Source organism: Tsukamurella soli (assembly GCF_039541155.1).
GTDB lineage: Bacteria > Actinomycetota > Actinomycetes > Mycobacteriales > Mycobacteriaceae > Tsukamurella > Tsukamurella soli.
In genome coordinates, this window is the sequence record NZ_BAABFR010000020.1 from 1 (window position 1) to 57107 (window position 57107).

Here is a 57107-nt window from a genome sequence, read left to right on the forward strand (position 1 = left end):
GGCTGGTCGGTCGCGTGTGGCTGGCCCTCGGCGCCGACGCGGTCGCCGTCGTGGCCGACTCGGCGACCGACGTGGGTGCGGTCACCGTCACCCGAGCGGCGGGCGTCGAGGACGCCGCGGTCGCCGCCGCGCTCGCGCCCGCCGGTTTCTACCCGGGTGCCGACCAGGACGTGCTGACCGGCGCCGACCCAGGTGCGGCGACCCGCGTCACCGTCGGCGGCTGACCGGGGAAGCTCGGCGAATACCTCACTCGCGCCAGGTGATCGGTGCGCCGATGGACGCGAGCCACGCGTCCACGCTGTGCCCGTGCAGCGTGATCGAGGAGGATGCCTCGGTGGCCACCCGGATGGCCGTCTCGGCGTCCTCGGGTGAGAGCAGCCCGGCGACGGTGGCGTCGAGCAGCTCGTCGACGTCGGTCAGCTCGATGGGCCGTCCGGGGTGCTCGACCAGGTCCAGATACCAGTCCTCGGTGTGCCACACCGGGCCGTCCCGCCAGATCCGCGCCACGTCGAGGTACACCCGCTGGTCCCGCTCCACGCCCGGACGAAAGTGGAAGATGTTGGCGCGCAGGTGTTGTGCGGGCAGCAGCCAGGACTCGAGGTATCCGAACCGCGGGTGGTCCGCCGGGCGTGCCAGATACAGGCCGAACGCCTCCTCGCGGAAGGTCTCGACCGGGCGCGCAATGCCTTTGGGGTCGACGTTGACGAGTTCGACGGTGTCGAACGACTCCTGCTTGGGTGGGTGCAGCGCGCCGTCGTCGACCGCCGATGCGTCGTCCCGGCCCGCGTCGAGGCCGCCGACGCCGCCACTCGGATCGGCGGTGATGCGTTTGACCAGCGTGATCTCGGTGGCCCCGGCGGGGCGGCCGATCACCGCGCCCGACGGCCGGAAGCCTACCCGCTGGAAGAACTGTGGAGATTGGAAATCCAAGGCGCGCACGATGATCCCATCGCACCCGGCTCGTCGCGCACGAGTCTCGGCCCGCGCGATGAGGCTCGCCCCCAGTCCGCGTCTGGGCTCGCGGACCCAGATGGCGCCGATGGTCAGCCACCCGTACGCCGACGTGCCCACCAGGCCGCCCGCGATGGCGCCGTCCTCGGCGTATGCGAACTCGGTGACGGTGTGCGGATCCTCGCCGAACCGGTCCAGGGCTTCGCGGACCGCAGCGGACCGCGTGAGGGAGTCGATGCGGAGGTGACCGCGGAGCTCGTCGATGTCGGATGCGTGATCGGGCGAGTCGGTGAACCTCATACGCCACGATACGATGCGCCGGTGCCCGACTACGCCGTTTTGCCAGCACCGTCCAGTAACCGGGTGTACACCCAGGCCGCGCTCGACCTGGTCTGCGCCGAGCTGACCGTGCTCGCCGGCGGAGCGCTCGGCGGCCGACTCGCCGACTTCGGGCGCCGCGAGTTCGCGGGCGTCGACTACGTCACGTTCGCGGCCGACCCGCTCGAACCCGCCGACGCCCGGCTGCTCGGGTACGCCTCGGCGATCTACGCCCTGTTCGAGCTCACCGTCGATGGTCTGCTGCGTCCGGTCGCCGTGCCGAGCCCCGACCTGTACCCCAGCGACCTGCTGACCATCCTCAAGTACCAGGGCAAGACCAATGAGCAGTTCACCCGGCTGCTGCTGACGACGACCGCGGCGGCCACCGATCGGCCCGGGCGCCTCGCCGAACGCCGTATGCGTGTGCTCGACCCGGTGTGCGGCCGCGGCACCACGCTCAATCAGGCCGCCATGTTCGGCCTCGACGCGGTGGGGATCGACCTCGACCGGAAGGACTTCGACCTGTACGGGCCGTTCCTGACGACCTGGCTCAAGGACAATCGGCTCAAGCATCGCGCCACCACCACGCCGGTGCGCAGGGACCACGCCGTGCTGGCCAAGAGGTACGAGGCGACGTTCGCGCGGTCGCGGGAGGCACACGCCGCGGGGGACACGCAGAGCGTCACCTTCTACCTCGCCGACACCGCGCGGGCCGCCGAACTGGTGCGGCCCGGCACCGTGGACATGGTCGTCGGCGACCTGCCGTACGGCGTGCGGCACGGGAGCCAGGGCACGCGTGGGTCCGCGCGCGGCCCCCTGGAACTGCTCGACGTCGCCCTCGCGGGCTGGGTCGCGACGCTGCGGCGCGGCGGGGCGATGGGCCTGGCGTGGAACACGCTGGTCGCTCCGCGGCGCCACCTCGAGGGGGCGCTGACGGATGCGGGACTCGAGGTGTGCACGGGCCCGGGCTACGACGATCTCGCGCACCGCGTCGATCGCACCATCCGTCGTGACGTGGTGCTAGCGCGTAAACCCTGACCTGGGGCGATGACGGCACGGAACGAAACCTGTCGGTGGCGCGGCATACCCTGGTCGCATGGCATTCGCGGCAGAGCATCCGGTGATCGCGCACTCCGAGTTCCGGCCGGTCGGCGACATCGAGCGGTCGGACGGCGAGTTCCGTGTGGTCAGCGACTACCAGCCGGCGGGCGATCAACCCCAGGCCATCGACGACCTGGAACGGCGTCTGCGGGCGGGGGAGAAGGACGTCGTCCTGCTCGGGGCCACCGGCACCGGCAAGTCGGCCACGACCGCGTGGCTCATCGAGCGCCTCCAGCGGCCGACGCTGGTGATGGCGCCCAACAAGACCCTCGCGGCGCAGCTCGCGAACGAGCTGCGCGGGCTGCTGCCGAACAACGCCGTCGAGTACTTCGTCTCGTACTACGACTACTACCAACCCGAGGCGTACATCGCGCAGACCGACACCTACATCGAGAAGGACTCGTCGATCAACGACGACGTCGAGCGGCTCCGGCACTCGGCCACGTCGTCGTTGCTGTCCCGGCGCGATGTGGTGGTGGTCGCGTCCGTCTCCTGCATCTACGGCCTGGGTACGCCGCAGAGCTACCTCGACCGTTCGGTGCAGCTCGACGTGGGACTCGAGGTCGACCGGGACGCGCTGCTGCGGCTCCTGGTCGATGTGCAGTACACCCGAAACGACATGTCGTTCGCCCGCGGCAGCTTCCGGGTGCGTGGCGACACCGTCGAGATCATCCCCTCGTACGAGGAGCTCGCGATCCGCATCGAGTTCTTCGGCGACGAGGTCGAGGCGCTCTACTACCTGCACCCGCTGACCGGCGACGTCGTGCGGCAGGTCGACACGCTGCGGATCTTCCCCGCTACGCACTACGTGGCCGGCCCGGAGCGGATGTCGCGCGCCATCGAGGGGATCGAGGCGGAGCTGGAGGAGCGGCTGGCCGATCTGGAGGGGCGTAACAAGCTGCTGGAGGCGCAGCGTCTCCGGATGCGGACGCAGTACGACATCGAGATGATGCGGCAGGTGGGCTTCTGCTCCGGCATCGAGAACTACTCGCGGCACATCGACGGCCGTGCGGCGGGATCCGCGCCGGCCACCCTGATCGACTACTTCCCCGAGGACTTCCTGCTGGTGATCGACGAGTCGCACCAGACGGTGCCGCAGATCGGCGCCATGTACGAGGGCGACATGTCGCGCAAGCGCAACCTCGTGGACTTCGGGTTCCGGCTCCCGTCCGCGGTGGACAACCGGCCGCTCACCTGGGACGAGTTCGAGAACCGGGTCGGGCAGACGGTGTACCTCTCGGCGACACCGGGGCAGTACGAGCTGGGCCAGTCCGGCGGCCAGTTCGTCGAGCAGGTGATCCGACCGACCGGCCTGGTCGACCCCAAGGTGGTGATCAAGCCGACCAAGGGGCAGATCGACGACCTGATCCACGAGATCCGCCTGCGCACCGAGCGGGACGAGCGCGTGCTGGTGACCACCCTGACCAAGAAGATGGCCGAGGACCTCACCGACTACCTCTTGGACGCCGGGGTACGAGTCCGGTACCTGCACAGCGACATCGACACCCTGCGGCGCGTCGAACTGCTGCGCCAGCTGAGGCTGGGCGAATACGACGTGCTGGTCGGGATCAACCTGCTGCGCGAGGGACTCGACCTCCCGGAGGTGTCGTTGGTCGCGATCCTCGACGCCGACAAGGAGGGCTTCCTCCGCTCCACCACCAGCCTCATCCAGACCATCGGCCGCGCCGCGCGCAACGTGTCCGGTGAGGTGCACATGTACGCGGACAAGGTCACCGACTCGATGCAGACGGCGATCGAGGAGACCGACCGCCGCCGCGACAAGCAGATCGCCTACAACAAGGAGCGGGGTGTCGACCCGCAGCCTCTCCGCAAGAAGATCGCGGACATCCTCGATCAGGTGTACACCGAGGCGGACGACACCGACGCCATGCCGGTGGGCGGTTCGGGCCGCAACGCGAGCCGCGGTCGCCGGGCGCAGGGCGAGCTCCGATCCGTCAGCGCCGGAGTGTACGAGGGCGAGGACACGGCGTCCATGCCGCGTGCCGAGCTCGCGGACCTGATCCAGCAGCTGACGGACCAGATGATGAACGCGGCGCGGGACCTGCAGTTCGAGCTCGCCGGTCGGATCCGCGACGAGATCGCCGACCTGAAGAAGGAACTGCGCGGAATGGACGCCGCGGGGCTGCAGTGAACGACACGGCGCGGGGGAGTGATCTCCGACGCGTCGCCCCGGCATGGTCGCAGGACAGACATCGCCGCCCTCATCGTGTCACTGACCGCAATTTCCGTACGGATCCTGTTCACGCGGCTACAGTTGCTTCGACAACTCTGCCCTGGGTCGGAGAATGATCGCATCGGGATTCGCCCAGAGTACTAGCTGTCCGCCTGAGATAACGCCCCGAGAGAAAGAGGGATCGATGAGTGGATACGCCACGGTGGTCGTCGGCACGGACGGCTCGGAATCGTCGCTCCGCGCGGTGGACCGCGCCGCCGCGCTGGCGGGTGACGGCAAGCTGGTGATCGTGTGCGCCTACTTTCCCAGCGAGCACGTGAACACCGCCGATGCCGACGCGCTCGGTGACGAGGCCTATAAGCTGCAGGGCCTCGCACCCGTCAACGACATCCTCCGTGACGCCGAGGTCCGCGCCAAGGCCGCTGGCGCGGGCACTGTCGAGACGCAGGCTGTCAAGGGCCAGCCGGTCGACTCGCTGATCGACCTGGCGAAGGGTGCCGCCCAGCCGGCGCTGCTGGTCGTCGGCAACAGAGGCCTCCACTCCCTGACCGGCCGCCTGCTCGGCTCGGTGCCGTCGGACGCGGCACGCAAGACCACGGTGGACATCCTGATCGTCCACACGACGTAGCCTGCCGGCCTCACTTCTCCAATGCCCGCAAGGCGGGCGGTAGCGACCCGGACGCGACCACGGTCAGCGTCTGGGTCGCTCGCGTCAGGGCCACGTACAGGTCCTGCATGCCGCGGTCCGAGGCCTCGGCGATCGCCGTCGGGTCGACCACGACCACGTGGTCGAATTCGAGGCCCTTCGAGTCCTGCACTGCCATGACCCGCACCGTCGGTGCGGTGAGCCGACGCAGCGGCGCTACGAGAGGGGCCGGCGCCAGCACCGCCGTGAGTCGCTCGTCACCGTCGGCGGGCAGGGCGCCCGCGACCGCTGTGACCAGGCTGTCGACACCGTCGGTGCCGTCGCTCGTGCTCCCTGCGGGTACGCGGATCAGCCGCGGCGGCTGCCCCTCGCGGACCGACGTGGGGGCGCTGAGCTGCGGGTCGATCTCCGCCAACACCGCCGCGGCGAGGTCCATGATCTCGCGCGGCGTGCGGTAGTTGACCGTGAGTTCCGCGAGCCGCCAGCGGCCCGGGGTGTACGGGTCGAGCACCGCACCCCAGGAGGTGGTACCCGCCGAGTCCGACGTCTGCGCGGTGTCGCCGACCACCGTCATCCAGCGGTTGGGGATGCGCCGCATGATCATCCGCCAGGCCATCGCCGACAGCTCCTGCGCCTCGTCGATGATCACGTGCCCGAACGTCCAGGTCCGGTCGGCACGCGCGCGGTCGGCGGTGGTGTTGAACTCGGTCACCGTCTGGCGCTCTGCGAGTTGCTCGGCGTCGATCAGGTCGTAGGCCATGAGGATCTCGGGGTCCAGCTCGTCCTCCAGGTCCTGCGGCGCGGATCCGCTGAGGATGTCCAGGGCGTCCTGCGCGTCGGCGAGTCGCTTGCGCCACTCCTTCTGCGCACGGTCGGCGTCGGCCTCGTTGTCGATGCCGAGCAACTCCGCGAGCTCGTCGAGTAGCGGCGCGTCGCCAGGGGAGAAGCCCGCCGCGGTGGAGGCCAGGTCGGCGCGCTGAGCGGCGGTGAGTCCGGGCGCCGCGGCCGCGAGCCGGTCCGGATCGGCCCACAGGTCGGCCAGTACCTGCTGCGGGCTCAGCTCCGGCCACAGGTCATCGAGCGCGGCGAGTACCTCGCGGTCGTCCGCGAGGTCGGCCCGGATGTCCGCGACGTCGGCCCGCGACAGCAGCAGCGAGCCGTCGACCAGGGATGAACCGATCCGTGCCGCGTGCTGGTCGGCGAGCGCGTCGAGCGCCGACTGGAGGAACAGCGGGCGCGCGAGGTTGTGCGGGCGCCGCGACGACCGGGCGCGCCCCCGCGCGCGGGACGCGATCTTCCGGTCGACGACCAGCGGGTAACCATCGAACCGCAGTGTGATCGGCGAGGACGGCACCGTCTGCCACGCGCGGACCGCCTGCCTCATCACCTCGATCATGTCCGTCGAGCCCTTGAGCGCGGCCGCGGTGCGCGAGTCCGTGCGCTGAGCGATCACGCCGGGGTACAGATCGCCGATCGTAGAGAGCAGGACGCCGGTCTCGCCGAGCGACGGCAGCACCTGGCTGATGTAGTTGAGGAAGGTCTCGTTGGGGCCGATGATGAGCACACCACTGCGGGACAGGGTCTGCCGGTACGTGTACAGCAGGTAGGCGGCGCGGTGCAGCGCGACCGCGGTCTTGCCGGTGCCCGGGCCGCCCTGCACCACGAGTACTCCGCGGTGATCGGAGCGGATGATCGCGTCCTGTTCTCGCTGGATGGTCTCGACGATGTCGGTCATGCGGCCCGTCCGCGCGGCGTTGAGGGCCTCGACCAGCGCCGACTCGTTGGCGACGTTCGCGCCTTGGCCTGGTCCGGCGTCCTCGCCGACGGCGAGCGTCAGCCGCTCGTCGGTCACGCCGACCACCCGGCGGCTGCGGGTCCGCACGTGGCGCCGTACGCGCACGTCCTCCGGCTGTGCGGGGGTCGCGAGGTAGAACGGCCGGGCCATCGGCGCCCGCCAGTCGAGCAGCAGGGTAGACAGTTCCTCGTCGTCGTCGAGCACTCCGATGCGGCCGATCCGGCGCACCTCGTCGCCCTCGATCATGTCGAGGCGACCGAAGTACAGATTATGTTCTGCCGCATCGTATTTCGCGATGTCGTCCGTGTACAGCTGGTGATACGAGTCGCGCTCGGAGACCTCCTGCGGGTTCTCGCCGACCTCGGCCAGGTTGTCCGCCCGCCGGCGGGCCGCCGTGTCGCGCATCCGGTCGATCCGCCGGTACACCTCGTCGAGGTGGGCCTGTTCGACGGCGATATCGGGGTCGACGGCTGAATCGACGGCGGTGTCGGGGCGGGTGGTCACGGTGCTCCTCGCGGGCGAACGAACGGGACTCTCTATTGTCCACGAAAACCCGGCCCGCGCGCTCCGGTGGGCGCGATCGGCCGCGTTCGCGCATTTCGGCCAAGGGGACGGTCCATGCCGAGCGTGAATGCCATACCGCGGGCGCTGTCGCGGTCGCGGCCGGTGTCTGTGCGACCGCCCGCGAAGACCAGGTACTGCATCCGACGACCATCTCCGGCGGTGTCAGGACGGTGCGGTCGGCCGATCAGGGAACTCAGGCCGGCGCATACCGGGGCGCCCGGCCGGCCGGAAGACCTGGATCGTGACGCCCTTCGAGTCGACCCGCGACTCGACCAGGTCGAGCGCCCGGTCCGGTCCGGTCTCCGGGAACAGTCGCGCGCCCTGGCCGAGGATCACCGGCACCACGATCAGGGTCATCTCGTCGACCAGATCGTTCGCCAGGAGCCACCGGGTCAGGGCGCCGCTGCCGTGCACCTGTAGGTCACCTCCGGGCCTGGCCTTCAGCTCGCTGATGGACGCCGCGAGGGCACCGCGGAGAACGGTCGTGTGCTCCCAGCGCGGCGCGACGAGCGTGGTCGAGGCGACGTACTTGGGAGCCTCGTTCAAGGCCACGCCGATCGGATGCGTACGCATCCCGTCGATCGATCCCCAGGAGTCGGCGAACAACTCGTAGGTGCGCCGACCGAACAGAAACGCCTCGGCGCGCTGGTACGTCCGAGTGATGAACGCCCTGGTCTCGTCGTCACCGGCACCCCGGGCCCACCCGCCGCGTTCGAATCCGTTCCGGCGGTCCTCGTCGGATGCTTCGCCGTTCCCCTGCATCACTCCATCGACAGTGATCTGAGTCATGGTCGTCAGCCTCATGATCTTCGGTTCCTTCACCTCTGCGCACCAGAGTTCGCCGTGTCCAGGAGCTGCCGCGACTCGTACGGCGATCCCCGCACGCGCCGAACTCGGCGACCACCGACGCGCGGGGGTACATGGACGAGTACGCGATCGGTCGACTGTGGGGCGACGCGCGAGCCCGACGCATTTACGGTGGCGCCGACGAGATCATGAAAGACGGCCCCGAGGATCGGGTCAGCGACCCTCTTTGCGCCGCTCGTCCTGGGAGCCGAGGTCGGCGGCCGCGCCGTCGGCCTCGTCGAACACCTCGTCGCGGACCTCCTGGCGGTGTTCCTCCTGCTCGGATCGGTCCTCGCGCAGTTCGTCATTGCCCTTGTGATGCCCCATGAATTCCGAACTCCTCGTCAGCCTCGGCCGCGCTCCAACGGTTGCCGGTGCGCTGTAACGAATTCCCGATGATCAAGCCTACGCCCCTGTCCGAAGCGGCTGTCGACGCTGAAACAGTCTGGCCAGCAGCGCCGAGACCGACGTGGTGGTTCTCACCAGCCGCGCGCACGCCACTCGGCGAGATGCGGACGTTCGGCGCCGAGGGTGGTGTCCTTTCCATGCCCGGGGTAGACGACGGTGTCGTCGCCGTACCGTGCGAACACCTTCTCCTCGACACCGTCGAGGAGCGACGTGAACGCGGCGGGATCCCCGGTCCGGCCCACACCTCCGGGGAACAGGCAATCGCCGGTGAACAGGTGGGCCGGCCCGTCAGCGGGGTTCAGCGCCAGCGCGATCGAACCGGGGGTGTGGCCGACCAGCTCGATGACGTCCACTGTGAGACCGCCGACGGTGAGCGTGTCACCGTCGGAGAGGGTGCGATCGGTCGGCGCATCGATCCCCGCGGCATCGTTCACCCCGGCCACGGCGGGTACCGCGAGACCGTCGCGGACCGTGGCGAGCGCCTGCCAGTGGTCGGCGTGTCGATGGGTCGTGACGATCAGCTCGACCCCGCCCACCTGCCGCGCCAGGTCGAGCACGCGGTCCGCCTCGTTCGCGGCGTCGATCAGAAGGGTGCGCCCGGCATCATCCGAGACGAGATAGACGTTGTTGTCCATCGGACCCACGGAGAGCTTGACGATGCGGGCGCCGGGCACCGTCCGGCGCGCGGCCGGACCGCCGGGCTCGACGGTGCCGGTGTACTGATCGGAGACGGATACCTCGCTGGTCACCGGCCCCACGCTACCGGCTCGAACAGAACTTGTCGTAGCCCTTATCTAGCATGGATCACGGTCGGCCGAGCGCCCTTGCGCCGGCCGGCGGATCCACCCAGGTCGCCTCACGGAGAATCGGAAGGACACCCAGTGGCCGATCGGCTGATCGTGCGCGGAGCGCGCGAGCACAACCTGCGCGGCATCGACGTCGACCTGCCACGCGAGAGCCTCATCGTGTTCACCGGGCTGTCCGGGTCGGGCAAGTCGTCGCTCGCGTTCGACACCATCTTCGCCGAGGGGCAGCGGCGGTACGTCGAGTCGCTGTCGGCGTACGCGCGGCAGTTCCTGGGCCAGATGGACAAGCCGGATGTCGACTTCATCGAGGGCCTCTCGCCCGCTGTGTCGATCGACCAGAAGTCCACCAACCGCAACCCGAGGTCCACTGTCGGGACCATCACCGAGGTCTACGACTACCTGCGCCTGTTGTACGCGCGGGCCGGCAAGCCGCACTGCCCCGAGTGTGGGGCGGTGATCGCGAAGCAGACCCCGCAGCAGATCGTCGACCAGGTGCTGGAGATGGAGTCGGGCACCCGGTTCCAGGTGCTCGCGCCGGTGGTGCGCACGCGCAAGGGCGAGTTCGTGGACCTGTTCACGCAGCTGCAGTCCTCGGGCTATGCACGCGCGCGCATCGACGGCGTCGTGTACCCGCTCGCCGAGCCGCCCAAGCTCAAGAAGCAGGAGAAGCATGATATCGAGGTGGTCGTCGACCGGCTCGCGGTGAAGCCCAGCTCCAAGCAGCGGCTCACCGACTCCGTCGAGACGGCACTGCGACTCGCCGACGGCATCGTCGTGCTGGATTTCGTCGACCGCGAGGAGACGGACGCCGAGCGGGAGCGCCGGTTCTCCGAGCGGATGGCGTGCCCCAACGGGCACCCGATCGCGGTCGACGATCTGGAACCCCGCTCGTTCTCGTTCAACTCGCCGTACGGAGCCTGTCCTGCATGTGACGGCCTCGGCGTGCACAAGGAGGTCGACCCCGACCTCGTCGTGCCGGACCCCACGCAGTCGCTCGCGGGCGGCGCGATCGCCCCCTGGGCGGGCGGCCAGACCGCCGAGTATTTCCTGCGTCTTCTCTCCGGCCTCGCCGATGCGATGGGCTTCGACCTGGACACCCCGTGGAACAAGCTGCCGACGAAGGTTCGGCGGGCGGTGCTCGAGGGCTCCGAGCACCAGGTGCACATCAAGTACCGCAACCGGTACGGGCGCACGCGGTCGTACTACGCCGAGTTCGAGGGGGTCATGCCGTTCCTGCAGCGGCGCATGGCGGCCACCGAGTCGGAACAGATGAAGGAGCGCTACGAGGGATACATGCGGGACGTGCCGTGCCCGGCGTGCCGGGGCGCGCGCCTGCGTCCCGAGATCCTGTCGGTCACGCTCGACCACCCGCGCTACGGCGAGAAGTCGATCGCGGACGTCGCGAGCCTGTCGGTGGCCGAGTGCGCCGACTACCTCTCCGATCTCGCGCTCGGCGCCCGGGAGGCCGCGATCGCCGGCCGGGTGCTCAAGGAGGTGCAGGCGCGGATCGCGTTCCTGCTGGACGTGGGCCTCGAATATCTCTCGCTGGACCGGGCCGCCGGCTCGCTGTCGGGCGGTGAAGCCCAGCGGATCAGGCTCGCGACGCAGATCGGCTCGGGCCTCGCCGGGGTGTTGTACGTGCTCGACGAACCCTCGATCGGCCTGCATCAGCGCGACAACCGCCGGCTCATCGACACGCTGGTCCGGCTGCGGGACCTGGGCAACACCCTGATCGTGGTCGAGCACGACGAGGACACCATTGCCGCCGCGGACTGGATCGTCGACATCGGGCCCTACGCCGGTGAGCACGGCGGCAAGGTGGTGCACAGCGGCACCTACAAGGCCCTCCTGAAGAACAAGGAGTCGCTGACCGGCGCATACCTGTCGGGCCGGCGGATCCTCGAGATGCCAGCGATCCGGCGCCCGATCGACCGCAAGCGTCAGATCAAGGTCACCGGGGCGCGGGAGCACAACCTCAGGGGTATCGACGTCGCGTTCCCGCTCGGCGTGTTGACCGCGGTCACGGGCGTCTCGGGGTCCGGTAAGTCGACGCTGGTCAACGACATCCTGGCCACCGTCCTCGCCAACAAGCTCAACGGAGCGCGACAGGTCCCCGGGCGGCACAGCCGCGTGACCGGGCTGGATGATCTGGACAAGCTGGTGCAGGTCGACCAGTCGCCGATCGGCCGCACCCCGCGGTCCAACGCAGCCACCTACACGGGGGTGTTCGACAAGATCCGCACCCTCTTCGCATCGACCACCGAGGCGAAGGTGCGTGGCTACCAGCCGGGGCGGTTCTCGTTCAACGTCAAGGGTGGGCGCTGTGAGGCCTGCGCAGGAGACGGCACCATCAAGATCGAGATGAACTTCCTCCCGGACGTGTACGTGCCGTGCGAGGTGTGTCACGGTGCGCGGTACAACCGCGAGACGCTCGAGGTGCACTACAAGGGCAAGACCATCGCCGAGGTGCTGGACATGCCGATCGAGGAGGCGGCCGAGTTCTTCGAGCCCGTCACCTCGATCCATCGGTATCTCAAGACGCTGGTGGACGTGGGTCTCGGCTACGTGCGGCTGGGACAGCCCGCGCCGACGCTGTCCGGCGGCGAGGCGCAGCGCGTCAAGCTGGCGGCGGAGCTGCAGAAGCGCTCGGCGGGCAAGACGGTGTACATCCTCGACGAGCCCACGACCGGACTGCACTTCGAGGACATCCGCAAGTTGTTGCTCGTGGTGAACGGTCTCGTGGACAAGGGCAACACCGTGATCGTCATCGAGCACAACCTGGACGTGATCAAGACGGCCGATTGGATCATCGACATGGGGCCCGAGGGCGGCACGGGAGGCGGCACCGTGGTCGTCACCGGTACGCCCGAGGAGGTGGCCGCCGCGCCCGAGTCATACACAGGCAAGTTCCTGGCCGAGGTCATGGGCGCGCAGCCTGGGGATCACACTGTGGACTGACTGTGCACCGCCATCAACATCTTGTGCAAATTGCATCGATGTAACACCAGATGTAGTGTTTTTGGCATGAGCGACGTGACCGTGTACTCGAAGCCCGCCTGCGTGCAGTGCACCGCGACCTACCGCGCCCTGGATAAGGCCGGAGTGGCCTACTCGGTGGTGGACATCTCGGAGGACGACGACGCGCGCGAGTACGTGCTGGCCCTCGGGCACCTGCAGGCGCCGGTCGTGGTGGCCGGCGGCGAGCACTGGTCGGGTTTCCGGCCCGATCGGGTCAAGGCCCTTGTGGCGGCAGCCGCCAGCGCGTAGCCGCGCGTCTGCGCACGCACGACGAAGAAACCCCCGGAAGCGCCGCCTCCGGGGGTTTCTCGACGAAAGTATTACTGGGATTATGGATCGCCGCGGTGTCACCAGCGGTGCCAGCCGCCACCCCAGCCGCCGCCGTGCCAGGGCTGCGGGCCACCCCAGCCGCCGCCGTGCCAGGGCTGCGGGCCGCCCCAGCAGCCGCCGTGCCAGACGCCGGGGCTGCACAACGTGGGGGTCTCCTTTTCCTCCGGTGCAGATCAGGGCAGGTTGTGCGTCTGCGCCTTTCCGCCCTTCGTGGTGATCGTCAGCGCCGTGAAGTGGTGGTCGTCGCCGCCCGGGCTGCTGAGCTCGACGGTGACCGGCGTCCCGGGACCGGTGGGCGTGCCCAGCGTGCCGGCGCCGGTGGCGGTCGTCGCGCCCCACGTCGACCACGTGATGTCGTCGACGGTCGAGGTGGGCGTTCCGCAGCTCCATGTCACCATCGTCGGCATCGTGTCGAGCACACCGACGCAGTCCTTGTAGACCGCGGCGTCAGGCGCAACCGACGGACCGGCCGGTGCGCTCGTGCTCGCCGCGCTGGGATCCGCGGATGGGGCGCCGGACTGGTCGGCGGGCGCCGCATAGCTCACACCGCAGGCGCCGAGCGCGAGGATGGCCAGGCCGGCGGCGCCGGCGACGGCCGCCGCGCGCCGGGTGGCGCGGCGGGTGACGGTGTGGGTCATGGTGGTCCTCCGGAGCTCTGGTTCCGGACCGTGGGTTCGGGGCCGGTGCACTCCTATTGAACCGGTCGCGGGCCGATACCTGCAAAGGCCGGTGTGCACCGTCACCGTTCGGTCGTCATCGGCATCCGGTCATCCGTACACCGGCCCGGTGTACTTCTCGCCCGGCCCGTGACCGGGCTCGTCCGGGTAGCTGCTCGCCTCGCGGAAGGCCAGCTGCAGCGACTTGAGGCCGTCGCGGAACGGCCCGGCGTGTGGGCCGAGGTACTCCACCGACGCCGTGAGCAGCCCGGCGAGCGCCGTGATCAGCCGGCGCGCCTCGTCGAGGTCGAAGTACGGGCTGTCGGCCGGGGTCTCCGCGGACAGGCCCAGCTTCTCGGCCGCCGCGCTCATCAACATCACCATCGCGCGAGACATCACCTCGATCGACGGCACCTCCGCGAGGTCGCGTGTGGGAAGCTCTCCGTCGAGGGGCTGCGCGGCCCTCGGCGATGCGGCATCCGGGCTACCCGGAGCGGGCGAATTCGGGTTCTCGTTCACGGCTGCTACACTTCCATGCGCGACCGCCCGCCGTTCGAGCCCCCCGGCTCGGAGGTTGGCAGCAAGTGGAGTCCCGCTCCCACCACGCCGACAGCCTCAGGGTAGGTCGGCTGGTCCGGTCGACACGCCGGGAATTCCCTGTGTGGCCTCCTTGTTATGGGAGGGGTGATCGTCGGCACGTGCCGCGATGACCCGATCGGTCGGTTACGGGCCCCGCAGGCATTCCGCCTGGAGGGGCCCTTGTTCGTGTGGCATGCGGATGCATGCCCCGGACGAGCTGAGTGGCAGGGCCTGGTGGCTGCGCCGCGGTCGGGACACACACCGCTCGCAGTGAGCACCTACAAGAGGAGGCCCCATCAGCACTGAGACTCGCACCAACGGTCAGATCCGCGTCCCCGAGGTCCGCTTGGTCGGCCCAGAGGGTGAGCAGGTCGGGATCGTGCGTGTTGAAGATGCGCTGCGCCTCGCGTTCGAAGCCGATCTGGACCTGGTCGAGGTCGCGCCCAACGCGCGGCCGCCCGTATGCAAGATCATGGACTACGGCAAGTTCAAGTACGAGGCCGCGCAGAAGCAGCGCGAGTCCCGCAAGAACCAGCAGATGACGGTGATCAAGGAGCAGAAGCTCCGGCCGAAGATCGACGACCACGACTACGAGACCAAGAAGGGTCACGTGGTGCGGTTCCTCGAGCAGGGCAGCAAGGTCAAGGTGACCATCATGTTCCGCGGCCGCGAGCAGTCGCGCCCGGAGCTCGGTTTCCGCCTGCTGCAGCGGCTCGGAGCCGACGTCGCCGACTACGGCTTCGTCGAGACGTCCGCCAAGCAGGACGGCCGCAACATGACCATGGTGCTTGCTCCGCACAAGGGATCGAAGACCCGGGCCAAGGCCCAGCAGGACAAGGCGAACCAGACCCCGCCGCCCGCCCAGGCCTGACCCGTTCCACCGGCCGCGCCCGGCCGGCCACGCGTGAGACGACTCGAGCGCGCGTGAGACGACAACGAAACGAGATACACCATGCCTAAGAACAAGACCCACAGCGGCACCGCGAAGCGTTTCAAGGTGTCCGGCAGCGGCAAGCTGCTGCGTCAGAAGGCTGGCCGTCGGCACCTGCTGGAGCACAAGTCCAGCACCGTCACGCGTCGCCTCGACGGCGTCACCGAGGTCGCCAAGGCCGACGTGCGTCGCGTCAAGAAGCTGCTCGGCAAGTAAGCCGCTCGGACACCTGATCAACTCTTCGAAGGACAAGAACTATGGCACGCGTCAAGCGCGCAGTTAACGCACAGAAGAAGCGCCGCTCCATCCTGGAGGCGTCGAAGGGCTACCGCGGCCAGCGGTCGCGCCTGTACCGGAAGGCGAAGGAGCAGCAGCTCCACTCGCTGACCTACGCCTACCGGGACCGACGCGCACGCAAGGGTGACTTCCGCAAGCTGTGGATCACCCGCATCAACGCCGCGGCCCGCGCCAACGACATCACCTACAACCGCTTCATGCAGGGCCTGAAGCTGGCCGGTGTCGAGGTCGACCGCAAGAACCTCGCCGAGCTGGCCGTGTCGGACACCGACGCGTTCGCGGGCCTCGTCGCCATCGCGAAGGCCGCGCTGCCGGCCGATGTCAACGCGCCCGCCGCCTAGTTCGACGCCGCGTAATTTGTCGCTATACCCGGAACGACCCGCGGAACCGCTCTTCACCGAGCGCACGCCGCGGGTCGTTTCCGCATCCAAGCTGCTCCGCGTGGCGGGCCGCCGCAAGGCCGGGCGATTCCTCGCAGAGGGGGCGAACGCCGCCGAGGCGGCGCTCGCGGCGGGCGTCGTGGAGGAGCTGTACGCCACCGTCGACGGTGCCGAGCGCTATGCGGCATGGTTGCCCGCCACCGTCGCACTGGTCACAGACCGTGCGATGCGCGGCCTGTCCGAGACGGTGACGCCGCCCGGCGTCGTCGCAGTGTGCCGTCTGCTCGACGCCCACGACCTGCCGGCCGACGTGCGTCTGGTGGCCGTCCCCGTCGATATCGCGGACCCCGGCAACGCGGGGACCGTGATCCGCGTGTCCGACGCGGTAGGCGCCGACGCGGTGGTGCTGGCGGGGGAGAGTGTCGACCCGCACAACGGCAAGTGCGTCCGCTCGTCCGCCGGCTCGGTGTTCCACCTGCCGCTCGTGCGGCGCCGCGACGCCGAGGCCGTCGTCGCCGACCTGCGCGCCCGCGGCCTCACGGTGCTTGCGACCGCCGCGGACGGTGAGGTGAGCCTCGACGATGCCGACGAACTGCTCGCACGCCCCACCGCCTGGCTGTTCGGTAACGAGGCGCACGGCCTGTCCCGGGAGCTGCAGACCCTCGCCGACCACCGCGTGCGGATCCCCATCCGCGGCCGCGCCGAGTCGCTCAATCTCGCCACCGCCGCATCGATCTGCCTGTACCAGAGCGCTCGCGTCCAGGCCCGCTCCGACGCGTGACACCTCCCTGCTGACAACGCCCAGCCGATTGCCGTGGTTCTCCTCATCCATCCCCGCCCGCGAGCGGGCACGGTGGATGTATGAGATCAGTACCGCCGCCGGCGAGCGTCGCGGGCACTGTGCCTGCCCGCGACCGGGCGATCGACGTCGCGCGGCTGGGTTCCCTACTCGTGGTGATGTTCGGGCACTGCGCCCTGCTGCTCGCCACCATCGACGGGGGCGGCGTCGAGGTCGGCAACATCCTCGGGGCCCTACCCGCGCTGCAGCCCCTCACCTGGGCGCTGCAGGTGATGCCGATGTTCTTCCTCGTCGGCGGGGCCGTGGGGGTGTACGCGCTGCCGGCCGGCGGATCCTCGGCGGCCTGGGGGACGTGGCTGCTGCACCGCGCCCAGCGCCTGTGCCGCCCCACCCTGTGGTACCTGGCGATCTGGTCGGCCGTGATCCTGGTCACGCGAGTGGTCGCCGGGTCGGAGTCTGCGCGGGCGCTCGGCGCCGAGTCCGTGGCACTGCTGTGGTTCCTGGGCGTGTACCTCGTGGTGCTCGCATTCGTGCCGCTGCTCTGTCGCATGCGCTCGGCCGCACAGGTCGCGGTCGTCGTGGGCGGGCTGCTGGCGATCGCCGCCGCCGTCGACGCGGTGCGCCTCACGACCGGCTCGGACACGGCGGGCGCCGGGAACTTCGTCGCCGTCTGGCTGATCCCGACGGCGATCGGCGTCGCGTACGCGCGTCGTCTTCTCACGGTGCGCACCGCCGTCGCCGTCGCCGTGGCCGCATTCGCCGCCCAGGTCGTGCTGGCCATGTTCGGGCCCTATGACCTGTCGCTCGTCGTGACCGGTGCCGATCGCGTGTCCAACACGTCGCCGCCGACGGTGCTGCTCGGCCTGCACTGCCTGTGGATGTCGCTCGCGTTCGTCGCCGTCGCCGCGCCGGTGCGACGCTGGGCCGCCCGCCCCCGGGTCTGGCACGTCACCACGGTCGGCAACGGCGGGGCGATGACCCTGTACCTCTGGCACATCCCCGCCATCGCGGTCACCGCATTGGCGCTGCACACGGCCGGCCTCGACGCCTACGACGTGCATGCGCGGGGGTTTTGGATCCGTCTCGCGCTGCGGTGCGTGGTGTTCGCAGTCGTCGTGGCGGCGGCGTTCCTGCTGCTGTCGCCGCTCGAGCACCGGCGGTTGCCGTGGCTGGACTCGCAGGTCGTGGCGAGCGGATCGCGCGGCGTGGCCGCGGGCACGCTCGTCTGCCTGGCCGGCATCGCGCTGGTGGTGCTGTCCCGGTACGGCCTCGGCAGCGGTCCCGGGTGGGAGGCGCTCGGGGCCTTCGCGGTGGCACTGGCCGGAGCTCGGGCGATCGCGCAGCGCAAGCGTGACACCGCTTGACAGTCGAGCCCGCGCAGGGCTCGGGTCGTTTGCACCGCGGATTCGCATTCCACTCCGACACGGCGGGGTTCGATCGCGTCCGGACGAGCGGCTGGTTCCTGCTGCGATTCTCCGACAGCCGCATTCGCCGCCACCCCGAAGAGGTGATCGCCGGGCTGCTGGAGGCGATCGCGGCGGCCGAGGCGAGGTGATGGGTTTCCGGCGCGGTGAGGGCGTCGATTAGGCTGCTACGTGCACCGACAGCCGTAATCGAGGAGCGAAGCACCCGTGCCCGAAGCCGACACCCCAGACCTGAGCGAGGCCGCCCTCGCAGCCGCCGCCGACGCCGCGGCGCAGGCGTTCGCGGCCGCGACCACGCTGGACGAGCTGGGCGAGGCGCGGCTGCACCACCTCGGCGACAAGTCGCCGCTGGCCCTGAGCAAGCGCGCGCTGGGCGCGATCCCGAAGACCGACCGCAAGGACGCCGGTAAGCGGGTCAACGTCGCGCAGGCGCAGGCGCGCGACGCGTACGAGCAGCGCAAGGCCGTGCTCGACGCCGAGCGGGACGCCGCGGTGCTGATCGCCGAGTCGGTCGACGTGACGCTCCCGTCGGGTCGCTCGCCGCAGGGCGCCCGGCACCCGATCAGCATCATCGCGGACCAGGTCGCCGACGTATTCGTGGGCATGGGCTGGGAGATCGCGGAGGGCCCAGAGGTCGAGACCGAGCACTTCAACTTCGACGCCCTCAACTTCCTCCCCGATCACCCGGCACGGTCGATGCAGGACACCTTCTACGTGGCACCCGAGGACTCCCGGCAGGTGCTGCGCACGCACACGTCGCCGGTGCAGATCCGGTCCATGCTCACCCGGGACCTGCCGATCTACATCGCGTGCCCCGGCCGCACGTTCCGCACCGACGAGCTGGATGCCACGCATACCCCCGTGTTCAGCCAGGTCGAGGGGCTGGCCGTGGACAGGGGACTGACGATGGCGCACCTGCGCGGCACACTCGAGGCGTTCGCGAAGGCGCTCTTCGGTCCCGAGACCACCACCCGGATGCGGCCCAACTACTTCCCGTTCACCGAACCCTCGGCCGAGGTGGACATCTGGTTCCCACAGAAGAAGGGTGGCGCGGGCTGGGTCGAGTGGGGCGGCTGCGGCATGGTCAACCCGAACGTGCTGCGCGCCTGCGGTATCGACCCCGAGGTGTACAGCGGCTTCGCCTTCGGTATGGGCCTCGAGCGCACGCTGCAGTTCCGCAACGGTATCTCCGACATGCGCGACATCGTCGAGGGCGACGTGCGGTTCACGCTGCCGTTCGGCGTCCAGGGCTGACCCGCCGCCACACGCGACCACCACATCACGCGACCACATCACGTAAGGACTCCCAGTGCGAGTAGCACAGTCATGGCTCACCGAGATCCTGCGGCGCGACACCCCGCACTGGGGCGTGTCGCCGGCCGAGCTCGACGCGGGCTTCGTCCGCGTCGGCTTCGAGGTGGAGGAACTCGACTCGCTCGACACCGTCACCGGTCCGCTGGTCGTGGGCCGAGTTCTGCACATCGAGGAGCTGACGAACTTCCGCAAGCCCATCCGGTTCTGCCAGGTGGACGTGGGCGAGGATGCGCCTCGCGGGATCGTCTGCGGCGCACGGAACTTCGCGGAGGGCGACCTGATCGTCGCCGCGCTGCCCGGTGCGGTGCTGCCCGGCGGCTTCGCGATCGCCGCGCGCAAGACCTACGACCACGTGTCCGACGGCATGATCTGCTCGGTTTGCGAGCTCGGCATCGGCAACGACCACGCGGGGATCCTCGTGCTTCCCGCGGGCACCGCCGAACCCGGTGCCGATGCGAAGGTCGTGCTCGGATTGCACGACTCGGTGATCGAGCTCAACGTGACGCCCGATCGTGGGTACGCGTTCTCGGTTCGCGGCCTCGCCCGCGAGCTGGCGTGTGGCTACGACCTGCCGTTCACCGACATCACCACGCCCTCGCCGGAGTCTGGCAGCGGCGTCGGCGAGATCGCGCTGCGGGTCGAGCCCGAGTCGGGCTGCACCAGGTTCACCGCCCTGCGCGTGGCCGGGATCGACCCCGCCGCGGTGACACCGTGGTGGCTGCAGCGACGACTGCTCACGTCCGGCGTGCGGCCGATCAGCCCGGCCGTCGACATCACGAACTACCTGATGCTGCTCACCGGCCAGCCCTTGCACGCGTTCGACGCCGCCACGCTGCGCGGCGGGCTGGTCGTGCGGAAGGCGACAGCGGGGGAGACGCTCGAGACCATCGACCACGTCACCCGCACCCTCGACCTCGAGGACACGGTGATCGCCGACGGCTCCGGCCCGATCTCGCTGGCCGGTGTCATGGGCGGCGCCGGGACAGAGGTCTCGGACGGCACCACAGACGTGATCTTCGAGGGCGCGATCTGGAATCCGGTGGCCGTGTTCCGCACCGGCAAGCGGCACAGGCTGTCGTCGGACGCCGCAAAGCGATACGAACGCACCGTCGACCCCGCGATCTCGGTGTGGACGGTGCGCGAGGCGGCCCGGCTGCTCACCGAGATCGCCGGTGGCGCGGTAGTCGGCGAGATCACCGACCTCGGCGGCTACACCGAGCGGCCTGCGGTCGCGATCGCGCCCGACCTGCCCGCTCGCACCGCCGGCGTCGACTACCCGGCGGGCACCACCGAGCGGCGCCTACGCCAGGTGGGCTGCCGCGTCGAGGGCGCCGACGGTGACGGCACGCTCACCGTCTTCCCGCCGACCTGGCGGCCCGACCTGAACATGCCCGCGGACCTGGTCGAGGAGGTGCTGCGGTTGGAGGGGCTGGAGCAGATCCCGCCGGTGCTGCCTGCGGCACCCGGCGGCCGTGGGCTGTCCCCGCGGCAGCGCCGCCGAAGGATCGTGAGCCGCTCACTGGCCCACACCGGCCACGTCGAGGTGCTGCTGAGTCCGTTCCTGCCCGCCGCCGTGTTCGACACCTGGGGACTCGACCCGGGCGACGCCCGACGGCGCACGACCAAGGTGCTCAACCCGCTCGAGGCCGACCGGCCGGAGCTGGCCACCACCCTGCTGCCCGGACTGCTCGAGATCCTCGCGCGTAACGTCTCCCGCGGTCAGCGCGACCTCGCGCTTTACACGATCGCCCAGGTCGTCCTACCCACGGACGAGACCCGGGCCGTCGCGCCGATCCCCGTCGACCGGCGGCCGACCGACGACGAGATCGCTGCGCTCGACGCGTCCCTGCCGCGGCAGCCCGAGCACGTCGCCGTGGTCTTCACCGGGCAGCGCTCGCCGGCAGGGCCGTGGGGCACCGGCCGGGTGGCCGACGCCGCCGACGCGTTCGAGGCCATCCGCGAGATCGCCCGGGCGGCGGGCGTCACCGTCGAACTGCGGGCCGCGCAGTACCCTCCGTTCCACCCGGGACGGTGCGCGGAAGTCCTGTTCGACGGTGCCGTCGTGGGCCATGCCGGTGAGCTGCACCCGGCCGTGTTGGAGCGAGCCGGGCTGCCGCCGCGCACCGTCGCCGCCGAGCTGGACCTCGACGCGATCCCGCTGACCGAGGTCTACCCCGCGCCGGTCGTCTCGCCGTTCCCGGCGGTGCTGCAGGACGTCGCCGTCGTGGTCGACCGTGCCGTGCCGGCTGCCGCCGTCCAGGAAGCGCTGGCCGCCGGGGCCGGGGAGTTGCTCGAGGCGATCTCGCTGTTCGACGTGTTCACCGGCGCGCAGGTGGGGGAGGGCCGCAAGTCGATGGCGTTCTCGCTGCGCTTCCGGGCGCCCGACCGCACCCTCACCGAGGACGAGGCGTCCGCAGCCCGCGACGCCGCGGTCGCGAGTGCGGCCGCGGCGGTCGGGGCGGTGCTGCGGTAGTCGGTCACGGCGGTGCCTGATGCGGCCCGCTCGCTGCGCTCCCGGCGCCGGCGGTGCCTGATGCGGCCCGCTCGCTGCGTTACTTGGTCACGGCGGCGGGGCGGGGTCACGGCCCCGCCGCCGGAGTCGTGGGTCAGCTCAGGTGATACACCGGGGCGAGCTCGTACACCGGCGTGTCGAGCCCCTCGTACCGCGCCTTGAGCTGCAGTGCCAAGTACAGCGAGTAGTGGCGTGACTGGTGCAGGTTGCCGCCCATCATCCACAGGGCGGGCACGTTGGTGGGCTTCCACATGTTGCGCTGTTCGCCCTCCCACGGCCCCGGGTCCTTGGCCGTCTCCGACCCGAGCCCCCAGCACTTGCCGAGCGTGTCGGCGACGTCCTGGCCCATGAGATCCGCGGCCCATCCGTTCATCGAGCCGTAGCCGGTCGCGTACACCACGAGGTCGGCGGGCAGCTCGGTACCGTCCTGCAGGAGCACCGAGTGTTCGGTGAGACGGTCGACGTCGCCGTGCGCGAGCTTGATGGAGCCGTCCGCGACCAGCTCGGAGGCGCCGACGTCGATGTAGTAGCCCGACCCGCGGCGCAGGTACTTCATGAACAGACCCGAGTCGTCGTCGCCGAAGTCGAGGTCGAAGCCCGCCTTCTCCAACTTGGCGTAGTAGTCGGCGTCCACCTCGCGGATCTTGTTGTAGATCGGGATCTGGAACTCGTGCATGATCCGGTACGGCAGCGACGCGAAGATCATGTCGGCCTTGTCGGTGGTGACGCCGGCGGCGAGGGCCCGCTCGCTGTACAGGTCGCCGAGCCCGTACTCCATCAGCGAGCCCGACCGCACGATGTGGGTGGAGCTGCGCTGCACCATCGTGACGTCCGCGCCGTTCTCGAACAGCGCCTTGCAGATGTCGTGCGCGGAGTTGTTCGCCCCGATCACCACGACCTTCTTGCCGCGGTACGCGTCCGGGCCGGGGTGCGCGCTGGAGTGGTGCTGCTCGCCCTGGAAGACGTCCATCCCTTCGAAGTGCGGGATGTTGGCCTTGCCCGACATACCGGTGGCGAGGACCAGCTGCTTCGGGTGCAGGGTGAGCTTCTCGCCATCTCTATCCACCTCGACAGTCCACTCGCCCTTCGCTTCGTCGTAGGACGCGCTGGAGCACGTGGTGTGCGTCCAGTACGGGACCTCCATGACGCGGGTGTACATCTCGAGCCAGTCGCCGATCTTGTCCTTGGGTGCGAAGACGGGCCAGTTCCTGGGGAACGGCAGGTACGGCAGGTGGTCGTACCACACCGGGTCGTGCAGACACAGCGACTTGTACCGGCCGCGCCACTGATCACCCGCGCGGGCGTGCTTGTCCACGACGAGCGCCGGCACGCCCAGCTGCCGCAGCCGCGCGCCGAGCGCGATGCCGCCCTGGCCGCCGCCGATCACCAGCACGTAGGGCTGCACCGACCGGCCGAGCTCGGCCTCCTCCTGCTCACGCCGCTCGGCCCAGGTGGGAGCCTCGTTGTGGGCGCCGTGCACCGCGCCGAGAGGACGCGCGGTGCCCTGGCTCTCCTCGTATCCCTTCAGCTCCCGCAGCGTGGTCAGCAGGGTCCAGGCCTTGTCGCCGTCGCCGTCGTCCTTTATCCGCAGGTGGCCCTTGCCCCTGCCGACCCGTGTCTCGAACTCGATGAAGGCGCTCACCACGCCACCGTCGTCGGTGGCAGGCTCGGACGTGCGGAAGCCCGACGGGTCGGTGTCGGCGAGGCGCGCGGTCAGCATGTGGGCCACCCCATCGGGGCCCTCGACGGTCTTGAGGTTCCAGGTGAACGCGACCAGGTCGCGCCAGAAGCTCGACGTGCCGAACATGCCGGCCGCGGCCTCGATGTCGCGGGCCTTCAGGGCGGTCTCGAACTTCGCCAGCCACGCGTCGGCACGCTCCTGCGGGGTGGCCTCGACGCTCTGGTCCGAATCCAGCGTTGCGGTCATTCGGTGCTCCTTGTCGTGAATGGATGATGAGTCGTCAGCGGATGATGTCGTGTGATACACACCACACTCCCTTGGCTCGGTCGCGGCAAGGGTTGCGCGGGGTTGCGTCCGGGCACCGGTTCAGTCCGCGGTGCCCGCGGGCGCCCACCGGCCGAGGCCGTACGACTGGAAGCCGACCACGTAGAACAAGGTCCACAGCACGGCCCAGTCCAGGAATCCCAGGGCGTTCCCGGACAGCCCGGCGGCGACCGCCGGCTCGTGCAGGATGCGCCGCGCGCCGAACCGGTAGTACAGCTCGAAGGTCGCGACCGCGAGGACGAACGTGAGCGCGAGCCGGATCGCCGCGTTGGCGATCGTGCCGAGCGAGGTGGGTCGATTCTCGAATGCGTTGGCCCAGAAGATCATCCAGAAGGCCCAGCACACCCCGAGCTGTGCCGGGAATTGATGGATCCCGACGCCGAGATCGCCTGCTGCCCGGGCGCCCACGAGGAGGTGGGTCAGCTGCACGAACACGAAGTACAGCACTGTCCCGAGCGCGATGTTGCCGATGGTCGAGACCGACGCCACCCGGCCGGGGCGACCGCGGCCGAGCATCTGCCACGGCTGGTCGTCGAGCAGCTGACCGGTGATGAGCACCGCGACCACGATCGAGTAGAACCAGCCCAGGACGGTGTCGCCCGCCATCAAGGGGTTGCGGACATGGACGGAGAACGCGGGCAGCCCGATGACGAGGTACAGCACGATGGTCGGGATCGCGACGGCGACGATCTCGCAGAGCCCCGCGAGCGGCTGGCGAAGACCGAGCTGTGGCCACGGCCAATGGCGCCAGTTCAGCACCGACATCACCCATGTGCCGAATCCGAACAGGACGAACAGGGCTCCGGAGAAGTAGCCGAGCCCGCCTGGCCGACTCGCGGCGAAGTCGGGGGCGATGCGCCCGAGTCCCTGGGCCAGTACCCACGTCGCGACGATCCCGAACACCGCGGTCGAGGCGAGCAGCGCCAGCCCGCGGGCGGGCTGCGGCAGCCGGTCGAATCCGACGAACTCGCAGACGAAGCCGACGAATACGACGAACAGGATGGCCCAGAACAGCGCTGCGTTGAACGGCAGCGGATAGAGGTGCCACGGGCTGGTCGTCGGGTCTGCGAGCAGATACCAGCTCGCGACCGCGAGAACTGCCACGACCGCGAGGTTGGCGACGCCGAAAACGGCCCATCGCGGTAGCGCTCTCGTCGGGGTCTCAGCGGCGGTGATTCCGGTGGTTGTCATGGGTTCTTCCTTTCCGAAGTGTGAGCTACACCACATTCAGTTGGTCGCCGTGGCAAGGGTTGCGCGAGGTTGCGGACGTGATCAGCAGTTGCAACCGTCCGCAACCCTGTCGCCTGTGGCACCGGTCACATAGACCTGATGCGCGGCACTTCGCCGCGGACGAAGGGAGTCGGCGAATGACGGACAGCAGGATCGCGCTGGTCACGGGTGCAGGGAGGGGTATCGGCGCAGGTATCGCCCGTCGGCTGGCCGGTGACGGCCTGGATCTCGCGCTCGTGGACCTCACCGCGCCCGGGATCGACGCGGTCGCCGCGCAGGTGCGCGCCGCCGGGCGTCGTGCCGTCGCCATCACCGCCGACGTGTCGGACCGCGGTGCGGTGTTCGCGGCGGTCGACGCCGCGGTCGCGGAGCTCGGCGGCCTCGACGTGGTGGTGAACAACGCCGGGATCGCACAGGTCGGACCCGTCGCCGACGTCACGCCGGAAGAGCTGCGCCGGCTGTTCGCCGTGAACGTCGACGGTGTCCTGTGGGGCATCCAAGCGGCGGCGGCGTCGTTCCAGGCCCGCGGCGTCCGCGGCAAGATCATCAACGCATCGTCGATCGCGGGACACGAGGGCTTCGAGATGCTCGGCGCGTACAGCGCCACCAAGTTCGCCGTCCGGGCGTTCACGCAGGCGGCAGCCAAGGAGTACGCGTCGGCCGGGATCACGGTCAACGCCTACTGCCCCGGCGTCGTAGGGACCGACATGTGGGTCGAGATCGACCGCCGGTTCGCGGAGCTCACGGGTGCCGCCGTGGGGGAGACCTACGAGAAGTTCGTCGGCGGGATCGCGCTCGGCCGGGCGCAGACCCCCGAGGACGTCGCCGCGTACGTGTCGTACCTCGCGGGCCCCGACTCCGATTACATGACGGGCCAGGCGGGCCTCATCGACGGCGGCCTGGTCTACCGCTGACCACCACCCGGCGCCCGGCCGGGCGACCGGACGAACTCCGACAGAAGGAATCCGACGATGACGACTATGCGAGCAGCGGTGTACCACGGGCCGAACAGCGTGAGTGTGGACGAGGTGCCGGTCCCGGCGCCCGGACCCGGTGAGGTATTGGTGGAGGTGGGCTTCAACGGGATCTGCGGGACCGACCTGCACGAGTACTTCGCGGGTCCGATCTTCGTGCCGGACGGCGCCCCCCACCCCCTGACCGGCAAGGAACTCCCGCTGGTGATGGGCCACGAGTTCTCGGGCACGATCCGCGACACAGGCTCCGGCGTCACCGGCTGGGCGACCGGCGACCGCGTCGCCGTCGAGCCGGTGTACCGGTGCGGGGCGTGCCCGCCGTGTAAGGCGGGGCACTACAACATCTGTCAGTCGATCGGGTTCCACGGGTTGATGTCCGACGGTGGCATGGCCCGGTTCACCACGGTGCCCGACTACATGCTGCACCGGCTGCCCGACTCGGTGTCGCTGGAGTTGGGTGCGCTGGTCGAGCCCATGTCCGTGGCCTACCACGCGACCACCCTCGCGGACCTGCACCCCGGAGACACCGCCCTGGTGTTCGGAGCCGGTCCGATCGGCATCGGGGTGTTCCAGGCACTGCGCGGTCAGGGCATTGAGAACACGCTGGTCGTGGAGCCGTCGGCCACGCGCCGCGCGGCCATCGAGCGGCTCGGCGCCCGCACGGTCGACCCCGCAGCGGTCGACGTCCCCGCGCTCGTCGCCGACGAGACCGGCGGTGCGATGGCCGACGCTGCGTTCGACGCCGCCGGTGTCGCGGCGGCGGTGCGCACGGCGCTCGCGTCGGTCGGGGCGCGCAGGCCGACGGTGGCGGTGGCCATCTACGAGAAGCCGCTCGAGACGCCGCTGCTGGAGCTGGTGATGCACGAGTCCCGGATCCAGGGGTCGCTGTGCTACACGGGCGTCGACTTCGAAGCGGTGATCGCGCTGATGGCCGAGGGACGGTACGACACGACCGGCTGGGTCGAGAAGATCGGCCTGGCCCAGGTGGTGGAGGACGGCTTCGAGGCCCTGCACCGGGGCGAGAAGATGAAGGTCCTCATCGACCCGGTCGGGTGATCGGCTCGACCTCGGTGTGGCGTGGGGCACAATCGAAGGTGATGAGTCGTACCGCTGCCGAACCCGCCATGGCCTTCGGGGAGGATCCGCGCCGATATGCGCGCCTCCTCGCGGAGGTCTATGACGCGACGATGTCGGGGAGCCGGGCACCGGCGCGGCCCCGTGAGGTCATCGGTGACTCCTGGCAGCGTGTGCGTGCGGCCGGTGTCGGCCCCGACACGCACCCGGGGATCGACCCGCTCGCCGCCTCCGACCTGGAGCGCCGGCGGCGCGAGTCGGGCCTGGCCGCCGTGATCGACGACCTCCGGGGCGGACTCGAACCCCTCACCGCCGACGGCGACAACATCCTCGTCGTCGCCGACCGTGAGGGCCGCGTGTTGTGGCGCAGCGGCTCGTCCCGGGTGCTGACCAACGCCGACCGCCTGGGGTTCGTGGAGGGCGCGAGTTGGGCGGAGAACAGCGTCGGCACCAACGCCATCGGCACGGCGCTCGCGTCACGGAGTCCGGTGCAGATCTTCTCTGCCGAGCACTTCGCCCGCAGCCACCACGCGTGGACATGCGCCGGCGCGCCGATCCGAGACGCGCGTACCGGCTCGATCCTCGGCGTGGTGGATGTGTCCGGGCCCGCCGCCACGATCCATCCGACGACGGTGGCCCTGGTCACCGCGGTCGCTCGGCTCGCGGAATCCCGCCTGCGGGAGGCGCACCTCGTCGGCCTCGACCGGCTCCGCAGTGTCGCGGCGCCGATGCTCGCCGGGCTGGGCCGGCCGGGGATCGCCGTCGATACCGACGGGTGGGTCGCGGCCGTCGGCGATCTGGCGCCGCGGACCCGCGTGACGCTGCCGACCGGGGTCGTCGGCCCTCTGATCCGGCTGCCCGAGCTGGGACTGTGCAGCGTCGACCCACTGCCGGGCGGCTGGCTTCTGCAGCCCGAGCGCGCGGACGGTTCCGGGCCCGCCGACGGTGGCGGTGCCCCCGCCGGGACGCGGGTCACCCTGGACCTCCGGCCGGGCCGGCCACCTGAGGTGATCGTCGGCGGCGCGGCGGGTGCATGGCGGTATGCGCCGTCGCCGCGGCACGCCCAGATCCTCGAGCTGATCGCCGTCGACGGTGCCGGGCGGTCGGCCGCGCAGCTCGCCGAGGCGCTGTTCGGTGACGCCGAGAAGGTGATCACCGTGCGTGCCGAGATCTCGCGGCTGCGGCGCGGACTGGCCGGGCTGATCGCAGCACAGCCGTATCGGTTCGCCGACGGTGTCGCGGTGGAGATTCTGCGGTGACGGCCGCGCGGCATCCGCGGCGGATGGGACGCCGCGGCGCGGTCGTCGGCGGTATCAGATGTGGAAAGCTCGGGTGACGTGGTTGTGTCGGCGGTGATCGCCGACCAGGCTGGGGCGGCCGCAGCCCATCTTCACCAGCACCTGGCGGTCCTCGACCCGCGGGGCGACACCGTCGAGCATGCGGCCGAGGGAGCCGAGGAGGCCTTTGGCTGCGGGGCGAGGCGCGAGCCGCAGCGGTTGAGTCGGATACATGCTAGGTCCTTCGTCGACACATCGTGGAGCGTTACGGACTCCACTCTGTGACCCGGCTCTTGGCGCTGCCTTGCAGGGACCTTGTCGATAGCTACAGATCGTCAGGCGTCACCGCCGGCGCGGTCGGTGACGGGCGGCGGGCCGGGCCGTCGGTGAGGGCATGCGACACGGCGACAGACTCCAGCCATGTCGACAGGAGACCCCGACGATCACGTAGCCGAACCCATCGAGGTCGATCCGCCGATCCACGCGACCGGTCCGCTCGTGATGTGCAGCGCGCCGCAGAGCAGGCTGGTCACCTCGATGCCGCCGATCCGTCGATCTGGCCTGCGAGCGCGCGCACACTCAGAGCGATCAGCGCCCAGAGGGCGAAGACGACCGTCGAATGGCCGAGTGAGAAGTAGAAGCCGACTGTCGTCGATTCGCGTCGTAGGTTGTCGGACAACAACTTCCGAGTCGTATTGTCGATCGCAGCGATGTGATCGGCGTCGAAGGTGTGTCGCCTGCCCAGTGTGTAGGCGGTCGCCCCGAGCCGATGCCGAACACTCCGGAGGGGCCGAGGGTGACGTGCTTCGATGCCGCGACCGGCAACCGACCCCACCCGAGCAGAGAACGGCGAACATCATCGCGATGGTGGGTGGAGACATATCGAAACGATGCGGCGCGCACATCCGGGAACTCCCACCACGCATTCGAACATCGATGCATCTTCCGTGGCTGCCGCATCCTGTCTCTATCGCCGAAAGACTGTTCGCCGGTGGGCAGGCCGCAATGCGCCGCCGGATCCGCCGCGCACCGTTCGCCGGCTCTTGCCGTTCGGTGCCGGCGGTCGTATCGTCGAATCCGGAAGCAGGTGTGCCATGCACGAACTCGCCGTGGCCGAGAGCGTCCTGGACAACGTCTCTGCGCACACGGGTGGCAGTCGCGTCACCGTCGTGCGGCTTCGGATCGGTCGGCTCTCAGGTGTGGAGCCGGACTCGCTGCGCTTCTGCTTCGGCCTCGTCACCGACGGCACACCGCTCGACGGTGCGGAACTCGTCATCGAGGAACCGGGCGGTCGGCTGCACTGTGAGGACTGCGGCCGCGATATCGCCAGAGACGACCCGATCCTGTTGTGCCCGTGTGGGAGCGCCGATGTTCGCGTGGTCTCCGGCAGGGAGTTGCAATTGATCTCCGTGGAGGTGGTTTGACATGTGTGCGACCTGTGGTTGCGGTAGCGACGAGGCCGGCGTGACGGTGGTGGGTGACCAGCCGGAACATCACCGTCATCCGCACGGTGACGACGGTCCCGGTCATCATCATGGCCCGGGCCACCATCACGACGACCACGTCGACGGCGATCTCCGGACGCACACGCTCGAGATCGAGGAGCTGGTGCTGGCCAAGAACGACCATCTGGCGGGGCACAACCGCGAGTGGTTGCGCGACCGCGGAATCACCGCGCTCAACGTGATGAGCTCGCCGGGGGCCGGAAAGACGACGCTGCTCGAGCGTACGATCTCCGAATCGCCGGTGCCGGTGGGCGTCATCGAGGGCGATCAGGAGACGTTGATCGACGCCGAACGGATCCGGGCCGCCGGCGCCCGGGCGGTGCAGATCAACACGGGCTCGGGGTGTCATCTCGATGCTGCCATGGTGGCGCGCGCGCTGACCAGCCTCGATCCGGCCGACGGGAGCCTGTTGATCATCGAGAACGTCGGAAACCTGGTCTGTCCGGCCCTCTTCGATCTCGGGGAGCGCTGGAGGGTGGTCGTCATCTCCGTGACGGAGGGCGACGACAAGCCGCTGAAGTATCCGCACATGTTCGCCGCCGCCGACCTGGTGGTGGTCAACAAGACCGATCTGCTCCCGTATGTCGATTTCGACCTCGAGCGACTGAGGAAGCTTGCGGGACAGGTCAATCCGGGCGTCGAGGTGATGCCCCTGTCGGCGCGGACCGGCGACGGACTGCAGGCGTGGCGCGACTGGCTGGCCGGCGGCCGGGTAGCGTCCACTGTCTTGTGACCTGAATCACTTCGATGTCTTGACTTAGCGGCGAGGCTGACAGAGCATGGATATGCGATGCGCAAGTGAGCCGCAAGGTGCGACCCCGGCAGCTAGGGGGCGCTGACGCCCCCGGAAAGTGCGCGACGATGCCTACAGCCCAGGCACTCGAAGCCGAAAAGACTCTGATACACGTTCTTTGGATCAATGCCGGCCTCAGTTGTGACGGCGACTCCGTCGCGCTGACCGCCGCCACGCAGCCGACCATCGAGGAGATTGCGCTGGGAGCCCTGCCCGGGCTGCCCCAGGTAGCAGTGCACTGGCCCCTGATCGACTTCGAATGCGGCCCGAACCAGGGTGCGGACGACTTCCTCGAATGGTTCTTCCGTGCCGATCGGGGCGAGCTCGATCCGTTCGTGCTCGTCGTCGAAGGCTCCATCCCGAACGAGGCCCTGCACGACGAGGGGTACTGGTGCGGGTTCGGCAACGACCCCGCTACGGGACAGCCGATGACCACCAGCATGTGGCTGGATCGGTTGGCGCCCAAGGCGACCGCGGTCGTCGCGGTCGGCACGTGCGCTACCTACGGCGGCATCCACGCGATGGAGGGCAACCCCACCGGAGCGATGGGCGTACCCGATTACCTGGGGTGGGACTGGAAGTCCAAGGCGGGCATTCCGATCGTATGCGTTCCCGGTTGCCCGGCTCACCCCGACAACATGTCCGAGACCATCACCTACCTGCTGTACATGGCGACCGGGCAGGCGCCCATGATCCCGCTCGACGACCAGCTCCGTCCGGTATGGCTGTTCGGCACCACCGTTCACGAGGGATGCGATCGCGCCGGGTACTACGAGGAGGGTGACTTCGCGCACGAGTACGGGTCGCCGAAATGCCTGGTCAAACTCGGCTGCTGGGGCCCCGTCGTGAACTGCAACGTGCCCAAGCGCGGATGGATCAACGGCGTGGGCGGCTGCCCCAACGTGGGCGGTATCTGTATCGGCTGCACCATGCCGGGTTTCCCGGACAAGTTCATGCCGTTCATGGACGAGCCACCCGGCGGGAAGCTGTCGACCTCCATGGTGCGCGGCTACGGCGCCACGGTCCGCACCCTGCGGCACATCACCGGTCACACGGTCAACCGTGAGCCGCACTGGCGCAGCAAGGGCGCCCAACTCACCAGCGGCGCGAAGCGAACCTGGTAGTCCCAGAACGTCTCCGGGCTCGCCGAGCCGAGTCCGGGCCGGAGGCGACGGCGGATGTGCCCGTCTCCGATCGGAACGAGAACTGTAGAGGCGAATCCATGACGACAACCGTACGGACTCCGGCGGATCTGGGCGCAGATCCCGAGGGGCTCGTGGACATGGCCTGGGACCCGATAACGCGCATCGTCGGTAGTCTCGGCATCTATACCAAGATCGACTTCAAACAGCGCGAGGTCGTCGAGTGTCATAGCACCTCGTCGATCTTCCGCGGGTATTCGATCTTCATGAAGGGGAAGGACCCACGGGACGCCCACTTCATCACCAGCCGCATCTGCGGCATCTGCGGCGACAACCACGCCACGTGCTCCTGCTACGCCCAGAACATGGCATACGGGGTGAAGCCGCCGAAACTCGGCGAGTGGATCGTCAACCTCGGCGAGGCAGCCGAGTACATGTTCGACCACAACATCTTTCAGGAGAACCTGGTCGGCGTCGACTACTGCGAGAAGATGGTGTCGGAGACGAACCCCGGGGTGCTGGCCCAGGCGGAACGCACCGAGGCCGCCCACGCCGACGCCCACGGCTACCGCACCATCGCCGACATCATGCGGGCGCTCAACCCCTTCACCGGCGACTTCTACCGGGAAGCCCTCCAGGTGAGTCGGTGGACCCGGGAGATGTTCTGCCTCATGGAGGGGCGGCACGTCCACCCGTCCACCCTCTACCCCGGGGGCGTCGGCACCGTGGCGACGATCCAGCTGATGACCGACTACATGAGCCGGCTCATGCGGTACGTCGAGTTCATGAAGAAGGTCGTGCCCATGCACGACGACCTGTTCGACTTCTTCTACGAGGCGATCCCCGGCTACGACAAGGTCGGCCTGCGCCGCACGCTGCTCGGATGCTGGGGGTCGTTCCAGGACCCCGAGGTGTGCAACTTCGCCTACCGCGACATGACCGAGTGGGGGCGGGCCATGTTCGTCACCCCGGGCGTCGTGGTGGACGGCAAGCTGGTGACCAACGACCTCGTCGACATCAACCTCGGCATCCGGATCCTGCTCGGCTCGTCCTACTACGACGACTGGGACGACCAGGAGATGTTCGTGCGGAACGACCCGCTCGGGAACCCCGTCGACCGCCGACACCCGTGGAACCAGCACACCAACCCGCATCCGCAGAAGCGCGACCTGGACGACAAGTACAGCTGGGTGATGTCGCCGCGGTGGTTCGACGGCACGGACCATCTGGCGTTGGACACGGGCGGCGGCCCACTGGCGCGGCTGTGGTCGACGGCCCTCTCGGCTCTGGTCGACGTCGGCTACGTGAAGGCGACCGGCCACAGCGTGCAGATCAACCTGCCGAAGACCGCGCTCAAGCCCCCGGTCTCCCTCGAATGGCGGATCCCCCCGCAGGGCAGCAACACGATCGAGCGGAACCGCGCGCGCACCTACTTCCAGGCGTACGCCGCAGCGTGCGCGCTGCACTTCGCGGAGCAGGCGCTGATCGAGATCCGCGCGGGGCGGACGAAGACCTGGGAGTCCTTCGAGGTGCCGGACGAGGGGATCGGCTGCGGGTTCACAGAGGCCGTCCGCGGCGTGCTGTCGCATCACATGGTGATCCGGGACGGCAAGATCGCGAACTACCACCCGTATCCGCCGACCCCGTGGAACGCGAACCCGCGAGACAGCTACGGCACACCCGGCCCCTATGAGGACGCCGTCCAGGGGCAACCGATCTTCGAGGAGAACGACAGGGAGCACTTCAAGGGAATCGACATCATGCGGACCGTGCGCAGCTTCGATCCGTGTCTGCCCTGCGGAGTGCACATGTACCTGGGCGGTGGGAAGACGCTGAACACGGTGCACTCGCCCACCCAGTCCGTCGGGGCGCAGTAGGCCATGGAACCCGTGCCCGCGGGAGGCGGCAGGGGAGCCGACCCGCTGACGTCGGTCGGCGAGCGGATCGACACGTTGCTGGACGCGATGGCGGGCTCGGGAACCCTCGTCCACGAGCGGGCCGAGGAACTCGTGCGGCAGGTGACCACGCTGTACGGCGCGGGGATCGAGCGCATCCTGACGATCCTGGACGCCCGCGATGTGCTGGACGACGGGACGCTGGCGGCCCTGACCTCGGACGAGTTGGTGTCCGGGCTGCTGCTGGTCCACGGCCTGCACCCCGATAGCGTCGAGACCCGCGTGCAGGGGGCCCTCGACAGCGTGCGGCCGTACCTGCGGGGCCACCACGGCGACGTCGAATTCCTCGGCGTCACCGACGATTCCGTGGTGCGACTGCGCCTGCTCGGGAGCTGTGACGGGTGCCCGGGTTCGACGGGGACGCTGCGCGGTCTGGTCGAGGAGGCGATCGCGGCCGCGGCACCCGACGTGGCCGCCGTGGAGGTGGAGGAGCAGGCGGCGGAGCGGAGCGCGACCCTGATCCCGGTCGATGCGCTGCGGATCCGCTTGGCGGGCGCGGAACTGAGTTCGCGATGACCACCGCCGGTTCGCGCGGACGGGTCGGCGGTGCCGGGTTGGCGAGCCTGCGGCGGATCGTCACCACCGAGCCGCGCCGGCCCGACGGCGAGCGGTGCGAGATGTGCGCGGAGCCCATCCCGGCACGGCATCGCCACGTCGTGGACCTCGAGAGTCGGAACCTGATGTGCGCGTGCACCGGTTGCTCCCTGCTGTTCACCCGGTCGACCGCCGTGACCCGGTATCGGACGGTGCCGGACCGGTACCTCTCGCTGGACGACTGCGCCGTCGGCGCGGCCGTCTGGGACGAGTTGCAGATCCCCGTCAACCTGGCGTTCTTCTTCACCGATTCGCGCACCGGCCGGACGACGGCCTTCTACCCCGGGCCCGCCGGGGCGACAGAGTCGGAACTGTCCACCGGCGCATGGGCTTCGCTCGTCGACCGGAACTCCCGACTCGCCACCCCGCTGCCCGACGTGGAAGCGGTGATGATGCGCGTCCACGCCGACGGCACGCCGTCCGAGTGCTACCTCGTGCCTATCGACTCAGCCTACGAACTGGTCGGCCGCCTCCGTCGGGTGTGGCGCGGATTCGACGGCGGGAGCGATGCGAAAGCCGAACTGGCGCAGTACTTCGACGATCTTCGGGCACGTAGCCGCCCGGCTTCGACTCGCCCCGCGGCGGGAGGCACGAGATGACGCACCTGACCATCGCGGTCGACCGTGTCGTCCCCGACGCGTATGCGGCGGCACCGGCGCTGGTGGCCAAGCTGCGCCTCGCCGAGTCGACGGGTGCCGCGGTGCGCGCCGTCGCCGTGCGGTGCCAGGTGCGGATCGAACCGCAACGGCGGTCGTACACAGCAGACGAGGAGCCGGGACTCATCGACCTGTTCGGTGCACGGGAGCGGTGGTCGACCACGATCCACCCGTTCCTGTGGATGCACACGTCGTCGGTGCTCCCGGGATTCCGCGGATCGTGCGAGGCGGACCTCCCGATGCCGTGCACATACGACTTCGAGGTGGTCGGCAGCAAGTACCTGCACGCCCTGGCGGGCGGCGCGGTGCCGCTGCTGTTCCTGTTCTCCGGCACGGTCTTCACCGACGGCGGCAACGGATTCCAGGTGGCACCCGTCCCGTGGGACCTCGAATTCCGGTACTCGATGCCGGTCGCTGTGTGGCGCGAGTCGATCGACCGCCACTTCCCCGGCGCCGGTTGGCTGCGACTGGACCACGAGGTGATCCGACGGTTGTCCGACTACCGGAGCGCACACGGTCTGACCTCCTGGGACGAGACCCTCACCCGACTGCTCACGGTCGACGCGGGGGCGCCGCGATGAATGCCGACCTGGAACTCGCGCGGGCCGTGGCGGACGCGGTCCTCTACGAGGGCTATCTGCTGTATCCGTACCGGGGATCGTCGACGAAGAACCGGTCCCGGTGGCAGTTCGGCGTTCTGGGGCCGGCCGGCGCGCTCGACGCCGGCCACGGCGAGGCCCCGACGATGTCGACGGACATCCTCCTCGAGGACGCGGGTGAGTCCACTCGGCTCGGTGTCTATCTGCGGTTCCTGCAGATCCAACGGCGTCTCGTGGAGCGGTCGGAAGGCGGCGTGTTCGTCCCGACCGACGCGCTGACGGTGGGCTCGTCGCAGTGGCGCACGTGGGACGAGGCGGTGGACCACGAGGAGTGGATCGGCGAGTTCGGCCGGTCCGAGCTGCTGGCGGGAGTGAGCCTGGACCGAGACTTCGCGGGCGGCGTCGACGCCGAGGACGTAGCCGCCGACGACGGCCGGATCGCGGGCCGCGTGGTGCGCCGGCGAGAACCGCTGTCGGCGCGAATCACCCTCTCGGCGCGCGCGATCGAGGCCGCGGGCGTGCTGCTCGTGACCGTACGGGCGGAGAACGTCACGCCGGTGACATTCGGCCCGCTCGCTGCGCTCCCGGCGCCGGTGACATTCGGCCCGCTCGCTGCGCTCCCGGCGCCGGTGACATTCGGCCCGCTCGCTGCGCTCCCGGCGCCGGTGACATTCGGCCCGCTCGCTGCGCTCCCGGCGCCGGTGACATCCGGCCCGCTCGCCCACGACTCGGCCACCGCGATCGCACGCTCCCTGATCGCCACGCACATGCTGCTCACCGCCCCCACTTCCGGCTTCGTATCCACCACCGACCCGCCGGCGGTGGTCGCGGCCGCGGTGCCGACCACCGCGCACGACAGGTGCTGGCCGGTTCTCGCGGGCCCCGAAGGGCAGGACGACGTGTTGCTGCTCGCGCCGATCATCCTGTACGACCACCCGGCCATCGCACCCGAGAGTTCGGTGGCGCTGTTCGACTCCACCGAGATCGACGAGATCCTCACGCTGCGCGTGCTCACCCTCACGGACGACGAGAAGGCGGAGGCCCGCCGCACCGACCCGCGGGCTGCCGAGATCATCGACCGGTGCGAGGCGATGACCCCCGAACAGATGCAGCAGCTGCACGGCACGCTGCGGGACCCCCGCGGCGGTGGGCCGAGCCGGTCGGGCGGCGTCGACTTCCCGTCGATGCACACGCCCGGCGTCGGGACCGACGCGCTCGCCCCGTGGTGGGACCCCGGCGTGGACGGGAGCGTGCGGCCCGACGCGGATTCGGTTGTCATCGAGGGTGTCCCGATCGCGAAAGGCAGCGTGGTGACCGTCCGGCCCCGCCGTCGCGCCGACGCGCAGGATCTGTTCTCCGCCGGTCGGCGCGCGCGTGTGACGGGCGTGTTCTTCGACGTGGACGGTGAGACGCACGTGTCGGTGGTGTTGCTCGACGATCCCGCCGCCGACCTGCACGAGTGGTACGGCCGTTACCTGTACTTCTCGCCCGACGAACTCGTCCCGGTAACAGCGGCACAGCCCGGCCGCGCCAGAAAGGAAGTCCAGCAATGAACTACGTAGGAATGGTGGCGACGGCGGTGATCGGTGCCGCGGTCGTGGTGGGCGTGGTGACGGCGGTCAAGTCGGTGCCGGATATGAAGCGATACCTGCGGATGCGTCGGATGTGACGGTCGTGGGCGACGTGCTCGTCGCCGGGATCGGCAACATCTTCCTCGGCGACGACGGCTTCGGCTCCGAGGTCGCGCGACGCCTGACGGCGGACGACGGCGACCGGGTCCGCGTGGTCGACTACGGCATCCGGGGCATGCACCTCGCGTACGACCTGGTCGACGGAGTCGACACCCTGATCCTGATCGACGCCGTTCCCGGCCCCGGTGCTCCCGGCACCGTCAGCGTCCGACTGATCGACGAGGTGCCCGCCGCCCCCGCGGTCGACGCACACGCGATGACCCCGTCGGCCGTGCTGGCGAGCCTGAGGGCCCTCGGCGGCCGGCTGCCGACCACATACCTGATCGGCTGTGTACCGGAGGACGTCAGCGAGGGGATCGGCCTGAGCGCGACCGTCGAAGCTGCCGTCGAACCGGCCGCCGCGGCGGTTCGAGAGCTCCTGTCGGCGTGCAGCACCCGAGCGGAGGTGACGTGAGGCATGTGTCTGGGAATCCCGGGTCGAGTGATCGCCATGGCCGAGGGCTATGGCGGTCAGATAGCACGCGTCGACGTCGAGGGCGTCGAACGCCGGATCAACGTGGGCATCCTCGATCGACCCCCGTCCCCAGGGGATTGGGTGGTGATCCATATGGGATTCGCCATGGAGACGGTCAGCGAGCCGAAGGCGCGCGAGGCACGCGAAGGGCTGCAGTTGGTCGGTAGCGGACCGACGCAGCGGGTGCGCCGGGAGCTGCGGGTGTCCGGCGTCGTCCAGGGCGTCGGCTTCCGCCCGTTCGTGTACGCCGCGGCGGCCGCGCTGGGGCTCGCCGGATCGGTGCGCAACGACGTGGGTGGGGTGGTCGTGGAGGTCGAGGGCGACGCAGCCGACGTCGATGAGATGGTGCGCCGGCTTCGCAGCGAGCCGCCGCCGCTCGCGTTGATCGCGGACATCACCGAGCGGGACCTCGCGCCGCAGGGCGCCACCGGGTTCCACATCGACGAGTCGACCGCGGACGGCCTGGGGCGCACGCTGGGGTCGCCCGACGTGGCGATGTGCGCCGACTGCGAGCGGGAACTCACCGACCCGAGCGACCGCCGGTACCGGCACCCCTTCATCACCTGCACGAACTGCGGGCCGCGGTTCACGATCACCACCGATCTCCCGTACGACCGCGCGAACACCACCATGGCCGGGTTTCCGATGTGCGAGCGGTGCGCTCGTGAGTACGCCGACCCGGCCGACCGCCGGTTCCACGCACAGCCGATCGCGTGCCCGGACTGCGGGCCGGTGCTGACGTTGGTGACCCCGGCGGGATCGCAAGAGACGGGCGCCGCCGCGCTCGCCGTGGCGCGGAGCATGCTGTCCGAGGGAAAGATACTGGGCATCAAGGGGATCGGCGGATATCACCTGGCGTGCGACGCCCGCGATGCCGATGCGGTCGCCCTGCTCCGCCGCCGCAAGGCGCGCCGCACGAAGCCGTTCGCCGTCATGGTCCGCGATCTCGTCGTCGCCCGGCGGCTCACGGTGCTGGACCCGGCGGCGGAGGCGGTGCTGACCGGACCGCGTCACGCGATCCTGCTGGTGCCCCGTGGGCGGGGCGCCGGAGAGGTGGCGGCGTCCGTCGCCCCGAACGCTCCGGACCTGGGGATCTTCCTGCCCTACACGCCTTTGCATCGCCTGCTGTTCGGCCTCGACGGTGACGAACCCGGCCCCGATGTACTGGTGATGACCTCAGGCAACCGGTCGGGCGAGCCGATAGTGACGGACGACGGGCAGGCCGCCGCGTTGCTGGCGCCGCTGGCCGATGCGTGGCTCACCCACGACCGGGGCATCGTGGTCCCGTGCGATGACTCGGTCACGCGGTTCGTCTCCGGCGTCGAGGTCCCCATCCGACGCTCCCGCGGCTACGCGCCACTGCCGATAGCGCTCCCCTTCGACGTCGAGCCGACCCTCGCGGTGGGCGCGGATCTCAAGTGCACCTGCGGGATCGGCGTGGGTCGGTTCGCGTGGATCAGTCAGCACATCGGCGACGTGGACACCGCCGCGACGATCGAAGCGCTGGCGGCCGCCTCCGACCACCTCGCGATGATCACGGGTGTCGTTCCGACCCGTCTAGTGGTGGACGAGCACCCCGCATACCGATCGGCGCAGTGGGCACGCAGTGTGTCCCGTGGCCGGCCGGTGGTCGGCGTGCAGCACCATCACGCGCACATCGCGTCCGTGATGGGCGAGCACGGAGTGCCTGCGGGCCGGGAAGTGATCGGTATCGCGTTCGACGGCACGGGGTACGGGACCGACGGCGGCGTGTGGGGCGGCGAGCTGTTGGTCGCCGACTACGCGGGATTCGACCGGCTGGGGCAGCTCGCCTACGTTCCCCTGGCCGGCGGCGACGTGAGCGTCCGGCGGCCGTACCGGATGGCCATGGCGCACCTGCACCACGCGGGACTGCCCTGGTCCGACGGTGACCCGGCGGTCGCCGCCTGCCCGCCCGACGAGCGCCGAGTCCTCGCGCATCAACTCGACACGGGCCTCGGGTGCGTGCCGACGTCGAGCATGGGCCGGCTGTTCGACGCGGTCGCCTCGCTCGCGGGCGTGTGCCAGCGGGTCGACTACGAGGCCGAGGCGGCGATCGAGCTGGAAGGGGCCGCCAGGGAAGTCGAGGCGGACCGCCCGTATCGGTTCGCGGTTGCGCCCGTGGGCGATTCCGGGCGCTGCCAGGCCGATCCCGCCCCGCTCATCGCTGCGGTGGTCGACGACGTGCGGTCCGGCGTCCCCACGGGCATGATCGCCGCGCGGTTCCACCGCGCGGTGGCCGACCTGATCGTGGAATTCGCCGCCCGCGCCCGGGTGGCCACGGGGCTCGAGACGGTGGCGCTCGGCGGTGGCGTCTTCCAGAACACGGTGCTCCTCGAACTCGCGACGAGAGCCCTGTCCGGCGTCGGCTTCGAGGTTCTCCGTCCTGCTCTGCTGCCGGCCAACGACGGCGGGATAGCGCTCGGCCAGATCCTCGTGGCACAGGCCCGCGCAGGCGCGACGTGCACGGATGACGACCGTTAGGAGTAAGTGATGTGTTTGGCGGTACCGGGAAAGGTGCTGGTCCTCGAGGAACGGGACGGCACGACGATGGCGACGGTCGACTTCGGCGGGGTCCTGAAAGAGGTGTGCCTGCAGTACATCCCGGACATCCGGATCGGAGAGTACGTGATGGTGCACGTGGGGTTCGCCATTCAACGGCTCGATGAGCGGTCCGCTCTTCAGACGCTCGCGGACTTCGACCGCATGGGGATCCTCGAGACCGAGTTCGGCGACGGATTCGCTATGGCAGCGCAGCAGGCCGGAATCGACGGCAAGGACGGTGTGTCGTGAAGTACCTCGACGAATTCAGCAATCCGGATATGGCCCGGCGACTGTTGGACCAGATCCACCAGGTCACCACCCGGCGCTGGGCGATGATGGAGGTCTGTGGGGGACAGACGCATTCGATCATCCGGCACGGCATCGACCAGCTGTTGCCGGACGCGGTGGAGATGATCCACGGGCCCGGCTGTCCGGTGTGCGTGACGCCGCTGCAGATGATCGACAAGGCGCTCGAGATCGCGAAGCAGCCCGGGGTGATCTTCTGCTCGTTCGGCGACATGCTGCGGGTTCCCGGCAGTAGCGAGGACCTGTTCCGCACGAAGAGCGCCGGCGCCGATGTGCGCGTGGTGTATTCGCCGCTCGACGCGCTGAAGATCGCGCGGGAGCACCCCGACCGGGAGGTCGTGTTCTTCGGCATCGGTTTCGAGACCACGGCGCCGGCCAACGCGATGACGGTGTTCCAGGCCGAGCGGCTGGGTATCCGGAACTTCTCGTTGCTCGTGTCGCATGTGCTGGTGCCACCCGCCATCGCTGCGATCATGGAGTCGCCGGACTGCCGCGTGCAGGCCTTTCTCGCGGCCGGCCACGTGTGCAGCGTCATGGGCACGCGTGAGTACCCGGCGCTGGCGGAGAAGTATCGCGTGCCGATCGTGGTGACCGGGTTCGAGCCGCTCGACATCCTGGAGGGGATCCGGCGCACCGTGATCCAACTCGAGGCCGGCAGGTACGAGGTCGAGAACGCGTACGCGCGGGCGGTCCCCACCGACGGGAACCCCGCGGCGATGGAGATGCTGCGCGACGTCTTCGAGGTCACCGACCGCACGTGGCGGGGCATCGGCCTGATCCCGCAGAGCGGTTGGCGCCTGTCCGAGAGGTATCGCGAATTCGACGCCGAGTACCGGTTCGCCGTGACGGGCATCCACACCGCGGAATCGACGCTGTGTCGTTCGGGCGAGGTCCTGCAGGGGCTGCTGAAACCCCACGAGTGCGCGGCCTTCGGGCGGGAGTGCACGCCGCGACATCCGTTGGGCGCGACGATGGTGTCGTCCGAGGGGGCCTGTGCCGCCTACTACACGTATCGCCGCCTGAGCTCGGTCGGTGCATGATGACCGAGACCGCCGCATCATCGGTACCGATTCCCGACGCCGCGAACTGGGCCTGCCCGCTTCCACTGCGTGATTCGCCGAACATCGTGATGGGGCACGGTGGCGGGGGAGCGATGACCGCGGAGCTCATCGATCTGCTGTTCCTCCCCGCCTTCGGTGCCGCGGCCGCGGCTGAGATGGGGGACTCGGCAGTGCTGGCGATCGGGGACAGCCGGATCGCGTTCTCGACGGACTCGTTCGTGGTCAAACCGATGTTCTTCCCCGGCGGCTGCATCGGCGATCTCGCGGTGAACGGCACCGTCAACGACTTGGCGATGGCCGGCGCGACGCCGCTGGTGCTCTCGACCGCGTTCATCCTCCAGGAGGGCACGCCCCTGAGCGTGATCGAACGGATCGCGGACGCCATGGGACGTGCCGCCGAGGCGGCCGGGGTGAAGCTGGTGACCGGCGACACCAAGGTCATCGACAACACCTCGGGCGGCCCGGGCGACGTGTACGTGAACACCACCGGCATCGGGCTGGTGCCCGACGGTATGGACATCGGCCCGGCACGGGCGCGCGTCGGCGACGCGGTCCTGGTGAGTGGTGACATCGGCGTGCACGGGGTGGCCGTGCTGAGCTGCCGTGAGGGGCTCGAATTCGGCACCACGGTGGCCAGCGACACCGCTCCTCTGAACGGTCTGGTCGAGGCGATGATCGCCACGGGCGCCGACATCCGCGCGCTGCGCGACCCCACCCGCGGCGGCATGGCGGCATCGCTCAACGAGATCGCGAAGGCGTCGGGCGTGGGGATGCACCTCGTGGAGGCGGACGTGCCGGTCCCGCAATCGGTGAAGGACGCGTGCGGCCTGCTCGGGCTGGACCCGTTCCAGGTGGCGAACGAGGGGAAGCTGGTGGCGATCGTCGCCCCCGGGGACGCCGATCGGGTGCTCGATGCGATGCGGGCCCATCCGCAGGGCGTCGGTGCGCGGCTGATCGGGCGCTGCGTCTCGGACCACCCGACGATGGTCGTGGCGGCGACCGGGCTGGGCGGGACCCGCGTGGTCGACATGCCCATCGGCGAGCAGCTACCCCGGATCTGCTGATGCCCGCCCCGTCCGGGCCCCTGACATTCGCCCGCTACGCCTTCCCCCCGAACTCGCACGGCTACTGCGGGCCCGGCGACTCCGGCGCGTACTTCGAATACGGGGTCACGGGGGATGCGTCGGGGCTGCGGGCGATGTCCCGGAGGTTCGAGGGGGCGTGGCCCTACCTCGAACTGATCGCGCAGGCCAACCATCTCGGAGACCCGCTGGACGACCGGGTCGTCCGGGCCTACTGGGTGGGGAACCGCCTCCTGGAGCGGGTCTCGATGAATCAGATCGGGCGCAACATCGAGGACCGGTTCCGCGCCCAGGTCGGATCCGCATTCCCGCGACTGGCCGACAGCGTGCTGGCCGGCGCGGTGCCGCACCACAGCTTCGCCGTGTTCTGCGTCTACCCGTGGACGGGCCTCCTCGGCGACGGCTCGGTCTCCGATCACGCGCTGCACGTGCTGGATCGCTGCCGGATCCGGTCCGGCACCGTCGTCGCCCTGCAGCCCGACGAAGCGATCGTCCGGTCGCGTCCGCTCACCTGGGACGGGCGGTCGCTGAGCCTCGGCCCGGCTGTGCTGGAGACGGCGCGCCGCTCGATCGAGGGGGACGGGATCACGGAGCCGCTCATGGTCGGCGATCGGGTCACGCTGCACTGGGAGTGGGTCTGCGACAAGATCTCGGCGCCGGAGGAGGCCGTGTTGCACGCGTACACCCGGCGTCATCTCGCCATCGTCAACGCGGGCCGCCCGATCGCCGTCCTCTGACCCGAAGCCCGGCCACTGCCGTGTCGATCACGGGCGGAGCGTGGGACTCCGAGGCCGGTGTGAATAGACTTGCATCATCATGCATAATAATCACATGACCATCTCCGTAGCCGTCGCGGGCGCGAGCGGGTACGCCGGGGGCGAGATCCTCCGGCTGCTGCTGGGGCACCCCGCGTACCAGTCGGGCGAGCTCGTGATCGGCGCGTTGACCGCCGGATCCAACGCGGGCTCGACGCTGTTCGACCACCATCCGAACCTGCTGCCGCTGGCGGACCGCGTGCTCGACGACACGACTCCCGACGTCCTGCGCGGACACGACGTGGTGTTCCTCGGGCTGCCGCACGGCAAGTCCGCCGAGGTCGCGGAGGCATTGCCGCCCACCACGCTGATCATCGACTGCGGCGCCGACTACCGGCTGCGGGACGCCGACGCGTGGAAGCGGTTCTACGGCTCCGAGCACGCGGGTACCTGGCCATACGGTCTGCCCGAGCTGCCGGGCAACCGGGAGATCCTCACCGGCGCATCCCGGGTCGCGGTGCCCGGCTGCTACCCCACGGTGTCGTCGCTCGCCGCTTATCCCGCGGTGGCCGCGGGGATCGTGGCGCCATCCGTCACCGTCGTCGCGGTGAGCGGCACGTCGGGCGCCGGGCGCGCCGCGAAGGTGGACCTGTTGGCCTCGGAGGTGCTCGGCTCGGCCCGCGCCTACGGCGTCGGCGGCGTGCATCGGCACACCCCCGAGATCGTCCAGAACCTCTCGGCGGTCGCGGATCAGCCCGTCGCCGTGTCGTTCACGCCCGTGCTGGTCCCGATGGCGCGGGGCATCCTGGCCACCGTCGTCGCCGACACCGCCGCGGACGAGGCGACCGCGCGCGCCGTCTACGAGAAGGCGTACGCCGACGAGCCGTTCGTGCATCTGCTGCCGGCCGGCAAGCAGCCGCAGACGTCGTCGGTCGTGGGCTCCAACGCCGTACACGTTCAGGTGGCCGTCGACGAGGCCGCCGGACGGTTGGTGGTGACCGCCGCGATCGACAACCTCACCAAGGGCACGGGCGGAGCAGCCGTCCAGTCCATGAACCTGGCGCTCGGGCTTCCCGAGACCGCCGGCCTGAGCACCGTAGGAGTGGCCCCGTGAGCGGAGCGAGCGAAGACACCTTCCGCCTCGTCCGGAACCAGGGCGTCACCGCGCCCCTGGGCTTCAAGGCCGCCGGCATCGCGGCGGGCATCAAGGCGAGCGGCAGGCCGGACCTGGCGCTGGTCTTCAACGAGGGGCCCGAGTACTCGGCCGCGGGCGTGTTCACCGCGAACAAGGTCAAGGCTGCGCCGGTGCTGTGGAGCCGGCAGGTGCTCGAGACCGGCCGGCTCCGGGCGGTGGTGCTCAACTCGGGCGGTGCCAACGCCTGTACCGGTCCCGGCGGCTTCCAGGACGCGCATGCGACCGCCGAGAAGGTGGCGGAGACGCTGTCGCACTGGGGGACCGAGACCGGCGCCATCGAGGTCGCGGTGTGCTCCACGGGCCTGATCGGCGACCGGCTCCCCATGGACAAGGTGCTCGCGGGCATCGTGGAGGTGGTGCATGAGATGGGTGGCGGCATGAGCGGCGGCACCGACGCGGCGCACGCCATCATGACCACCGACACCGTCGCCAAGGAGACCGCGCTGCACCACAGCGGGGGCTGGAACGTGGGCGGAATGGTCAAGGGAGCGGGCATGATCGCGCCCGCGCTCGCGACGATGCTCGCGGTGGTCACGACGGACGTCAGCGCCACCGCCGCCCAGCTCGACGAGGCGTTGCGGCAGGCCACCAAGTACACCTTCGACAGGCTCGACGTGGACGGCGTGACCTCCACCAACGACACCGTGCTGCTGCTCGCCAACGGTGCCAGCGAGAAGACCTGCAGCCAACAGGAGTTGAACGACGCCGTGCGTGCGGTGTGCGACGATCTGGCCGCGCAGATGCAGGCCGACGCCGAGGGCGTCACGAAGCGGGTGACGGTGACGGTGACGGGCGCCGCGAGCGAGGACGAGGCGCTGATCGCCGCGCGCACCATCGCCCGCGACAGCCTGGTGAAGACGGCGTTGTTCGGCAGCGATCCCAACTGGGGCCGTGTGCTGGCCGCCGTCGGCATGGCGCCCATCGCGCTCGATCCGGACGCGATCGCGGTCTCGTTCAACGGGCAGCCGGTGTGCGAGAACGGCGTCGGCGTGCCCGGTGCGCGCGGCGTGGACCTGTCCGGCTCCGAGATCACCCTCACGGTGGACCTGGCGCAGGGCGCGGGCACCGCCGCGATCCGGACGACGGACCTGTCGCACGCGTACGTCGAAGAGAACTCGGCTTACTCGTCGTGAGCGCCGCGATCGGAGCGGCGCTCAGCCCGCTCGACAAGGCACACGTGCTGGCCGAGGCACTGCCCTGGCTGCAGCGGTTCCACGGGCGCACCGTGGTGGTCAAGTACGGTGGCAACGCGATGGTCGACGACCAGTTGAAGGCCGCGTTCGCCCAGGACATGGTGTTCCTGCGCACCTGCGGCATCAAGCCGGTCGTGGTGCACGGCGGTGGTCCCCAGATCTCGGCGATGCTCAAACGGCTCGGCATGCAGGGCGAGTTCAGGGGCGGCTTCCGCGTGACCACGCCCGAGGTGATGGATGTGGTGCGGATGGTGCTGTTCGGCCAGGTCGGCCGGGAACTGGTGGGACTCATCAACTCCCACGGTCCGTACGCGGTCGGCATGTCCGGCGAGGACGCCCACCTGTTCACCGCCACCCGCCGCGAGGTCGTCGTGGACGGGGTCGCCACAGACATCGGGCTGGTGGGTGACGTCACCACCGTCAAGCCCGAGGCCGTGCTCGATCTCATCGACGCGGGCCGCATCCCCGTCATCTCGACCATCGCGCCCGACGCCGACGGCGTGGTGCACAACATCAACGCGGACACCGCCGCGGCGGCCGTCGCCGAGGCGCTCGGCGCCGAGAAGTTGATCGTGCTCACGGATGTCGAGGGCCTGTATACGAGCTGGCCGGACCGATCGTCGCTCACCTCGGTGATCGACACCGACACGCTCGCCGCCCTGCTGCCCGGCCTGGACGCGGGGATGGTGCCCAAGATGGAGGCGTGCCTGCGGGCAGTCACCGGCGGCGTCCCCACGGCCCACGTGATCGACGGCCGCGTGCCGCACTCGGTGCTGCTCGAGGTGTTCACCAGCGCGGGCATCGGCACCATGGTCGTGCCGGCCTCAGGCGACGGAACAGACACCCGAACGGCCGACGACGAATTCGAGGAGGACCAGCAGTGACCCACACGGAGGAGATCCTCGGGCGGTGGAACGCCGCCCTGATGGACAACTATGGGACCCCGCCGGTGGCCCTCGTGTCCGGCTCGGGTGCCGAGGTCGTCGACGCCGACGGCAAGCGGTACGTCGACCTGCTCGCGGGCCTGGCGGTCAACATCCTCGGCCACGCGCACCCGAAGGTCGTGGAAGCCGTGACGCGGCAGATCTCGACCCTGGGACACGTCTCCAACCTGTACGTCGCCGAGCCCACGGTCCGGCTCGCCGAACGCCTCGTCGACCTGGTCGGGGTGCCCGGCACCCGGGTCTTCTTCTGCAACAGCGGCGCCGAGGCCAACGAGGCCGCGATCAAGATCGCGCGGCGCACCGGCCGGCCACGGATGATCGCCGCCGCCAACGGCTTCCACGGCCGCACCATGGGATCCCTCAGCCTCACGGGCCAGGAGGGCAAGCGCACGCCGTTCGTGCCGATGCTCGAATCGGTCGATTTCGTACCGTACGGCGACGGTGACGCGCTGCGCGCCGCCCTGCAGGACGGCGTGGCACAGGGCAGCCCCGTCGGCGCGGTGTTCCTCGAGCCGATCCAGGGCGAGGGTGGCGTCGTCGTCCCCCCCGCCGGCTATCTCGCGCAGGCGCGGGCCGCAGCCACCGAGGCCGGTGCGCTGCTCGTGCTCGACGAGATCCAGACCGGGATCGCCCGCACGGGAAGCATGTTCGCGTTCCAACAGGCCGGTGTGGTGCCCGACGTGTTCACCCTTGCCAAGGGGCTCGGCGGCGGCCTGCCGATCGGCGCCACCGTCGCCGTCGGCGAGCACGGCGCGGCGCTCACGCCGGGGCAGCACGGCACCACCTTCGGCGGCAACCCCGTCAGCGCCGCGGCCGCCAACGCCGTGCTCGACGTGATCGAGTCCGAAGACCTGATCGACCGGGCGGCGGCCCTCGGCAAGCACATCGCCACGTCGATCGAGGCGCTGGGCCACCCGCTGGTGAAGGGGGTGCGCGGGCAGGGCATGCTGCTCGGCGTCCTGCTCACCGAGGCCCGTGCCAAGCGGGTCGAGGCCGCGGCGCGGAGTGCCGGCTACCTGCTGAACGCCGCGCAGCCCGACCTGATCCGGCTGGCACCGCCGCTGGTGCTCACCGACGCGCAGGCCGACCGACTCATCGCCGACCTGCCCGAGATCCTCACTGCTGCAACCCAGGAGACGTAGATGACCCGCCACTTCCTGCGTGACGACGACCTGAGCCCGGCCGAGCAGGCCGAGGTGCTGGCGCTGGCCGCCGAGCTGAAGGCCGCCCCGTTCTCGCGTCGGCCGCTCGAGGGCCCCAAGGGCGTCGCGGTGATCTTCGACAAGAACTCCACCCGCACGCGGTTCAGTTTCGACATCGGCGTCGCGCAGCTCGGCGGACACGCCGTGGTGGTGGACGCGAAGTCGACCCAGATGGGGCGTGACGAGTCGTTGGCCGACACCGCCCGCGTGCTGTCGCGCTTCACCGAGGCGATCGTATGGCGCACCTACGCCCAATCGAACCTCGAGGAGATGGCGGCCGCGGGCAGCGTCCCCGTCGTCAACGCGCTGTCGGACGACTTCCACCCGTGCCAGATCCTCGCGGACCTGCAGACCATCGCCGAGCGGAAGGGCGCGCTTGCCGGGCTCAAGCTCACCTACCTGGGCGACGGCGCGAACAACATGTCGCACAGCTACATGCTCGGCTGCGTCACCGCCGGAATCGACGTGACCATCAGCGCGCCCGAGGGCTTCACGCCCGCGGCGCGGTTCGTCGACGCGGCGCGGACCCGCGCCAAGGAGACCGGCGCCGAGGTGAGCATCATCTCCGATCCGGTGCTCGCTGTCGCCGGCGTCGACGTGGTGGTCACCGATACCTGGGTGTCGATGGGGCAGGAGGCCGACGGCTTGGACCGCAAGGCGCCGCTGCGGCCGTACCGGATCGACGCCGCGTTGCTCGCGCACGCGGACCCGAACGCGATAGTGCTGCACTGCCTCCCGGCGCATCGCGGAGACGAGATCACCGACGAGGTGATCGATGGGCCACAGTCCGCGGTGTTCGACGAGGCCGAGAACCGCCTGCACGCACAGAAGGCGCTGCTGACCTGGCTGCTGGAGCACCAGTGACGTCAGGCGCGGATGCGTCGTCGCCGCGGAGCGGTCAGGGCGGCCCCGACCAGCCCGCCGCGACGCGCGCCGGCCGGCAGGCCGCCATCGTCACCGTCCTCGCCAACCACAAGGTGCGCAGTCAGGCCGAGCTGCAGGCGCTCCTGCTGCGACACGGCTTCGAGGCGACGCAGGCGACCATCTCGCGCGATCTCGACGAGTTGGGCGCGATCAAGCTGCGCGCGCCTGACGGCGGCGCAGGCGTCTACGTGGTGCCGGAGGACGGCTCGCCCGGTGAATGGGCCAGGGACTCAGGCGCTTCCGCTGGTCGGGAGCGGCTCGCCCGGCTGCTGGGCGACCTGCTGGTCGCGACCGATCACAGCGGTAACGTGTGCGTGCTGCGCACGCCGCCGGGCGCCGCGAACTTTCTGGCCAGCGCGCTCGACCGGGCGGCCCTCCCGGAGGTGGTGGGCACTGTCGCCGGCGACGACACGGTGATCGTGATCGCCCGCGAGCCCACCAGCGGTAAGGAACTCGCGGACCAGATCGCCGCTTTGGCTTGACACAATGGATTACGACGAAGAGGGACACGTGACCGACAAGCACGGAACGAACGAGGGCAGCCTGTGGGGCGGACGGTTCGCGTCCGGGCCAGCGGAGGCGATGGCGGCGCTGAGCCGCTCGACCCACTTCGACTGGGTGCTCGCGCCGTACGACGTGCGCGCGTCGCAGGCCCACGCCCGGGTGCTGCACGCCGCCGGGCTGCTGTCGGAGTCGGAGCTCGCCGAGATGCTCGCCGCGCTGGACCTACTCGCGGCCGATGTGGCGTCGGGCGCGTTCGCACCGGCCGAGACCGACGAGGACGTGCACGGGGCGCTCGAGCGGGGCTTGATCGAACGCGCCGGGGCGGACGTCGGCGGCCGCCTTCGGGCCGGACGCTCACGGAACGACCAGGTGGCCACGCTGTTTCGGATGTGGCTGCGGGACGCGATCCGCGCGGTGGCGGGGGGCGTCCTCGGCGTGGTCGACGCGCTGGTGGCGCAGGCACAGGCCAACCCCGACGTCGTGATGCCCGGCAAGACGCATCTGCAGGCCGCGCAACCGATCCTGCTCGCACACCACCTGCTGGCCTACACCCATCCGCTGCTGCGGGACGTGCAGCGCCTCGCCGACCTCGACAAGCGACTCGCGGTGTCGCCCTACGGATCCGGCGCGCTGGCCGGCTCCTCGCTCGGCCTGGACCCGGAGGCGATCGCCAGGGATCTCGGCTTCGACTCGGCCGCTGAGAACTCCCTCGACGCCACCGCGAGCCGTGACTTCGCGGCCGAGGCGGCGTTCGTTCTGGCCCTGATCGCGGTGGATCTCTCCCGCTGGTCCGAGGACGTGATCCTGTGGAGCACGGCAGAGTTCGGCTACGTCACGCTGGCCGACGCGTGGTCGACGGGCAGCTCGATCATGCCGCAGAAGAAGAACCCCGATGTCGCCGAGCTGTCCCGCGGCAAGGCCGGCCGCCTGATCGGCAACGTGTCCGGCCTGCTCGCCACGCTCAAGGCGCAGCCGCTGGCCTACAACCGGGACCTGCAGGAGGACAAGGAGCCGGTGTTCGACTCTGTGGAGCAGCTGCGGTTGCTGCTCCCCGCGGTCGCCGGGCTCACCGCCACCCTCGAGTTCCATCCCGAGCGCATGGCGGAACTGGCGCCCGCCGGCTACACGCTCGCCACCGATATCGCCGAGTGGATGGTGCGGCGCGGCATCCCGTTCCGCGTCGCGCACGAGGCCGCCGGCGCGTGCGTGCGCGTCGCCGAGTCCCGTGGCGCGGGCCTCGACGAGCTCACCGATGCCGAGTTCGCCGAGGTGCACCCGGCGCTCACGCCGCAGGTGCGCTCCGTGCTGACGGTGGCGGGTTCCGTCGCTTCGCGCTCGGCTCGCGGCGGCACAGCCGGCACGGCGGTGGCGAAGCAGCTCGACTCCGTCCGCTCGGAGACCGAGCGCCTGCGTGGGTGGGCCGCCGACGTCTGAGGCCCGCTCCGTCCAGTTCGCCCGGTCCGGCGGCGCTCGCGTTGACAGCGGCGCCGGCCACGCCTAGCGTCTCGGTCTAGCGATAACGGTTCTCGTTACCGCTAAATCGAGATTCGGGATGAGGTCAAAACGGTGGCACGAATGGGCGGACGCCTCTGGGCGTCGCTGGCGGTGGGTCTGGTCGGTGTGGTCACGCTTGGTGCGTGCAGCACGTCGAGCGGTACCGGCGCGGGCGCGAGCGCATCGGCCGGCAACGGCGGGAAGATCGTCGCGGTGGGTGCGGAGAACGAGTACGCGGACGTGATCAGCCAGATCGGTGGGCAGTACGTCGACACCACGGCGATCATGAGCGACCCGAACACCGACCCGCACACCTTCGAGGCGTCACCGGCGATCTCGAAGACGGTCGCCGCCGCGTCGCTCGTCGTGCAGAACGGGGTCGGCTACGACGGGTTCATGGGCACGATCGAGAAGGCGTCGCCGAACGCGGCACGCAAGGTGATCGACGTGCAGCAGCTGCGCGGGCTGCCGGACAGCACGCCGAACCCGCACCTCTGGTACGACCCGGCGACGATGCCGGTGGTGGCGAAGGCGATCGCCGCCGACCTGTCGGCGCTGCAGCCCGCCCACGCGTCGTATTTCCAGCAGAACGAGACGACGTTCGTCGACTCGCTGAAGCCGTGGACCGACGCGCTGGCGGCGTTCGCGAAGAAGTACCCGGCGACGCCGGTCGCCGTCACCGAGCCGGTGGCCGACTACATGCTGAAGGCCGCGGGCACCCGGAACCTGACGCCGTTCAGCCTGGAGACCGCCATCATGAACGGGACCGATCCGGCCCCGCAGGACATCTCGACGCAGACCGACCTGCTGAGCGGGAAGAAGGTGAAGGTCTTCGTGTACAACCAGCAGGTCACGGATGACGTCACCACCAAGTTCCTGGCGGCCGCGCGCGCCGCGAACATCCCCGTGGTGGGCGTGTACGAGACGATGCCGTCCGACGGGTACAACTACCAGCGGTGGATGGTCGCCGAGGTCGATGCGCTGAACAAGGCGGTGGGCCAGGGCGTCTCGACCGAGAAGCTGTGACCGCCGACAGGCCGGTACTGGCGCTGGACGGCGTCGGAGTCACGGCAGGCGGCCGGGTGATTCTGCGGGACATCGCACTCGAGGTGCGGCCCGGCGAGTTCACCGGGCTGATCGGCTCCAACGGGGCCGGCAAGACCACGCTGCTCCGGGTGATCCTCGGGTTGCAGCAGACGACCACCGGCACCGTCACCGTCGACGCCGGGGCGCGGATCGGCTACGTGCCGCAGAAGGTGTTGCTGGACCCGGACATGCCGATCCGTGCGCGCGACCTCGTCGCGCTCGGGCTGGACGGCCACCGGCTCGGCATCGGGCTGCCGTCGCGCACCCGGCGCGCCCGGGTCGACGCCATCCTCGAGGCCGTGGATGCGGCCCGGTTCGCGGACGCCCGTGTGGGGGAGCTGTCGGGTGGCGAGCAGCAGCGGGTGCTGATCGCCCACGCGCTGATCAGCGGGCCGCAGTTGCTGCTGCTCGACGAGCCGCTGGCGAACCTGGACCTGCGCAGCGGCCAGGAGGTGGTCGCACTGCTCGCGCGCGTCGCCAAGGCCCAGGGCGTCGCGGTGCTGCTGTCCGCGCACGACATGAATCCGCTGCTGCCCGTGATGGATCGCGTCGTGTACCTCGCTGACGGTCGGGCCGCGAGCGGGCCCACCGCCGACGTGATCACCGCCGAGGTGCTCAGCGACCTCTACCGGCACCGGGTGGACGTGCTGCACGTGCACGGCCGGGTGCTCGTGTTGGCGGGCGAGTGACCGGGTTCCTGCCGGCGGGCCTGCTCGCGAGTGAGGAGGTCCGTACGGCCCTGCTCGTCGGCGGCGTGGTGGCGGTGGTGTCGGGCATGGTCGGGGTGCTGACGGTGCTGCGCGGGCAGTCGTTCGCCGGCCACGCGCTCGCCGATGTCGGCACCACCGGCGGCGCCGGGGCGTTCCTGGTGGCGATTCCGCCGCTGTGGGGCTTCCTCGCGCTGAGCTTGGCCGGGGCGGCGGCGATGGAGCTGATCGGCGTGCAGCGGGCGCGCAGCCGCGACCTGGCCACCGGCGTCGTGCTGGGCGCCGGGCTGGGGCTCGCCGCGCTGTTCCTGTACTGGGACACCACCGTTCACAACACCACCGGCGCCGCGATGGTAGTTCTGTTCGGGTCGATCTTCGCGATCGGCCATGCCGTGGTGGCGCCCGTCATCGTCGCCGCGGTCGTCGCGGCATGCGTGGTGGCGGCTCTGTACCGGCCGCTGCTGCTGTGCGCGATCCATCCGGACCTCGCCGCGGCGCGCGGCGTGCCGGTCCGGACCGTCGGCGCCGTCTTCCTCGCGGCCATGGCCGTGACGGTGGCGCTTTCGGCGGTCACCATCGGCTCGATCCTGTCGACCGCCCTGTTGGTCGGCCCCGCGGCCACGGCGATCCGGCTCACGCGCCGCCCCGCGCGCGCGATGGTCTACGCCGCTCTGGTGGGTGTGGTCGCCGTGTGGGGTGGGGTGGTACTCGCATACGAGAGCTACCGATGGCCCCCGTCGCATCACGGCTGGCCGGTGAGCTTCTTCGTGGTCGCCATCGTGTTCGTGGCATACCTGGCCGCGGACCTTCCGGGACGGGGGAGGCGCTGATGTTCTCCGGTTTCATGGTGGACAGCTGGATCGTCGCCAGCCTGGTCGCGGTCGTCGCCGGCATGGTCGGGTTCTTCGTCGTCCTGCGCGGTTCCGCGTTCGTGGCGCACGCCGTGCCGCAGGGCGCTTTCGCCGGGGCGGCCGCCGCGAGTCTGCTGGGGCTGAACACGATCCTCGGTCTCGGGGTGTTCTCGGTGCTCGGCGCTCTGCTGATCGGCCGGCTCGAGCGTCGCGGCCGGCATGACGTGGCGGTCGCCCTGGCGCTGGTGCTGATGCTGGCCCTGGGCGGCCTGCTGCTGAGCTGGAACACCGAGTACGAGCCCGAGATCTTCTCGTTGCTGTTCGGCGAGGTGCTGGGGATCAACAACGGTCAGGTGCTGCCCAGCCTCGTGCTCGCCGTGGTGTGCTGCACGGGGGTGGTCGCGTTGTTCCGGCCACTGCTGCTGGTGTCGGCTGTGCCGGACGTCGCGGAGGCCGACGGATTGCCGGTGAGGCGATACGGGTCTGCCTTCCTGATCCTCGTCGCGCTGACCACGAGCCTGACGCTGCCCGTGGTCGGGGCGCTGCTGATCTTCAGCCTGATGGTCGGACCGCCGGCGTTCGCGCGGGCGGTGACGGCCGAGCCGGTGCGTGCGCTGGCGTTGTCGGCGGTAGTCGCGCTGGTCACCGTCTGGCTCTCGATCGCCGGTGCCTACCACTGGAATTGGCCGGTGGGGTTCTTCGTGGGGACGCTGTCGGCCGCCTGGTACGCGGTGGGACGTCTGGCTGCGTCACGGTGGATGCCGTGGCACGGGCGGACGAGCAGAGCGCCGGCCCTCGCATCCTGATAGGCATGTATCCGTGGCCGTACCCGTCCGCGGGGACGATAGGCGACATCGAGACGAACGAATAGATGCAGAACGATGAGGAGTGGGTTCGATGAACAAGAACAAGGCGGCAGACGTCGACGGTGCGCTGCGCAAGTTGGGGGCGGCTGTCGCGACCGGCGTACTCGGAGTGGTGCTGGTGGACGGTGCGAAGCGGATCGCTGCGAGCGGGGCGCTGCGACGCGGCGCCGTGTCGGCGACCGCGCTGGGGTTGCGGGGGGCGCGCTCGGCGGAGACCGGGGCGGAGTCGGCCCGTCTGCTGGTGTCCGACGTCGTCGCGGAGGCCCGCGAGCAGATCGGCGAGCAGGCCCCGCCGCCGGGCAACGGCGACGCCGGGCACGGGCACGAGCACTGACCCGGATGCGCGGGGACCAGGTGGCCGTTCGAGCGCGCGCGGGGCAGGAGCGAGAATCGGCGACCGACGAGGCGGCGGACGCCCTCGACGTCACCGTCCGGTCGGATGCCGCGGGGCGTGTGCGGTATGTGGCGCCGTGGCTCGCGGGGTCCCCCGCACGCGCGGTGGCGGTGGAGGACGCGCTCGAACGGGTGACGGGTGTGCGTGTGGCGCATGCGTACCCGCGCACGGCCTCGGTCGTCGTCTGGGTGACGGATCGGTGCTCGCGCGCCGAGGTCCTGACCGCGATCCGCTCCGCATCCGCGTGCCCGGCCGACGCCCGGCCCGAGCGCGCACCCCACTCGGCGGACGTGTCCAACGGCGACCTCGCCCGGATGGCCGTCGGCGGAACGGTTCTGGTGTTGCTCGGCGTGCGCCGGTACGTAGCGCGGCGCCCCGCCCTACTCGGCCCCACCAGCCGCACCGTCGCCACCGGCGTGACGATCTTCACCGGTTACCCGTTCCTGCGCGGCGCCGCGCGCTCGATCGCCGCCCGCCGGACGGGGGGCACGGACGTGCTCGTCTCGGCTGCGACGGTCGCAAGTCTGCTGCTCCGCGAGAACGTCGTCGCGCTCACCGTGCTGTGGTTGCTGAACATCGGCGAATACCTCCAGGATCTCACGCTGCGGCGCACGCGCCGCGCGATCCGGGACCTGTTGACAGGCACCGAGACGCAGGCGTGGGTCCGGGAGCCGGGCGGCGTGGAGCGGCTGGTCACCATCGATCAGCTCCGGGTGGGCGACGAGGTGGTGATCCACGAACATGTCGCGGTGCCGGTGGACGGCGAGGTCCTCGAGGGCGACGGGGTGCTCGACCAATCGGCGATCACGGGCGAACCGCTGCCGGTCGCCGTGGGCGCCGGATACGCGGTACACGCGGGCAGCGTGCTGCTGCGGGGCCGGGTGGTGATCCGCGCGACCGCCGTGGGCCCCGACACCGCGATCGGCCGGATCCTGTCGCGCGTCGAGCAGGCGCAGACCGACCGGGCTCCTATCCAGACGGTGGGCGAGAACTTCTCCCGCCGGTTCGTGCCCGCGTCGTTCGCTGTCGCGACGGCTACGCTGCTGGTCACCCGCGACGTCCGCCGAGCGATGACGATGCTGCTGGTCGCCTGCCCGTGCGCGGTCGGACTCGCGACGCCGACGGCGATCAGCGCTGCGATCGGCAACGGGGCGCGCCGCGGAATCTTGATCAAGGGTGGCTCGCACCTCGAGGCCGCGGGTCGGGTGGATGCGGTGGTGTTCGACAAGACCGGCACGCTCACCGTCGGGCGGCCGGTGGTCACCAACGTCGTGTCGTTCGACGACGCATGGGACCCGGAGCAGATCCTCGCCTACGTCGCGAGTTCCGAGATCCACTCGCGGCATCCGTTGGCGCAGGCGATCATCCGGTCCACTCGCGAGCGGCACATCGCGATCCCCGAGCACGAGCGCTGCGAGGTGCTGCTGGGACTCGGGATGCGGACCCGGGCCGACGGCCGCACGCTCCTGCTGGGTAACCCCGAGTTGCTCACGGCGGAGGGTGTGGCGATCACCGACGATGCCTGGCGCTGGGTGCGCCGGCTGCACGAGGAGGCCGAGACGCCCTTGCTGCTGGCGGTCGAGGGCGCGCTGGTGGGCCTCGTGAGCCTGCGCGACACCGTCCGGCCCGAGGCTCGTGAGGTGCTCGACGCACTCCGTGCGGACGGCGTGACGCGGATCGTGATGCTCACCGGTGACCACCCGGCGGCTGCTGCGGCGATCGCCGCCGAGCTGGGGATCACCGAATGGCGGGCGCAGACGCTGCCGGAGATCAAGGAGGAGACGGTGCGGGCGCTGCGGGCCCAGGGCCACACCGTCGCCGTGGTCGGTGACGGGACCAACGACGCACCGGCGCTGGCGCAGGCCGACATCGGGATCGCGATGGGCATCGGGGGCACCGACGTCGCCGTGGAGACTGCGGATGTCGCCCTCGCCGGGGACGACTTGCGCAGGCTGCTGGACCTGCGGGATCTGTCGAGGCACACGGTCTCCGTGATCCGCCAGAACTACGGGATGTCGATAGCCGTCAACGCCGTGGGGTTGGTGGCCGGTGCGTTCGGCGGGCTGTCTCCGGTGATGGCGGCGATCGCGCACAACGCTTCGT

At 70.1% G+C, this 57107-nt stretch carries 56 protein-coding genes and 2 pseudogenes (1 of these 58 running past the window's edge); 46 read left to right on the top strand and 12 right to left on the bottom strand.

What is annotated here, in order from left to right; all coding sequences use genetic code 11:
• A pseudogene (locus ABD908_RS08415) lies at positions 1 to 224 on the top strand (dephospho-CoA kinase); the annotation flags it as partial.
• A 22-nt stretch (positions 225 to 246) separates the two neighbouring features.
• Here the strand turns inward: ABD908_RS08415 and ABD908_RS27610 are convergent.
• Positions 247 to 1251: a GNAT family N-acetyltransferase gene (locus tag ABD908_RS27610; RefSeq protein ID WP_385920503.1), complete on the bottom strand. Its 1005-nt coding sequence runs from the start codon at positions 1249 to 1251 to the stop codon at positions 247 to 249.
• Positions 1252 to 1272: 21 nt separating this feature from the next.
• Here ABD908_RS27610 and ABD908_RS08430 point away from each other — a divergent pair, with 21 nt between their 5' ends.
• From ABD908_RS08430 to ABD908_RS08440, 3 genes are all read left to right on the top strand, one after another.
• A complete protein-coding gene (locus ABD908_RS08430) occupies positions 1273 to 2307 on the top strand; it encodes a TRM11 family methyltransferase (RefSeq protein ID WP_344993670.1) in 1035 nt (344 codons plus the stop codon).
• Positions 2308 to 2365: 58 nt separating this feature from the next.
• Positions 2366 to 4522: an excinuclease ABC subunit UvrB gene (gene uvrB / locus ABD908_RS08435; protein WP_344993673.1), complete on the top strand. Its 2157-nt coding sequence runs from the start codon at positions 2366 to 2368 to the stop codon at positions 4520 to 4522.
• 226 nt (positions 4523 to 4748) lie between these two features.
• Positions 4749 to 5192, top strand: coding sequence for a universal stress protein (locus tag ABD908_RS08440; RefSeq protein ID WP_344993676.1), 444 nt, complete (start codon positions 4749 to 4751; stop codon positions 5190 to 5192).
• A 10-nt stretch (positions 5193 to 5202) separates the two neighbouring features.
• Here ABD908_RS08440 and ABD908_RS08445 read toward each other — a convergent pair whose 3' ends face one another.
• On the bottom strand, positions 5203 to 7509 hold the full coding sequence (locus ABD908_RS08445; protein WP_425584362.1) for a HelD family protein: 2307 nt from the start codon (positions 7507 to 7509) through the stop codon (positions 5203 to 5205).
• A gap of 222 nt (positions 7510 to 7731) precedes the next feature.
• Positions 7732 to 8358 (bottom strand): dihydrofolate reductase family protein, encoded by a 627-nt coding sequence (locus ABD908_RS08450; RefSeq protein ID WP_344993679.1) that lies wholly within the window; start codon positions 8356 to 8358, stop codon positions 7732 to 7734.
• A 131-nt stretch (positions 8359 to 8489) separates the two neighbouring features.
• Between ABD908_RS08450 and ABD908_RS08455 the strand changes: the two are divergent.
• A pseudogene (locus tag ABD908_RS08455) lies at positions 8490 to 8558 on the top strand (hypothetical protein); the annotation flags it as partial.
• A gap of 31 nt (positions 8559 to 8589) precedes the next feature.
• Here ABD908_RS08455 and ABD908_RS08460 read toward each other — a convergent pair.
• Positions 8590 to 8742: a hypothetical protein gene (locus ABD908_RS08460; protein ID WP_344993847.1), complete on the bottom strand. Its 153-nt coding sequence runs from the start codon at positions 8740 to 8742 to the stop codon at positions 8590 to 8592.
• A gap of 152 nt (positions 8743 to 8894) precedes the next feature.
• Positions 8895 to 9572, bottom strand: coding sequence for an MBL fold metallo-hydrolase (locus ABD908_RS08465; protein ID WP_344993682.1), 678 nt, complete (start codon positions 9570 to 9572; stop codon positions 8895 to 8897).
• A 132-nt stretch (positions 9573 to 9704) separates the two neighbouring features.
• On the opposite strand from ABD908_RS08465, the gene uvrA reads away from it, so the two are divergent.
• Entirely contained in the window at positions 9705 to 12587 is a 2883-nt protein-coding gene (gene uvrA / locus ABD908_RS08470; RefSeq protein ID WP_344993685.1) for an excinuclease ABC subunit UvrA, read from the top strand.
• Positions 12588 to 12653: 66 nt separating this feature from the next.
• Entirely contained in the window at positions 12654 to 12896 is a 243-nt protein-coding gene (nrdH, locus tag ABD908_RS08475; protein WP_344993688.1) for a glutaredoxin-like protein NrdH, read from the top strand.
• Positions 12897 to 12994: 98 nt separating this feature from the next.
• Here nrdH and ABD908_RS08480 read toward each other — a convergent pair whose 3' ends face one another.
• The 3 genes from ABD908_RS08480 to ABD908_RS08490 form a co-directional block, all read right to left on the bottom strand.
• The gene (locus ABD908_RS08480) at positions 12995 to 13120 is read right to left on the bottom strand and encodes a hypothetical protein (protein WP_344993691.1); all 126 of its coding nucleotides are present in this window, start codon (positions 13118 to 13120) and stop codon (positions 12995 to 12997) included.
• Between the two features lie 30 nt (positions 13121 to 13150).
• Positions 13151 to 13615, bottom strand: coding sequence for a hypothetical protein (locus ABD908_RS08485; protein ID WP_344993694.1), 465 nt, complete (start codon positions 13613 to 13615; stop codon positions 13151 to 13153).
• A 129-nt stretch (positions 13616 to 13744) separates the two neighbouring features.
• Positions 13745 to 14152, bottom strand: coding sequence for a DUF1844 domain-containing protein (locus ABD908_RS08490; RefSeq protein ID WP_344993697.1), 408 nt, complete (start codon positions 14150 to 14152; stop codon positions 13745 to 13747).
• Positions 14153 to 14507: 355 nt separating this feature from the next.
• Here ABD908_RS08490 and infC point away from each other — a divergent pair, with 355 nt between their 5' ends.
• The 8 genes from infC (at position 14508) to pheT (ending at position 21830) form a co-directional block, all read left to right on the top strand.
• Complete coding sequence (infC, locus tag ABD908_RS08495) at positions 14508 to 15083, top strand: translation initiation factor IF-3 (RefSeq protein ID WP_344993842.1); 576 nt, start codon at positions 14508 to 14510, stop codon at positions 15081 to 15083.
• 81 nt (positions 15084 to 15164) lie between these two features.
• Positions 15165 to 15359: a 50S ribosomal protein L35 gene (gene rpmI, locus ABD908_RS08500; protein WP_344993700.1), complete on the top strand. Its 195-nt coding sequence runs from the start codon at positions 15165 to 15167 to the stop codon at positions 15357 to 15359.
• Positions 15360 to 15400: 41 nt separating this feature from the next.
• Complete coding sequence (gene rplT, locus ABD908_RS08505) at positions 15401 to 15781, top strand: 50S ribosomal protein L20 (protein WP_344993703.1); 381 nt, start codon at positions 15401 to 15403, stop codon at positions 15779 to 15781.
• Entirely contained in the window at positions 15759 to 16601 is an 843-nt protein-coding gene (locus ABD908_RS08510) for a TrmH family RNA methyltransferase (protein WP_344993706.1), read from the top strand. The genes rplT and ABD908_RS08510 overlap by 23 nt, the downstream gene beginning before the upstream one ends.
• Before the next feature lie 80 nt (positions 16602 to 16681).
• On the top strand, positions 16682 to 17983 hold the full coding sequence (locus tag ABD908_RS08515; protein ID WP_344993709.1) for an acyltransferase family protein: 1302 nt from the start codon (positions 16682 to 16684) through the stop codon (positions 17981 to 17983).
• Positions 17980 to 18174: a hypothetical protein gene (locus ABD908_RS08520; RefSeq protein ID WP_344993712.1), complete on the top strand. Its 195-nt coding sequence runs from the start codon at positions 17980 to 17982 to the stop codon at positions 18172 to 18174. Before ABD908_RS08515 ends, ABD908_RS08520 begins: the two co-directional genes overlap by 4 nt.
• 76 nt (positions 18175 to 18250) lie before the next feature.
• Positions 18251 to 19297 carry a phenylalanine--tRNA ligase subunit alpha gene (gene pheS / locus ABD908_RS08525; protein ID WP_344993715.1) on the top strand — a complete coding sequence of 349 codons (1047 nt, stop codon included), beginning with the start codon at positions 18251 to 18253 and terminating at the stop codon, positions 19295 to 19297.
• Between the two features lie 55 nt (positions 19298 to 19352).
• On the top strand, positions 19353 to 21830 hold the full coding sequence (gene pheT / locus ABD908_RS08530) for a phenylalanine--tRNA ligase subunit beta (protein ID WP_344993718.1): 2478 nt from the start codon (positions 19353 to 19355) through the stop codon (positions 21828 to 21830).
• A 133-nt stretch (positions 21831 to 21963) separates the two neighbouring features.
• Here the strand turns inward: pheT and ABD908_RS08535 are convergent, their stop codons facing one another.
• Entirely contained in the window at positions 21964 to 23796 is a 1833-nt protein-coding gene (locus ABD908_RS08535; protein ID WP_344993720.1) for a flavin-containing monooxygenase, read from the bottom strand.
• Positions 23797 to 23916: 120 nt separating this feature from the next.
• The gene (locus ABD908_RS08540; RefSeq protein WP_344993723.1) at positions 23917 to 25065 is read right to left on the bottom strand and encodes a hypothetical protein; all 1149 of its coding nucleotides are present in this window, start codon (positions 25063 to 25065) and stop codon (positions 23917 to 23919) included.
• 176 nt (positions 25066 to 25241) lie between these two features.
• On the opposite strand from ABD908_RS08540, the gene ABD908_RS08545 reads away from it, so the two are divergent.
• From ABD908_RS08545 to ABD908_RS08555, 3 genes are all read left to right on the top strand, one after another.
• Positions 25242 to 26018, top strand: a complete 777-nt coding sequence (locus ABD908_RS08545; RefSeq protein WP_344993726.1) for an acetoin reductase — start codon at positions 25242 to 25244, stop codon at positions 26016 to 26018.
• A 66-nt stretch (positions 26019 to 26084) separates the two neighbouring features.
• On the top strand, positions 26085 to 27134 hold the full coding sequence (locus tag ABD908_RS08550; protein WP_344993844.1) for a 2,3-butanediol dehydrogenase: 1050 nt from the start codon (positions 26085 to 26087) through the stop codon (positions 27132 to 27134).
• Between the two features lie 41 nt (positions 27135 to 27175).
• Positions 27176 to 28411 carry a GAF domain-containing protein gene (locus tag ABD908_RS08555; RefSeq protein WP_344993729.1) on the top strand — a complete coding sequence of 412 codons (1236 nt, stop codon included), beginning with the start codon at positions 27176 to 27178 and terminating at the stop codon, positions 28409 to 28411.
• Between the two features lie 54 nt (positions 28412 to 28465).
• Here the strand turns inward: ABD908_RS08555 and ABD908_RS08560 are convergent, their stop codons facing one another.
• Positions 28466 to 28663 (bottom strand): hypothetical protein, encoded by a 198-nt coding sequence (locus ABD908_RS08560; protein ID WP_344993732.1) that lies wholly within the window; start codon positions 28661 to 28663, stop codon positions 28466 to 28468.
• A 295-nt stretch (positions 28664 to 28958) separates the two neighbouring features.
• Positions 28959 to 29264, bottom strand: a complete 306-nt coding sequence (locus tag ABD908_RS08565) for a HoxN/HupN/NixA family nickel/cobalt transporter (protein WP_385920517.1) — start codon at positions 29262 to 29264, stop codon at positions 28959 to 28961.
• Positions 29265 to 29523: 259 nt separating this feature from the next.
• Here ABD908_RS08565 and ABD908_RS08570 point away from each other — a divergent pair, with 259 nt between their 5' ends.
• The 28 genes from ABD908_RS08570 to ABD908_RS08700 form a co-directional block, all read left to right on the top strand.
• A complete protein-coding gene (locus tag ABD908_RS08570; RefSeq protein ID WP_344993736.1) occupies positions 29524 to 29853 on the top strand; it encodes a hydrogenase maturation nickel metallochaperone HypA/HybF in 330 nt (109 codons plus the stop codon).
• 1 nt (position 29854) lies between these two features.
• The gene (gene hypB, locus ABD908_RS08575) at positions 29855 to 30667 is read left to right on the top strand and encodes a hydrogenase nickel incorporation protein HypB (protein WP_344993739.1); all 813 of its coding nucleotides are present in this window, start codon (positions 29855 to 29857) and stop codon (positions 30665 to 30667) included.
• Positions 30668 to 30795: 128 nt separating this feature from the next.
• Entirely contained in the window at positions 30796 to 31851 is a 1056-nt protein-coding gene (locus tag ABD908_RS08580) for an NADH-quinone oxidoreductase subunit B family protein (protein WP_344993741.1), read from the top strand.
• A 98-nt stretch (positions 31852 to 31949) separates the two neighbouring features.
• A complete protein-coding gene (locus tag ABD908_RS08585; protein WP_344993744.1) occupies positions 31950 to 33746 on the top strand; it encodes a nickel-dependent hydrogenase large subunit in 1797 nt (598 codons plus the stop codon).
• Positions 33747 to 33749: 3 nt separating this feature from the next.
• On the top strand, positions 33750 to 34340 hold the full coding sequence (locus ABD908_RS08590) for a NifU family protein (RefSeq protein ID WP_344993747.1): 591 nt from the start codon (positions 33750 to 33752) through the stop codon (positions 34338 to 34340).
• Positions 34337 to 35017 (top strand): DUF5947 family protein, encoded by a 681-nt coding sequence (locus ABD908_RS08595; RefSeq protein WP_344993749.1) that lies wholly within the window; start codon positions 34337 to 34339, stop codon positions 35015 to 35017. The genes ABD908_RS08590 and ABD908_RS08595 overlap by 4 nt, the downstream gene beginning before the upstream one ends.
• A complete protein-coding gene (locus tag ABD908_RS08600; protein ID WP_344993752.1) occupies positions 35014 to 35655 on the top strand; it encodes a DUF6084 family protein in 642 nt (213 codons plus the stop codon). Before ABD908_RS08595 ends, ABD908_RS08600 begins: the two co-directional genes overlap by 4 nt.
• The gene (locus ABD908_RS08605; RefSeq protein ID WP_344993755.1) at positions 35652 to 37226 is read left to right on the top strand and encodes a hypothetical protein; all 1575 of its coding nucleotides are present in this window, start codon (positions 35652 to 35654) and stop codon (positions 37224 to 37226) included. Before ABD908_RS08600 ends, ABD908_RS08605 begins: the two co-directional genes overlap by 4 nt.
• The gene (locus ABD908_RS27615; protein WP_385920523.1) at positions 37223 to 37342 is read left to right on the top strand and encodes a DUF6893 family small protein; all 120 of its coding nucleotides are present in this window, start codon (positions 37223 to 37225) and stop codon (positions 37340 to 37342) included. Before ABD908_RS08605 ends, ABD908_RS27615 begins: the two co-directional genes overlap by 4 nt.
• Complete coding sequence (locus ABD908_RS08610; protein ID WP_344993758.1) at positions 37339 to 37818, top strand: hydrogenase maturation protease; 480 nt, start codon at positions 37339 to 37341, stop codon at positions 37816 to 37818. The genes ABD908_RS27615 and ABD908_RS08610 overlap by 4 nt, the downstream gene beginning before the upstream one ends.
• A gap of 3 nt (positions 37819 to 37821) precedes the next feature.
• Positions 37822 to 40380 carry a carbamoyltransferase HypF gene (gene hypF, locus ABD908_RS08615; protein WP_344993761.1) on the top strand — a complete coding sequence of 853 codons (2559 nt, stop codon included), beginning with the start codon at positions 37822 to 37824 and terminating at the stop codon, positions 40378 to 40380.
• 9 nt (positions 40381 to 40389) lie between these two features.
• Positions 40390 to 40689, top strand: a complete 300-nt coding sequence (locus ABD908_RS08620; protein WP_344993764.1) for a HypC/HybG/HupF family hydrogenase formation chaperone — start codon at positions 40390 to 40392, stop codon at positions 40687 to 40689.
• A complete protein-coding gene (hypD, locus tag ABD908_RS08625) occupies positions 40686 to 41786 on the top strand; it encodes a hydrogenase formation protein HypD (RefSeq protein WP_344993767.1) in 1101 nt (366 codons plus the stop codon). Before ABD908_RS08620 ends, hypD begins: the two co-directional genes overlap by 4 nt.
• Positions 41786 to 42871 carry a hydrogenase expression/formation protein HypE gene (gene hypE / locus ABD908_RS08630; protein ID WP_344993770.1) on the top strand — a complete coding sequence of 362 codons (1086 nt, stop codon included), beginning with the start codon at positions 41786 to 41788 and terminating at the stop codon, positions 42869 to 42871. The genes hypD and hypE overlap by 1 nt, the downstream gene beginning before the upstream one ends.
• Positions 42871 to 43626, top strand: a complete 756-nt coding sequence (locus ABD908_RS08635) for a DUF6390 family protein (protein ID WP_344993773.1) — start codon at positions 42871 to 42873, stop codon at positions 43624 to 43626. Before hypE ends, ABD908_RS08635 begins: the two co-directional genes overlap by 1 nt.
• 94 nt (positions 43627 to 43720) lie before the next feature.
• Complete coding sequence (gene argC, locus ABD908_RS08640) at positions 43721 to 44758, top strand: N-acetyl-gamma-glutamyl-phosphate reductase (protein WP_344993776.1); 1038 nt, start codon at positions 43721 to 43723, stop codon at positions 44756 to 44758.
• On the top strand, positions 44755 to 45972 hold the full coding sequence (gene argJ / locus ABD908_RS08645; protein WP_344993779.1) for a bifunctional glutamate N-acetyltransferase/amino-acid acetyltransferase ArgJ: 1218 nt from the start codon (positions 44755 to 44757) through the stop codon (positions 45970 to 45972). The genes argC and argJ overlap by 4 nt, the downstream gene beginning before the upstream one ends.
• Positions 45969 to 46916: an acetylglutamate kinase gene (argB, locus tag ABD908_RS08650; RefSeq protein WP_344993782.1), complete on the top strand. Its 948-nt coding sequence runs from the start codon at positions 45969 to 45971 to the stop codon at positions 46914 to 46916. Before argJ ends, argB begins: the two co-directional genes overlap by 4 nt.
• A complete protein-coding gene (locus ABD908_RS08655; RefSeq protein WP_344993786.1) occupies positions 46913 to 48118 on the top strand; it encodes an acetylornithine transaminase in 1206 nt (401 codons plus the stop codon). Before argB ends, ABD908_RS08655 begins: the two co-directional genes overlap by 4 nt.
• Positions 48119 to 49042, top strand: coding sequence for an ornithine carbamoyltransferase (gene argF, locus ABD908_RS08660; protein ID WP_344993789.1), 924 nt, complete (start codon positions 48119 to 48121; stop codon positions 49040 to 49042). It begins immediately after the preceding gene.
• Positions 49039 to 49584, top strand: coding sequence for an arginine repressor (locus tag ABD908_RS08665; RefSeq protein ID WP_344993792.1), 546 nt, complete (start codon positions 49039 to 49041; stop codon positions 49582 to 49584). Before argF ends, ABD908_RS08665 begins: the two co-directional genes overlap by 4 nt.
• A gap of 28 nt (positions 49585 to 49612) precedes the next feature.
• Positions 49613 to 51040, top strand: a complete 1428-nt coding sequence (gene argH / locus ABD908_RS08670) for an argininosuccinate lyase (RefSeq protein ID WP_344993795.1) — start codon at positions 49613 to 49615, stop codon at positions 51038 to 51040.
• Between the two features lie 141 nt (positions 51041 to 51181).
• Complete coding sequence (locus ABD908_RS08675) at positions 51182 to 52126, top strand: metal ABC transporter solute-binding protein, Zn/Mn family (protein ID WP_344993798.1); 945 nt, start codon at positions 51182 to 51184, stop codon at positions 52124 to 52126.
• On the top strand, positions 52123 to 52875 hold the full coding sequence (locus tag ABD908_RS08680; protein WP_344993801.1) for a metal ABC transporter ATP-binding protein: 753 nt from the start codon (positions 52123 to 52125) through the stop codon (positions 52873 to 52875). Before ABD908_RS08675 ends, ABD908_RS08680 begins: the two co-directional genes overlap by 4 nt.
• Entirely contained in the window at positions 52872 to 53723 is an 852-nt protein-coding gene (locus ABD908_RS08685) for a metal ABC transporter permease (RefSeq protein ID WP_344993804.1), read from the top strand. The genes ABD908_RS08680 and ABD908_RS08685 overlap by 4 nt, the downstream gene beginning before the upstream one ends.
• Entirely contained in the window at positions 53723 to 54550 is an 828-nt protein-coding gene (locus ABD908_RS08690; RefSeq protein ID WP_344993806.1) for a metal ABC transporter permease, read from the top strand. The genes ABD908_RS08685 and ABD908_RS08690 overlap by 1 nt, the downstream gene beginning before the upstream one ends.
• Before the next feature lie 91 nt (positions 54551 to 54641).
• Entirely contained in the window at positions 54642 to 54944 is a 303-nt protein-coding gene (locus ABD908_RS08695; protein WP_344993809.1) for a DUF1490 family protein, read from the top strand.
• Between the two features lie 5 nt (positions 54945 to 54949).
• A protein-coding gene (locus ABD908_RS08700; protein WP_344993812.1) for a heavy metal translocating P-type ATPase crosses the window boundary here: on the top strand, positions 54950 to 57107 show its 5' portion. 83 nt of this gene lie beyond the right edge of the window; the window shows 2158 of its 2241 coding nt (coding positions 1-2158); it begins with the start codon at positions 54950 to 54952; the stop codon falls past the right edge of the window.

Coding starts and splice junctions, on each gene's coding strand:
- ABD908_RS08545 (WP_344993726.1), top strand. CDS start 25,242: ATGACGGACAGCAGGATCGCGCTGGTCACGGGTGCAGGGAGGGGTATC.
- ABD908_RS08535 (WP_344993720.1), bottom strand. CDS start 23,796: ATGACCGCAACGCTGGATTCGGACCAGAGCGTCGAGGCCACCCCGCAG.
- ABD908_RS27615 (WP_385920523.1), top strand. CDS start 37,223: ATGAACTACGTAGGAATGGTGGCGACGGCGGTGATCGGTGCCGCGGTC.
- ABD908_RS08580 (WP_344993741.1), top strand. CDS start 30,796: ATGCCTACAGCCCAGGCACTCGAAGCCGAAAAGACTCTGATACACGTT.
- ABD908_RS08560 (WP_344993732.1), bottom strand. CDS start 28,663: ATGTATCCGACTCAACCGCTGCGGCTCGCGCCTCGCCCCGCAGCCAAA.
- ABD908_RS08510 (WP_344993706.1), top strand. CDS start 15,759: ATGTCAACGCGCCCGCCGCCTAGTTCGACGCCGCGTAATTTGTCGCTA.
- uvrB (WP_344993673.1), top strand. CDS start 2,366: ATGGCATTCGCGGCAGAGCATCCGGTGATCGCGCACTCCGAGTTCCGG.
- hypE (WP_344993770.1), top strand. CDS start 41,786: ATGACCGAGACCGCCGCATCATCGGTACCGATTCCCGACGCCGCGAAC.
- ABD908_RS08570 (WP_344993736.1), top strand. CDS start 29,524: ATGCACGAACTCGCCGTGGCCGAGAGCGTCCTGGACAACGTCTCTGCG.
- ABD908_RS08485 (WP_344993694.1), bottom strand. CDS start 13,615: ATGACCCACACCGTCACCCGCCGCGCCACCCGGCGCGCGGCGGCCGTC.
- ABD908_RS08460 (WP_344993847.1), bottom strand. CDS start 8,742: ATGGGGCATCACAAGGGCAATGACGAACTGCGCGAGGACCGATCCGAG.
- argC (WP_344993776.1), top strand. CDS start 43,721: ATGACCATCTCCGTAGCCGTCGCGGGCGCGAGCGGGTACGCCGGGGGC.
- ABD908_RS08515 (WP_344993709.1), top strand. CDS start 16,682: ATGAGATCAGTACCGCCGCCGGCGAGCGTCGCGGGCACTGTGCCTGCC.
- ABD908_RS08620 (WP_344993764.1), top strand. CDS start 40,390: ATGTGTTTGGCGGTACCGGGAAAGGTGCTGGTCCTCGAGGAACGGGAC.
- ABD908_RS08595 (WP_344993749.1), top strand. CDS start 34,337: ATGACCACCGCCGGTTCGCGCGGACGGGTCGGCGGTGCCGGGTTGGCG.
- rpmI (WP_344993700.1), top strand. CDS start 15,165: ATGCCTAAGAACAAGACCCACAGCGGCACCGCGAAGCGTTTCAAGGTG.
- ABD908_RS08540 (WP_344993723.1), bottom strand. CDS start 25,065: ATGACAACCACCGGAATCACCGCCGCTGAGACCCCGACGAGAGCGCTA.
- ABD908_RS27610 (WP_385920503.1), bottom strand. CDS start 1,251: ATGAGGTTCACCGACTCGCCCGATCACGCATCCGACATCGACGAGCTC.
- ABD908_RS08450 (WP_344993679.1), bottom strand. CDS start 8,358: ATGACTCAGATCACTGTCGATGGAGTGATGCAGGGGAACGGCGAAGCA.
- hypB (WP_344993739.1), top strand. CDS start 29,855: ATGTGTGCGACCTGTGGTTGCGGTAGCGACGAGGCCGGCGTGACGGTG.
- rplT (WP_344993703.1), top strand. CDS start 15,401: ATGGCACGCGTCAAGCGCGCAGTTAACGCACAGAAGAAGCGCCGCTCC.
- ABD908_RS08590 (WP_344993747.1), top strand. CDS start 33,750: ATGGAACCCGTGCCCGCGGGAGGCGGCAGGGGAGCCGACCCGCTGACG.
- ABD908_RS08585 (WP_344993744.1), top strand. CDS start 31,950: ATGACGACAACCGTACGGACTCCGGCGGATCTGGGCGCAGATCCCGAG.
- ABD908_RS08600 (WP_344993752.1), top strand. CDS start 35,014: ATGACGCACCTGACCATCGCGGTCGACCGTGTCGTCCCCGACGCGTAT.
- ABD908_RS08550 (WP_344993844.1), top strand. CDS start 26,085: ATGCGAGCAGCGGTGTACCACGGGCCGAACAGCGTGAGTGTGGACGAG.
- argF (WP_344993789.1), top strand. CDS start 48,119: ATGACCCGCCACTTCCTGCGTGACGACGACCTGAGCCCGGCCGAGCAG.
- ABD908_RS08635 (WP_344993773.1), top strand. CDS start 42,871: ATGCCCGCCCCGTCCGGGCCCCTGACATTCGCCCGCTACGCCTTCCCC.
- ABD908_RS08690 (WP_344993806.1), top strand. CDS start 53,723: ATGTTCTCCGGTTTCATGGTGGACAGCTGGATCGTCGCCAGCCTGGTC.
- ABD908_RS08440 (WP_344993676.1), top strand. CDS start 4,749: ATGAGTGGATACGCCACGGTGGTCGTCGGCACGGACGGCTCGGAATCG.
- nrdH (WP_344993688.1), top strand. CDS start 12,654: ATGAGCGACGTGACCGTGTACTCGAAGCCCGCCTGCGTGCAGTGCACC.
- hypF (WP_344993761.1), top strand. CDS start 37,822: ATGTGTCTGGGAATCCCGGGTCGAGTGATCGCCATGGCCGAGGGCTAT.
- ABD908_RS08605 (WP_344993755.1), top strand. CDS start 35,652: ATGAATGCCGACCTGGAACTCGCGCGGGCCGTGGCGGACGCGGTCCTC.
- ABD908_RS08555 (WP_344993729.1), top strand. CDS start 27,176: ATGAGTCGTACCGCTGCCGAACCCGCCATGGCCTTCGGGGAGGATCCG.
- ABD908_RS08695 (WP_344993809.1), top strand. CDS start 54,642: ATGAACAAGAACAAGGCGGCAGACGTCGACGGTGCGCTGCGCAAGTTG.
- ABD908_RS08675 (WP_344993798.1), top strand. CDS start 51,182: ATGGGCGGACGCCTCTGGGCGTCGCTGGCGGTGGGTCTGGTCGGTGTG.